This window comes from Campylobacter mucosalis (genome assembly GCF_013372205.1).
In the GTDB taxonomy this organism is placed as follows: domain Bacteria; phylum Campylobacterota; class Campylobacteria; order Campylobacterales; family Campylobacteraceae; genus Campylobacter_A; species Campylobacter_A mucosalis.
On sequence record NZ_CP053831.1, the window covers coordinates 230,685 to 288,355 of the forward strand.

Genomic DNA, 57,671 nt, shown 5'->3' on the forward strand with positions numbered 1-57,671 from the left:
ATGAATTTTTGATAATTTGGTTCTAAAAGTATAGTCAGGTTTGTTCTTATTAAAATTTCGTCTGCAAAGGCTCTAAAAGAGCTAAAGATATACTCTAAATTTTCATTAAGCTCAGGTGCGCCACCAGTTACATCAAGCGTCTTAAAGCCAAATTTTTTAAACACCGCCAAAGCCGTATCTATAGTATCCCTACTCATCATCTCATCACGTTTTGGGTTCGCGCCAACGTGACAGTGATAGCAGGACATATTGCACCTTTTTGTGATGTTTAGTTGCATTGTTTTTGCTAGGTCAAACTCTATATCCACTATCTTTGCCTTTTATAAAATTTCATCTTTAAGACGTTGGTTAGAAAATTTGGGCTGGGACTTTCACAAACGCCTAAAAATTCGCTTGTAAAATGGCGAATATTTTTTATGCCATTTTTGTTAAATGTCCCACCACAAGTAGCACAGTATACGTATAAATTTGGCTTGTTTTTTGCTTTTATTTGTGACGGATACGCTTTTTTCATATCATCATCTCCGCCACTTGCCCCACAACAATTTACATCTAAAAAGCTCTCCTTGTAGTTTGGCACATTATCCTTAAAATCGTTAAAAATTTCTCTTATATTTCGCTCGTTGCAAGGGAAAAAAGTATGTGCTTCATCCTTTATCTTGCCTAGCAAATTTAGCTCTTTTAGTTTTACATAAATGCTTACAACCTCGACATCAAGGCGTGGCTTTAGAAAGTGATAGCAGTTTGGACAGGCTGTTATGAGGCGTTTAACACCTTTGCTTTTTAGCAAATTTTTTGTATGCTCTAGGCTTTTTTCTATGCTAACTCCACTCATAAATAGCGGCTTACCACAACAATCTATGCTAAAATCGGTCGTTTTATCGCATAGATTTTCACAAATATGCTTTGTCGTTTTTGGATAAAAACCAGGAAAATTGCAACCAAAATATATAAGATCGTCGCATTTTTTATCCGAGTTGTTTGCAAAAATGTAGTTTTGTTTTTGAAATTTCACAAGATAGCCATTTGGATTTTGCTTGTATCTGTGATCATATACTATATCAGCACCGCTGATATCTTTTGGGCATACGTTGTAGCACTGCTCACAGGCATTGCAACCATCTGCTAGTTTTGGTGTAGTGGCAAAGTCTTTTAGGTTAATTTGATGTTTTGTTAAAAAATCGCAGTGTTTTGTGCAAGAAGCACACTCTATGCACGTATCAGGCGAGTTTTTGGCTATTTTAAGTTTAAATTTTTTGATACTCATCTTCTATCTTTTTAATGTCATAATTTTTACGAAACTTAAATTGTAAAATTTGCATTTTAAGTAGCGTTTTTAGCGGATTTTTAAATTTTCTTGCACTTGTTGTTATGGTTTTATCTAGTAGATGAAATTTCACGCCCTGCTTTTTTATCCTCATGCTAAACTCATAGTCCTCCATTATCGCTATTTGTTTAAAACCACCAAGTTTGTTAAAAAGCTCTTTTGTGATAAAAATTCCTTGATCGCCAAAGGCAATATTACGCCATTTTACTCTTAAATTTGAGCCAAGTGCTATGAGTTTTAGGATAAAATTTTGGCTATCAAATTTAAGTCTAAAACAGCCAATTTTTGCCGTTTTAATCGCATTTTGTATATCATAAACAAAATTGGGCGAAATTTTACTATCAGCGTGTAAAAACCATAAAATTTCAAACTTAGCCTTACTAGCACCTAAATTTAACTGTGCACCACGCCCTTTTGCTGAGCGTATGACTTTGAAATTTGTATCTAGCGTGGGTGTATCGCTAGAGTCTATAAATATCACTTCAAACTCGCCTTTTAAGTCGTTTAACTGGCTGTTTAGAGCCTTAAGCAGCTCGTAGCTTTCATTATATATCGGAACTATTATCGATACTGCCATTTTTTACTCTTTTTATGCGTTTAGCACCAAAGCTAGAAAGCAAAATAAGTAGGATAGTTAAAATACAAGCTAGAACAAACTCAGATGATTTTATATCTAAAATTTTATCGCCTAAATTTACCATTACGAAGGTTGCAGGGATAATGCCAAGTAGTGTTGCCAGGCTATACTCTTTTATGCTAACCTGCATAAATCCACAAGCGTAGTTTAGGGCATTATAAGGCACAAGTGGCATAAGTCTTAGGATTAAAATAAGGCTAAGGCTATCTATTTGGTCGTTTGAAATTTTATATTTTTTTACAAAATTTCTAATAGCCTTAAAATTAAAAAATCTAGCTATATAAAACATCAAAACCGAGTTTATCATAGCACCGATTATGGTATAAATACTGCCTTCTAAAAGCCCAAACATCGCGCCCGCAACGACTGCTAAAATAGGAACCGGAAAGAAAAATATAGGCATAAGCGAAAAACAAATTATATAAACAATAGGCGAAAACGTGTCATAGTGGTTAATAAACGCCTTTAACTCATCTACGCCTACATATTTTACTAGCAAGAACGCAATAACGCAAAATGCGAATGCGGCGGCTATCTTAAGCAGGTTGATTAGCTTGTTTTGCTCTTTTTTCACTCATTATCTTTTTAGCTACATATATGACTATCGATAGTGCAAACATCATTGTTAAGCCAATAAATAAAACCTTACCGCCACCCATTAAACTAGCACCAAAATACGAATATACAATGGTTGCTGGGAGTTGACCAATGCCAGTTGCCCAAAAAAAGCTCCAAAAGCCCATAGAGGTAAGTCCGGCTGCGTAGCTTACAAGGTCAAAGCTTACAAACGGCAGTAGCCTACATACGATGATAGTGTGTTTGCCGTATTTTGTAAAAAACTCATCAGTTGCTTCAAGTGCCTTTTTCCCAGTTAGCTTCTCAGCCACATCGCGACCCAAAATTCTAGCAATGTAAAAACAAAGAGCCGCCCCAACCATAGCCGAACTCCACGAAAGTATCGCACCTAAAACCCAGCCAAAAATCATCGCATTTGATAGGGTTATTAAAAACGCTGGAACTGGTGCCATAATACTTTGAAGTACCATTAAAAAGAAGCTAACACAAGCCGCTGTTGTTTTATCAAAGCTTTGAAGATAGTGAAATACCTCGTTTAGATCAAATTTGCTAAGCATTACGACAGAATCGGTAATTTGTCTATTAACAGATGGGATAAAAAAATAGCATAAAGCCACAACTAAAACAGCTATCAAAAGTAGTATTTGAGACCTTTTCACTTAAACTCCTTAAAAAATTCATCAAGTTTTGATAAGAACTTATCACTAAGATATTTGTTGATTTTTTTGTATGTATATTGATTTTTTATCGCTCTTTTGCCTTGATACTCGACATACGCCATAGTACACCAGCTAACTCCCCTAAGGCAAGTCATAGCAAGGTAGGTTTGAAATTTAGCCATATCTACTTTGGTTTTAAAATGGCTCTCATAAAGCCCTATAAACTCTCTCATATCGCTATCGTTTAAGATTGTATTAGTCTTCCAAAATGTCGTAGTTGGTGCTAAAAAATGGGCTATATCCTGCTCTTTTTCGCCAATTATAGGCTTTTCCCAGTCTATGATAAATGAGCTTTTGCTTGATATGATAAAATTACCAGAGTTTAGCTCTGTGTTTATAATACAAGGCTCGTTTATATCGCGGTTTAGATTAAATTTGCTTACTGCGTTTAAAAACCCTTTTATATGTTTGCTCATGTTTTTATTTGCAAATTTTGATTCTAGGTAGACATTTGCCATTTTAAGGCACTCTTTATACATTTCTAATAGCGGTTTTTTAGCTATAAAAAGCGTGTGCTTGGCTGGAATTTTAGTTGTATGAATCTTTGCTAAAAGATAACTAGCTATCTTAAAATCGCTTTGATAACGCAAAGGTCTGCCGTCTAAAAATTCCATACTCATCGCGCCTTTTGGTAAAAATATGCTAGGCATAAAGTACTTAATAGGTTTTGGTGTAACGCCTGAGGTGGATAAAATTTTAAGTGCGTCAAATTCGTATTTAATTTGATTTTTAAAGCCCATTTGCGATTTTGTGTTTATACGAAAAACTTGCGTTTTGTCATCTTTTTTAAATTTATAGTTTATGTTGTATTCGCCGTTTGCTAGAGGCGTTAGCTTTTTTACGTCTAAAATTTGGGCAAAAATATCCTCTTTTGTATCAATGTCACGAAGTTTTGGCATCTTTTTATAGCTTAGTTTTAGCTCATCAAATTTATCACACATAGCCTTAAATACGTTCTTTCTAATGCTATAATCAACGCTAAAAATTTCATCTTTTATCTGTTTTAACCCCAAAGCACAATATCCGCCGTCAATGGTTGGAGTGATTGAGATATCGTGTGTATCAAGACTTTTAAAGCTTTTTTCTATGTGACTTGAGCTTAAATCTATGATGTCGCTTCCAATTAGTAAAATTTTGTCATACCCATAGGTTTTTACCTGCTTAAATGCGTTTAACATACGCTCATTTAAGCCATTTCCGTTTTGTGGATAAAATTTATAATCACCAAGTAGCTCTTTTAAAATTTGTGCATTAGGTGTATAAAATACGAAAATATCGGCGTTTGAAAGTTTTTTAAGCTCATTGTTTATTAGTTTTATTATCTGTTTATGAAGCTTTACTGCTTGTAGTGGGGATAGAAAATCAAGCAGTCTTGTCTTTGTAAAATTTGGCAGTGGCTCTTTTGTAAAAAATATCAGTGCGTTTTTCATATAAATAAAATCAAGATGTTTATTGACGTTAGAAGCGTTAAAAATATAACTTTTATCTGCTCTAGTGTTAAAATCTCTAAATAGCTCTCTTTTAGTAGATAGTAGATTAAATCCTGTTTGCCAAGCCACGAGATGATTAAAAAGAGTAAAATTTCACCAAATATAAATGGCAAAATTTTAATACGTGTTTGAAAAAATGAGTATAGTAGGCCAAAAATGACAAAGCCTACTATGATATACCTGGTGTGAACTCTCATCTCAAGCCACACCCACAGCGATACTAAAAGCGTCGCACAAAGCCCAAAAAGCAAAGCACAAAACGCGTAATATCCTGCTTTTAAAGCGATTTTCAATTTGCAACCTTAAATGTGATACGAACAAGCGTCCCATCAGGTGGCAATATCTCTTTTACGCCGTTAAATACGACTTCGCCACGCTTTTCAACGGCTCCATTTGTGTATGTGTGGTTTGAGATAAGACCGACTGGGCAGCTATCAAGACAAGCAATACAACCTGTATTAAAGCTCTTTGCAGTTGCTTCGTTTCCGCCAAATCTCATATCGATTGGTTTGCCGTTGCTATCTTTTATGACCTCATTTATGTCGTATGATTTTGTCGCACCATCCCAAGTTACGCTGATGTTTATTTTATCGCCTTCTACTTGCGTCTGCGCACCATTTTTTAGTGTCATATTATTGCCTGGTTTTGCGCCAATTTTTATCATCGCTGCATAAAAGTCGTTTTGGTTAGCAAGTGCGATAAATACTGGCTTATCTCCAAAATTTCCACCTTTAAATACAATCGCGTGGCGTGTATTTTCACTAAAATACTTGCCATTTACCTTAGCTAGTATCGTGATGGTTTTTGAGTTTTCATCTACTACCATAGGATTTTGCTCACTTAGTTTGCCAGATAGATCGGCCTTTTGTGCTTGATCGTCTGAGCAACCAGTTGCTAATAGCCCAAGTGTGGCTACTAAAAGAAGTATTTTTTTAAGCATAATTTTTCCTTATTTTACCAACTCGTAGTTGTGCTCTTTTGTGCCATCAAGCAGGTTGTATGCCTTAAAGCCCTCTTTTTGTAAAATTTCAGATAGCTTAGCACTTCTGTTTCCACTATAGCAGTGAGATATCAAAATTTTATCTTTGTTTGCGTTTAAAATTTCTTTGTAGTTTTCTATCGGTTCGCCGTCAGGTATGTTTATAGCGCCTTTCATATGAGCATTTTCATAGTCCTCTTTTTTTCTAACGTCGATGATTAAGACATCTGGATTTGATGAAATTTTATTAAACTGAGCAGCATTTATACTAGCAAATTTGTATAGGTCGTAGTTATACTCTTTTACGCCTTGAGCTAGATTAACCTTTTTAAAACCTTTGCTATCAAGTATCTTTTTTGCTTTTGCGCTGTTGCTATTTTCGCCACTTTGGTTGCAATAGACTATGATATCTTTATCTTGATAGCCATTTAACTCATCAAGCCTACTCTCAAGCTCGCCAACAGGGATGTTAATAGCGTGTTTTAGGTGTCCCTCGCTATACTCATTTTGGCTTCTTACGTCAATGACTAGGTAGTTTTCCTTTGCTTTATTATCAGCCTCTATCTTTGCTAGATCTGCTCCGCTTATCTTTTCTTGGCTAACAGCCTGGCTTTGGCTACAACCAGCAAATAAAGCTAGTAATGCAAAAGGCACAACTATGCTCTTAAAGAATTTCATCTTTGCTCCTTAATTTAAAGTATTTTGACATTAATAGAATTTGTGTTTTGACATAAAATTTGTCTAGTATTTAGCACCTGCTAACTAAGAGCGTGATTTTATATTATTTATGTTTAAAGAATATTTAAATATAATCGCACCTTTGGTTTCAGGTTGAAACATTAATTTTCAAGGCATTTTATGACACTTTTTAGTTTGGCATTTTGGGGTTTTTTGGTTGTTTATGGGGTTGTTTTGTGGCTTATGAGTCCTAAAACTCACGACGAAGGCAGTTTTTTTAGGGGCAGTGACGCAAGTGGCAAAAGCGTAAATGTTTGGCTTTTAACGACTAGTATTTTTATTAGCTGGATATTTGCAAAATCCATAACAAATGCCGCAAATTTAGGTGCAAAGTATGGCATAGTTGGTGGTATAGCTTATGCGAGTTACTGGCTTTGCATACCTGTTGCTGGGCTTGTTCTTTATAGACTAAGGACTAAATTTAACGCAACTAGCTTGGTTGGATTTTTAAACTCAAACTACGGCAAAATGGCGTCTTTGTGTTTTAGTATAGCCATTTTAATCCGCCTTTTTAATGAGGTTTGGTCAAATACCTCTGTTGTTGGAGGATATTACGGCGAGAGCGGAAGCGCAAATTTCATAACCGCAGCACTACTTTTTACATTTGCAACACTGCTTTATTCGCTAAAAGGCGGACTTAGGGGCAGTATCATAACTGACGTTATTCAGGCGTTTATATTTGTTATTGGTGTTGGTTTTGTGCTTATGATTGTTTTGCCAAAATATGAGTTTGCTAAGATAGTTGGTAGTGGCAACTGGAGCTTTGCTGGTGGAGTAGATCTGCTTTTGGTTGCACTTTTACAAATTTTAAGCTATCCATTTCATGATCCAGTGCTTACAGATAGGGGATTTTTGTGTTCACCAAAAAGAATGCTAGTGAGCTTTGTTATAGCTGGTGTTACTGGATTTTTGGCTATTGTGATTTTTAGTTTTATCGGGGTTTATGCAAATTTAGAGGGCATTAGTAGCTCAAATATCCCAGCTAGTGTCGCGACAACTTTTGGTTTTACGGCGCTGTTTTTGATGAATATAGTTATGATCTGTGCTGCTGGTTCTACGCTAGATAGTGCGTTTGCTAGTCTTGCAAAGCTTGTAGCCTATGACTGGCTTAGAATTTTTACGCCACAAGCTATATCAAAAGCAGTTACAATCGGTATGATCTCAATGGTTGTAATGGCTGTTGTGGGTAACTTTCCTATGTTTGCAGGGACTGATATTTTAAAGGCAACGACGATAAGTGGAACAATGGTTATCGGACTTGCACCGATTTTTTTGCTTCACGGAGTTGTGAAGGTAAATAAAATTAGCTTTTATTTAAGCTTCTTTTTTGGATTATTTTGTGGATTTATAGAGGCATTTAAGGTGCTTCCTAAATTTTTATATATCGGCGATGGTGCGTATGCTGGGCTGCTTGGAGTGAATGTTTATGGGCTTATTGGGTGCTTTGTGCTTTACATTTTAGGGGCAAAACTTGCTAACTTGCATAAGTGACTATGGTGTGAAATTTAGCCACTTTGCTGAGCTTGAGTGTGATGAGCTTTGGATAGCTGGTGGTGCTTATGGCAATATTTTTGCGATAAAAAAACTAAATGAGATGGCTAATGAAGCAAAGGTCGTTTATAACGGAGATCTGCACTGGTTTGACGCGAATTTAAACGCTTTTAATGAGGTCGAAGCTCTTGCAAACTCAGCCATAAAACTAAATGGCAATGTCGAAATGGAGCTAAAAAGAGCAGAAAATTTTGGCTGTGGTTGTAATTACCCTGAGTATGAAGATGAGATTGTAGCTAAAAATGCTGAGCTTATACACGCTAGGCTTAAGGGCATAGAGGCTGATTTTTGCGTGTTTGATGATAGGGCTACGACGCTTTTTGCTAGTGTTGGTGGTTTAAGGGTTGCCATAACGCACGGCGATGAGAGAAGCCTAAATGGCTGGGGTTTTGATCATCAAATTTTTAAAAATATATCAAGGCAAGATGAGATAAAAAGGTGGTTTGAGGTGTCAAAATTTGACATTTTAGCAACGAGCCATACTTGCAAGGCGTTGGTTTTTGGCTTTGGTGATAAGGCGTTGTTAAATAACGGCTCACTTGGTATGCCAAATTTTAGTGAGTTTATCGCTGGACTTGCTACTAGAATTTCAACAAAACCGCACGAGAAGGCACTTTACCGCAAGAGAGTGAAAGGTATGTTTGTTGAGCTTGTTATGATTAGATATGATAGATCTGGATTTTTAAAATATTTTGAGAATATTTGGAGTGATGAATCCCCAGCTAGTATAAGCTACAAAGCTAGAATTTTAGGATATGGCTGTCCGCTTAGCTACAAGGATATAAATTTTGGCGGATTTGATGAGGTTTAGGGTTTCATATCTTATTATCATAAAGATAACAAGATATGAAATGAAAGGCTACTTAATAACCATAGCACCGCCAACTGGTGGCGTGAGTGTAAAAAGTCTAGCTGGCTCTATTGTAAAGTCATGATCTAGTAGGCATTCAACCAGTCCAACTCTATCTAGCACAAATACCTGCGGATTTGTAAAGATGCCAAGGCATTCATTTGTACCCAGCAAGAGTGATCGTATTTGAACGGCTGACGTGGTTGTGGGGATTATCTGAAATATTGTTTCAAACTCACTAGAATCATAATCTTTCTTACAATCTTTTAATACTAAAAAACCACTAGGGGCTACTGAAAGACACATTTGCGGATTTATCACGACCTTAAACTGAACGTATCCAAATGGAAAGGCGTCGGCAAATTTATCGATTTTTTTGATTTTTTCATCTATACCCAAATCATTTAAATACCAATTTTGGTAGTTAAAAATTTTACTCTCTCTTTTTGTATTGATTGGAAAACCGGTTTTGGCATTTCTTATTTGAAATGTATCGGTTATATTTTCAGCGGCATTTATAAATGTTATAAAAAATGCAAGTATAAAGACTAATATTTTCACTAATTACCTCCAAGTTTTCTAAAATTTACTGGAAAGTGGTCCGAAACCAAATGTGTTCTTAAATTTGCAAGCATTAGCACAGCAGTTAGTGCTGTTGTGATGATTCTGCCGCTTGAATTGCCAACAATAGCGTAATCAAGTGTCCCACCACTTCTTTGAGTTGGTGCATTTGGGTTTAAAATCCAAGTTCTTGTCCTAACTTCAAGCCCTAAACTAGCCAATAAGCTATCAGGCGATCTATTAAAATCCCCCAAGATCGTCCAAGTAATCTCAGGGCGATTTCTAAAATGATCAAACACAGAGTTTACGATGGCTGGCACATCAGTTCCTCCATTTGCTAATGCGTGAATATTAAAAAAGACATCATTATCAATCCTAATGCCAATAATGGGTCTTGAGGCAACCGATGGCGGTGGTAAAATGATAATCTCATCAGCTATCATACGCGAAACGATAGCCAAATTTACCCTATTTGCACCGGTATCTATGTTTGCATAGTAAATATTTACCTCATCCGGTCTTGAAAAGCTACCAAGTTGCCATAGATATTCACTTACAACTACATTGCCTTGACTTTGGCTTCTGCCAGTAGCTCTTGCTGTATGAGGCAAAACACCGGCTTCTTGCACGGCTAAAATATCAGCTGGATTATCTCCACTAACAATTTGGCGAACGCTTACGTTCCATTTGTTCTCAGTTGTAGCCGAACTGCCTTGTAAATTCCACGTAGCTAGCTTATAATCATCTGGTTTTGCAAAGCATATAGCAGTTAAAAGAGATATTGTAAATATAATCTTACTCATAAATCCTCCTAATAAAGCAATCTTGAATCAATCGGTGGAGCGACTAAATACCACTGCTCATCAATGGTATCGGTGCATTTACCAAAATTGATAGGTCCAAATAGATCAAATCCGCTAAAATCATCAATTGGTGTTTGCACGCACATATTTGCCTTTGGATTGTAAATCTGCACTGCTCCATTTGTCATCGGTCTTAGTTTAAACCTTTGTGCTGGATTTGTTACATCACAAGTTGCATCGATTAAGCCGTTGTTGTAAGTATTTATACAAGTTGTGCGAGTTCTGCCATTTATTATCATAACTTCGTTGTTTGGCAAAATTATAAGTCTCCAAACTCTATATCCACCCAAATCATCGCTATTATAGAGTGCATAACCCCAAAGCCAGTTGCCAGGAGTTGATGACCAAACTGAGATTGTAATGCCATTTGGTGCCATAATCGTTAAATAGTCGCTTACGTTATCTAGGTTTGGAAAATTTGCGTTTGCTGCATCACTATTGCTGGCCGATAAAAGCGGTCTATCTTTTGTGAGTGAATTTTGGATGGGTTTTTCAAACTCAGGCAATTTTCTAGGTAGTTTTAGCGGTTGCGGGTTATCAAATGAATCTGATAGTGGAGTCGGAGTTTTGCCTAGTTTTAGCGGATCTGGATCATTTGGATCACCAAATGCCGTACCTAGTGGATTTGTTGGCATTATTTGCTCTGTTGTCTGTATATTTTTTGAGCTACAACCATAAAAAAGCATAATGCCAATGAATATGGTTGATTTAAAGATGTTCTTTATCATAATCTTTCCTTTACTGTTTGGTTTTTGCCTAAAGCAAAGCATATTTTTAATTCTATGATTTTTGATACGATATTAACAATATTGTATTTATAAAAATATCAATTTTGTAAATTTAAAAATATTTTTTAGAATTTTTTTAAAAATAAATTCTGAAATGACAAAATCATTTTATATATTAGAAAAACTAGGCATGTTGGCAATCAAATTAAGCTTCTAGAGGCGATAATGTTGATTTGGCGTGGGGTGCTTAAATGCAAAACTCCACCCAAAATTCACTGCCAGCACTAGGCTTGCTTTTTACGCCGATTTTTGCGTTGTGAAGATTAGCGATATTTTTAGCAATAGCAAGTCCAAGACCGCTACCTGCGTTTAAATTTTTATTTCTTGAACTCTCGGCTTGGTAAAATTTGTGCCAAATTAGCTCGGTATCTTTTTGTAAAATTCCAGCCCCGTCATCTTTGACACTTAGCAAAGCCCGTGTTTTAGAAGCGCTTAGATTTAGCTCAATCTTGTTCGTACTAAATTTTAGCCCATTACTTAAAAAGTTATCAACCAGCCTAATTATCATCAGCTCATCGCCTAAAATTTCTACATTATCAGCGATATTGTGGCTAAATTTTATCCCTTTAATACCAGCTAGTTTTTCATAATCCGTGGCAATGTTTTTTAAAACTAAGCTAAGATTTATGCGTTTTAGGGGCAAATTTCTGCCTGATTCTAGCCGTGAAATCTCTAAAATTTGATCTATTAATGAGGCTATTTTTTTAGATTGCCTTATGATGATGTCTAGCGACTCCTTTGCTTCATCTAAATTTTGTGAATATTTTTTTGCGTAGTCGCTCTCGGCGATGATAACAGATAGCGGTGTTCGTAGCTCGTGGGAGATGTTAGATGTGAGCTGTTTTTCGCTTTTGTAGGCACTTTCAAGAGAGTCTAACATTAGGTTAAAAACACTTGCTAGTGTGTGTAGCTCATCTTTACCCTCTGGCAGTTTTATACGCTTTGAAAAGTCCTTGTTATGTCCGATATCAAGGGCGGTTTTTGACATTATAGATACTGGCTTCATTGCATTTTTTATGGTTTTATAGCCACCATAAAGCACAAATATAAACAAAACTGGCACAAAAATGCCAAGTGCTAGTAAAAACAGCCCGTCTTTTTTAAAAAAATTATCTATATTTATAACGCCTCTAATCCAAATACCGCTATCATTCGTAGCGATATCATAGTAGTAAAAGCGGTTTTTATCGTTCTCATAAAGTCTAATTTCTGCGCTATCTTTTTTAAGTGAGGCATCAAAATTTTTAGGCACCAAACCACCAACCACACTACCATTTGCGCCGTATTTTATAAAAAATATCCCGTCATCATAAGGCTTGAATTCTCTCATATCATTAGCGATTTTTGTGACTGATTTTGCTAGTTTTTTCTGACCGGTGCTTTTAAAAATTTCATCTGCTATGAGTGCTGAGATGATGATAAGTGCCGTTACTAAAACGATAATGAAAAATGAATACCAAAGCGTTACACGTGCAGTAATTGGGATATTTTTAACCGCTTGTTTAATCCTTAATAACATAGCCAAGTCCTCTTTTGGTTTGGATTATTTCGTTTTTGCCAAGCTTTTTTCTTATGTTTTTTACAAGCACGTCAATGATATTTGAACTACCCGTGTAGTCAAAATCCCAAACGTGCTCTTTAATCTTCTCTCTACTTAAAATTCTGCCCTTATTTAGCGTCAAAAACTCTAAAATTTCATACTCTTTGGCGGTTAGTTCTATCTCTTGCTCATCTAGCTTTACGGATTTTTTTAAAAGGTTGATTTTTAGCCTATCTACTGAAATTTCATTATCGGCGTTGCCACTATTTCGCCTTATTAACACTCTTATTCTTGCTAAAAGCTCTTTAAAATCAAATGGCTTTACTAAATAATCATCAGCCCCAGCGTCAAGTCCGCCCACAATATCGTCTATCTCATCCTTTGCTGTTAGTATTAGCACGGCAGTATCAAGCTTTTTAGTTCGTATTTTTTTTAAAAATGTAAGCCCGTCCATTACTGGCATCATAACATCAAGCACGATAAGGTCGTAGCGTGCTACGGCGATAAAGCCCATAGCCTCATCGCCGTTAAATGCACTATCTACGCTATATCCGCTCTTTTTAAGGTGTTTTACGATGACGTTATTTAGGTCTATCTCGTCTTCTACGACTAAAATTTTCATCTTTGCCTTTCTAAAATTTGCGTGTTATTTTATCAAATTTTAGCTTTTTACCTTAATGTTTAAAATTTCTGCGTCAATGGCTTTGATTTTAAAATGGTATAAAAAGTTATTAAATCTAGCCTCTACCTCATAAAAATACGCATCATCTGTCAAATCATCTTTTTTTGCTAGATAAATTTGAGCAAAGTAAATGTTGATAACTTCGGTTTTTAGGCGTTTTGCAATGACGTCTTTAACCAAGTCATGCGAGATTATCTCTATGCCATTAATCTTAACTTGCTCCTCGTTTATCTTCGAGAGCCTTGCTTTTTGCGTATCATCTTTTAGCTCGTTTGCTAAATTTGATAGCCAAACTCCGGTTTTGCCGGTGTAAATTAGCAACTCAGCCACGCCGTTTAGTGAAATTTCAAGTACCTTTTTGTGTAAATTTTGCATTTTTGGGTATTTTTTGCATAAATTTTCACAATTTTGCTCTGTTTTATTTTGTGTTTGATTTGTATCTAAAATTTCGCTCATCTTTTATCCTTTATTATCTCGCCTGTTTGTGCGTTTATAATCACCTTTCTTTCGTTTTTATCACGTTTTAACTCTATTTTGTAAATCCAAGTGCCGTTTTTATTATCAAGATCTGCCTCATCAAGACTCCAGCCAGCTTCAAGCGCTAGTGCTTTGCTAACCGCCTCATCAATGCTAAGTGAGAATTTTGAAAAATCTATCGCCTCGCTTGGCAGGAGCTTTTTATTTTTGCTCTTTTGCTCTACGATTTGAGAATTTGTCGCATCAATTTTTATCTGTTGCTTTATGTCATCTTTAAAAGACTCAACCTTATAAAATGTCGTGCCGTTTTTTACATCTATTGAGATGTCTTTGACGTTTGAACCAGGTAGGTTTTTCTGCGCTATTTTTAAGGCTTCATCGTATGTGATAGCCGCCTGTAAGCCTGTCGTGCCTAAAACTGCTGCTAAAACAGCAAAACTTAGTAGTTTGTTCATTTTTAATCCTTTGTTTTAAGTTAGATGAGCGAATTATAAAACCACAAAATGAAGCTAGAATGAATAAATTTGGATTTATTTTATTTTTCTGTAATTTTGGCTAAAATTGCCCCTAAAAATAGGTCTTTAACAATAAAAATATGAAAAAAATCACCTTTTTGCGTGCTAATCCAAAAGCCCTTGGTGGGGCTGAAATTTATCTATCAAGGCTAGTTAATGCACTTAAAAACGATGGTATTGAGTGTGAGATAAAAAGCCTAAAAATGCCAAAATTTCTAAGCTCTTGGATAAAAGCACTCATCTTTAATGCCTACGCAAAAATCACTAAAAAAGATAGCTTTTACTTCTCGCTTGAACGTATAAGTAGTGCTGATATTTATAGAGCCGGAGATGGGGTGCATAGGGTTTATATGAGCGAGAAAAAGAGCCGTCTAAACCCGCTAAATACGGTCTATTGCTACCTTGAAAAGCGATGCTTTAAAAACGCAAAAATGATAATTGCAAACTCAAATTTCGTAAAAAATCAAATCATAAACACATATGGAATTCCAGAGCAAAAAATAAAAGTCATCTATAACGGCGTAAAAATCCCAGATAATTTTGATAAAAATGAGAGCAAAAAGGCGGTTTGTGATGAAAATTTACCGCTTATTTTGTTTGTTGGTAGCGGGTTTGAGCGAAAGGGTGTGAGTGAGTTTTTAGAGCTAATTTCACTTATTAAAGCCCCATTTAACGCCATAATAATCGGCAAAGACAAAAATGCAAAAAGCTACGAAGCAAAGGCAAACAATCTTGGCATAAACACCAAAGTGCAGTTTTTGGGTGCAAAAAACAACGTTAGTGATTATTACAAGGCGGCTGATATTTTTATCCTGCCAACTCGCTACGAGCCGTTTTCAAATGTCGTTTTAGAGGCACTTAGTTTTAAAAACGTGGTATTTACGACCGCACAAAATGGTGCAAGTGAAATTCTAGATAGCGAGTTTGTGATGAAAAATCCAAGTGATAAAAGCATTTTAAACACGCTTGAAATTTTACTTACAAACCCTGAAATTTTAAGAGCTAAGCAAGAAAAATCCTATCAAATCGCAACTAATTTTAGCATAGAAAAAAATGCAAAAGAGAGCTTAGAGCTTATTAAAAGCGTGTTAAGATGAGAATTTTTATAGAGCTGCCCACTTGGCTTGGAGATTGCGTTATGGCGACCCCAGCGATTGAGAGTATTACAAAAAAACATAAAAACGCTAAGTTTGTTTTTTTTGGCTCGTTTGTAAGCACACAGCTTCTTAAAACGCATAAAAACTGCGAATTTGTTGTCGTTGATGAGAGTAAAAAGGCAAAAAATCGCTTGTTTTATCTATATAAAATGGTAAAAAATTTAGGAAAGTTTGACCTTGCCATTAGCTTTCGTAGCTCGCTAATAAGCTCGTTTTTACTAAAAATGCTAAGCAAAAATAGCTTTAAATTTAAAAAGATGCAAGAGCAAAAACATCAGGTGTTAAAATATCTTGATTTTATAAAATCGGCTTTAAAAATTGATGAGACGTGTGATAATTTAAAGCTAAATTTCACACCAAAACCGCTAAAAAACGCTATCGGGTTAAATCCTGGTGCAACTTACGGGTCTGCAAAAAGGTGGTATCCAGAGTATTTTGCTAATGTTGCAATGTCGCTTGGTGAGCGTGAAATTTTCATCTTTGGCGGTCAAAATGAGAGTGAAATTTGTGCTAAAATCGCAGAAATTTTAAGCCAAAATGGGGTTAAATTTACAAATCTTTGCGGACAAACCGGCATTAAAGAGCTTTGTGAATATATCGGCGGTCTTGGACTTTTTATCACAAATGATAGCGGTCCTATGCACATAGCAGCCGCCTTTAAAGTGCCTACAATCGCACTTTTTGGCCCGACAAAATGGGCTGAAACCAGCCCTTGGGGCAACCCAAACGCTAGGATTTTACGCCTAAATTTAGCCTGTATGCCCTGTATGAAGCGTGTTTGCCCCCTAAAAACGCACGAGTGTATGAAAAATCTAACGCCAAAAATGGTGCTTGATGAGATAAAAAAGTGCGGATTTTAAAACTTTTTATTATTAAACAAATATAGTAAAAACAACACGCTAAAGCTAAAAAGTAGCATAATTCCTGCATAAATTTGAGCTTTTTCATAATCAAGCATCTCAACTGCTTCAAAAATGGCAATACTGGCCACTCTCGTTTCATCGCCAACGCTTCCGCCAATCATCAAAACAACACCAAACTCGCCCATGGTGTGAGCAAAACTAACAACAATGGCGGTTAATAAACTTGGCTTTATATTTGGCAGGGCTACAAAAAATAGCGTTGAAATTTTACTTTTTCCTAGCGAGTAGCTAGCCTCAAAAAGGCTAGGACGAAGGCTTTCAAAACCGGATTTTAACGGAGCAAACATAAATGGCAATGAATAAATGCAACTTGCAATGACAAGTCCAGTGAAGTTAAAAACCAAACGAATATCAAAGGTATTTTCTATAAATTTGCCAAGTGCTGAATATGGCGATAAAAACAGTAACAAGTAAAAGCCCAAAACGCTTGGTGGCAACACAAGTGGTAGCGAGATGAGTGCCTCAAAAATCGGCTTTAAACGAAAATTTGTCCTAGCCATAAAATAAGCAAGTGGAAGGGTGAGAAAAAACAGCACAATTGTTGTAATCAGCGACAGTTTTAGCGATAGATAAAATGGAGTAAAATCTATCATATCTCTTGCCCTATTTTTGCTAAAGATACGCCAAATGCTTTAACGCTAAGTACTACCTCATCGCCATTTTTTAAAGCACCAGCCTCGGCGTTGCTAAGTACGACCTTGCAAAGCTGATTTTGCACAAGCACCAAAGCAACAAACGCGACATCGCTTTTGTAAATCTCTAAAATTTTGGCATTAAATGCGAGTTTTTTTGAACCAGAAGTTTTTAAAAATAGTTCCCTTGGAGTGCAAGTTTTGCAAATTTTGCCATCTTCAAGCACAAAAACTTTCGAGCAAAGTCTGTAAATTTCACTCACGTCGTGGCTTATTAAAATAATAGTAATACCAAAAATTTTGTGTATGGTTTGCAAATACTCTTGCAATTTTTCACGCATAACACTATCAAGTGCGGACAAAGGCTCATCAAGCAGTAAAATTTCGGGCGAACGCATAAGTGCACGAGCTAGTGTAAGGCGTTGCTTTTGTCCGCCTGAAAGTGTGGCGATGTTGGCATTTTTTAATGAGACTAAATCCATAAGCTCTAAAAGCTCATCAGCCTTTAGTTTATCGCGTTTGGCAAACATCAAATTTTGCATTACACTCATATTTTCAAAGAGTGCATAATCTTGAAACAAAAAGCCTATATTTCGCTTTTGTGGGGCTAAATTTGTATCGTTGTCAAAAAACGTTTTGCCAAAAACGCTTATGCTTCCACTTTGTGGTTGCTCAAAACCAGCAAGTAGTCTTAAAAGCGTAGTTTTGCCACTCCCGCTACTGCCATAAATGCAAACAAACTCGCCCCTTTGTATCTGCATATTAGCTTCAAGTAAAAACTCGCCATTACCGCCATTTAAGGGCTTTTTTACATCAATGCTTATCATCAAAACTACTTATGAAAATAGACGTTGATTTGATGTAGGCAAAAATTTCCTCGCCCTCTTTAAGCAAAAGCGTGGCACAAGAATCAGATGATATAATGCTCTCAAACTCATAACCAAACGAGCCAAGATGGATACAAGCGATTATCTCTCCACGCTCTATGCGTTTTATGGTGCATAAAATTTCATTTTTTACCGAGCATTCCTTAAGCCTAGAGCGTGATAAAAACACATCAGAGCTTTTAAACCCAAGTTTTACACTACTTAAAGGTTTAAGCTCTAAATTTTCAAGACTTAGCATACTAAATTTGCCAATATCTGAGCTAAAAATGACATAGCTCATCTCATCTTTGCTAACGATACGCTCGACTTTTGCTTCTATCATTATTTAACGTTGTAGCCGTATTTTTTAAAGATCGTTTTTGCGTCATTAGATAGGATAAACTTATAAAATTCCACCGCTTCTTTGTTATCTCTTGAGCGAGCTAAAAGCACTATGCCTTGATCTATTGGCGAGTAGAGTTTTGTGTCGACAAATGCGTAATTCACACCCTCTTTATACTTTGACATCTTCTCATCATAAAGCGAACTAGCCGCGATAAATCCGACATCTGAAGCGCTTAAAGCCTGTGAGAGAGTTTCTGAAATTTTTTGAGCATAAACGATATTTTTTTCAACTTTATCAAAAATTTTAGCATTTTTTAGCGCCTGGATACTAGCTTTGCCGTATGGGGCGGTATTTGGATTTGCAATGCTTATGGCCTTTAAGCCCTCTACCACGTTTATGCCTTTGCTAAAATCGACATTGCGTATGCTAAACATCGCAAGCATACCCTGAGCATAAACTATCGGTTTATCTACGGCTAAATTTGCGTCATAAAGTTTTTGTGCAAAATCCATATCAGCAGACATAAAAATATCAGCAGGTGCCCCATTTTGTATCTGTGTGACAAGTCCGCCACTAGCACCAAGCGATAGCGAAACCTTGGTGTCAGGATTTTTTGCATTAAATGCTTTTATAAGTTCAGGAAAAGCGTAGGTTGTATTTGCAGCCGCAAAAACCTTTATCTCTCCGCCAAAAACACCAATCACACTCACACAAAGTGCTAATAAAATTTTTTTCATCTCATACTCCTATTATGATATTATTTGGTTCTACAATCGCTTTTAATCTATCGCCCACGCCAATTTTCAGGCTCATAACACTCTCTTTGCTTATAACAGAACTTATAGTCTGTCCAGCACCAAGCGACAGCACTACTTCAGCACTAACGGCTCCGATTTTTACAGATATCGCTTCGCCTATGAGTTGATTTTGTGTGCTAAGAGTAAATTTGTCATCATTAGACGCTAACATAACAGCAGGTGCTTTAAATATAAATACAGCCCTCATTCCCTCTTTTAAATCAAGCTCTTTTTGGCTATGTAGTGTAATGGTGGCGTTTAGTAGCTCTCCACTTTGCAGTTTGCCAGTAATTTGGGAATTTACAGCACCCTCTTTTATCTTTACTATCTCGCAATTTAGCTGATTTCTAGCGCTAAGGCTTGGTTTTAGGCGACTTAAATTTATGACGTCCGCTTCAACCAAATCAACTTCTTTGCAAATTTTTGCCAAGAAATCCCTTTGTGCACCAAGCAAAGTGTCATAAATTTGCACCATTTTTTTGCCATATTCGCTTAGCCCAGATCCGCTATTTTTCTTATTTCCGTCCGTTCTTATGATGAGCGGTTTATCGCTTTTGTTGTTTATAATATCTAGGCTATCCCAAGCGTTTTTATAAGATATGCCAAGCATTTGAGCTGCTTTTGTTATCGACTTTGTTTCATCTACTGCCTTTAGTAAGCTTATGTGTTTGCTAAGTATCTCAAGCCCACTTGGAAAAAGTAGCTCCAAATTTACATCTGCTTTCAACAATGCCCCTTTTTATTGATATTATATAAATAAATAATTTTGTAAGTATAAATAAAAATATATATAATTTAGCTTAAAATTTTAATCGAATTAAAAGTTTTTTATCTGTAAAATCAACGACTAAATTTATAAATTTAAGGCATTTATGAGATATTTTTTAGCGATTATTTTTAGTCTAACTATCGTATTTGCACAAACAGATGAGTTTGAAGATGAGTTTGATAAGAAGGAAATTTTTGACCCACTAAGTGGTTACAACCGCGTAATGACAAGTATAAATGACACGATCTACACATACATTTTTGACCCTGTTTTAGATGGATATAGGTGGCTTGTGCCACAAGAGGGCAGGGAGGCGATAGCAAATATATTTGATAATGCCCTTTATCCATTAAGGCTTATAAATAATCTTTTGCAGTTTAAATTTCAAAACGCGGGTGAAGAGACGCTAAGGTTTGTGGCAAATACTATAGTTGGGTTTGCTGGTGTTAGTGATGTTGCTACAAAATACTATAAAATTCCACGCCACGATGAGGATTTTGGTCAAACGCTTGGATATTGGGGCGTGGGCAGCGGATTTCACATAGTTTGGCCTATATTTGGCCCGTCAAATTTAAGGGATACTTTTGGTATGGTTGGTGACTATTTTAGCAAACCTACAAGCTACATAGAGCCAGAAACGCTAGAACTTGCCGTAAAAACATTTGATGAAACAAACTCAAAGTCCCTAAGCTCAATGTCATACAAGCAACTAAAAAAGGACGCTATCGACTTATATCCGTTTTTACGCGACACGTACGAGCAAAGACGAAACCACCTAATAAAGGAATAAAATGAAAATTTTAAAGATTTTACTCTCATTTTGCCTTTTTGCAAATATGCTTTTTGCCCTATCAAAAGATGAGATAAAAAGTGTCGTTGAAGCAAAAACAGATGAGGCGATAAAAATTTTAACAACCAAAGAGCTAAGTAGTGAGCAAAAAACAACTCAGCTTTTTGCCATATTTGACCCACTTTTTGACTACAAGCAGATGGCAAAAATTAGCCTTGGTAAAAAATTTAACGCCCTTACGCCAGGCGAACAAGATGAGTTTAGCAAGGCATTTGAGCAAAAGTTAAAAGCCTCATATATCGACAAACTACTAAGCTATACCGATCAAAAAATCATCATAAAAGAACAGACCCAACCACAGTCAAATCGCGTCTTTTTAAACTCAGAACTAATTAGTAACGCAAACAAATATGAGTTTGTGTATAAATTTTATAATTCAAATGATAACTGGCTGATTTATGACATAGAGATGATCGGCGTTAGCTTGATACAGACGTATAGAAGTCAGTTTGCTGATATGCTTGAGAGTGCTGATTTTGCAACGCTTATGAAAAAACTAAACGAAACAGCACCTCTAAAAGTTGATAATTGAAACGAGCTTTTAAAATTTTACTAGGCTTTAGTAGGTCTATTTTAGCGGTTGTTTTTACGCTCACAATTGCGCTTGGCTACTTTAGCACGAAGCTAGAGGTTGATGCCTCTTCAGAAACTTTGCTGTTAGAAAATGACAAAGATTTAGCGATTTGGCGAGATGTTATAGATAGATACGCCTCGTCAAATTTTTTAGTTGTTACATACACTCCAAAAGATGATCTGTTTTCAAAAAATAGCCTTGAGCTAATTGAAAATTTAAGCAACGAACTAGCCAAAAATGAACTTGTACAAAACGTCATAAACATCACAAATGTTCCGCTTTTAAAAAGCGTAAAGGGCGGACTAACTGGCATACTAGATCACACGCCAACACTTAAAGATGCCGACATAAACGTTAGTTTAGCAAAGTTAGAGTTTGCCACAAGTCCGATTTATAGCTCAAATTTAATAAGTAAAGATTTAAAAACAACAGCAATAGTTTTAAATTTAAAAGAGGATAAAAAATATATCGAGCTTTTAAACCACAGAAATAGTTTGCTAAAACAAAACAGCGATCAAAAACAGCTAGAAAAGGTCAAAGATGAGTTAAAGGCTTATAGGGACGAGCTACGCATTAAAGAGCATAACGGGCTTGAAAATATAAAGCAAACCATACAAAAATTTAAAAATGAGCAAAATGAGCTATTTTTAGGTGGCGCACAAATGATCGCTGATGATATGATAAGCTTTGTAAAAAGTGATCTTTACACGTATGGCGTTAGTGTTGCTCTGCTACTTGCATTTAGTCTTTGGCTCTTTTTTAGGCAGATCATTTGGATTGTTTTGCCTATTTTTATATGCGTTGTAAGCGTGATTTTTTCAAGCGGACTTTTTGGACTTTTTGGCTGGGAGATTACGGTTATTAGCTCAAACTACATAGCTTTAGTGCTAATTATAACCATATCAGTAGTAATCCACCTAACCGTCACATATAGAGAAATTTACACAAAACACCCCAAATTTAGCCAAAAAGCACTAGTTTATCTAACCCTAAGAGATAAGGCAAGTCCTAGTTTTTGGGCGATTTTTACTACGATTGTGGGCTTTGCTTCACTTGCTAGTGCTGATATTAAGCCTGTTATTATGCTTGGCGTGATGATGAGTGCTGGAATTTTTATATCGCTTATTTTGGCATTTGTTTTATTTGGAGCGATACTTGTAAGTTTTAACAAAATAGCGCCCGTTAGGACATTTGAAAGTAGCTTTAGCTTTACTAAAAAATGTGCAGATTTTGCGATTTTAAAGCCAAAATTTGTCTATGTTGCGTGTGTTGTGTGCGTTGTGTTTGGGGCTTATGGCATTAGTCAGCTTAAGGTTGAAAATAGCTTTATTGGCTACTTTAAGAAAAATACTCAAATCAGACAAGGTATGCAAGTTATCGATGAAAATTTGGGCGGAACTGTGCCTGTTGATGTCATCATAAAATTTAAAGATAACAAAGAGCAACCACAAAAAAGCACAGATGAGTTTGAAAATGAATTTGAGCAAATTTCAAACGATGAAAAATACTGGTTTAATAGCTATCGCACAAGGGTTGCAGAAAAAACCCACGAATATCTAAAAAATAAAAATTTCGTAGGCTCTGTTGGCTCACTAGCTACTCTAACAGCCATTATAAGGGAGCTAAACGATGGCAAAGTCGATGACTTTTTGCTATCTGCGATGTATGAAAAACTCCCAAAACAATACAAAGACATACTTCTAAGCCCCTATGTAAATATTAAGGCAGATGAGCTTAGATTTGCTTTGCGTATTAAAGATAGCGATGAAAATTTACGCCGAGATAGATTTTTAAAAGAGATAAAATCTGAGCTAAATGAAATTTTAAAAGATGATAACGTAGAAGTTAGCGTTGTTGGTATGATGGTGCTTTATAATAATATGCTTTTAAATTTAGTAAGCTCTCAATTTGATAGTTTTGGCATCAGTGTTGCGATACTCTTTGTGCTGTTTTGTTTGATTTTTAAAAGCATCAAATTAGCTTTGATAGCTATTATTACGAATTTAATCCCGCTTTGCGTTTTATTTGGCACAATGGGAATTTTTGGCATACCGCTTGATGTGATGAGTATTACGATAGCCGCGATAAGCATAGGTATCGGTGTTGATGATATTATACACTACCTTCATCGCTTTAGACACGAGCTATCGTCAAAAAGCATTAAAGAGGCTATTAAAGCAAGTCACGCAAGTATTGGATACGCGATGTATTATACTTCGTTTGCGATATTTTTGGGCTTTAGTGTGATGATGAGTAGCAACTTTATACCAACGATATATTTTGGACTTTTAACTGATATGGTAATGGCTTTAATGCTACTTTCAGCACTTGTGATACTACCTAGACTTTTAATAGGATTTTATAAAAAATGAACGAAATAGAGCTAAAAAAACAAGGCAAGATAAAACGCCTAACAAATGCCACGTTTAAATTTGATGAGCGGATAAGAGAGGGTTTTTTTACGGCTGAGTATTTTTTAAAGGTGCAAAAAATAGTAACCCAAAATAACCTAGCAAGTGACGTTACTATGCAGTGGTTTACTCGTGTTGAGGGTGCTATGTTGTGTGGTATAGATGAGGCGATAGCACTCATTTATACATTTGCAAAAGAGCCAGAAAGCCTTGAAATTTACGCTTTAAATGACGGCGATATCATTAGCTCTTGTGAGCCAGTACTAAAAGTAAGAGGCAAATATGAAAATTTTGGCTTTTTAGAAAACGCCATAGACGCTGTTTTGGCACGTAGAAGCTCGGTTGCTACAAACGCTATGCGGGTATTAAAAGCAGCAAATGGCAAATGTGTATTCTCTATGGCTGACAGGCAAGATGACATTGCTACGCAAATTGGCGATGGATACGCAAGTTTTATAGCGGGTATTACCAAAGTAGCTACCGACGCACAGGGGCTTTGGTGGGGAGGCAAAGGCTCTGGGACTATGCCACACGCACTCATACAAATTTGCGGTGGCGATATAGTTAAGGCTTGTGAGCTTTATTTACAAACCTTTAAAGACGAGCCTATAACGGCACTTGTTGATTATAACAACGACGTTATCACAGATGCTTTAAGGGTTGCACGTGCGTTTGATAAAAAGCTTAATGCTGTAAGAGTAGATACATCTAAAAATTTAATAGATAGGTATTTTTTAGATAAAGACACTAGCGGTTTTGATCCGCACGGAGTATGCAAGGAGCTTATTTTTGCACTTAGAAATGCACTGGATGAAAATGGTTTTAAGCATGTTAAAATCGTTGTTAGCTCAGGATTTGAACCTCAAAAAATAGCAGAGTTTGAGACGCACAAAACGCCAGTTGATGTTTATGGCGTGGGTAGCTATCTAACGCAAAATACAACCTGCGGTTTTACAGGCGATTTAGTAGAGTTAAACGGCAAAGATGAAGCGAAATTTGGACGCAAAAATATAATATCTAAACGACTAGAAAAAGTAACCTTTTAACTTTAGTAATTTTTAGCTAAAATACGCCAAAAGGATAAATTTTGAAGCATTTTAAACAAATTGATGTCGCACACTCACCAGACGCTGACGATATTTTTATGTATATGGCTATAAAATTTGGCTGGGTTAGCTCAGAGTGGCTTAGATTTTTTAACACCGCACTTGATATACAGACCTTAAACGATGAAGCATTAAAAGGCACATACACTGCCACAGCGATTAGTTTTGCACTCTATCCGCTCATAAAAGACGACTACGCACTTTTACGCACGGCGGTTAGCTTTGGTAATGGCTATGGGCCAAAACTTATAAAGAAAAAAGGCAAAGTTTTAAAGCGAAATTTCAAAGTCGCCCTTTCAGGAAAACACACTACAAACGCACTTCTTTTTCGTATCGCATACCCTGATGCTCGCATAGTTTATAAGAATTTTTTAGAGATTGAAAACGCTGTTTTAAGTGATGAGGTTGATGCTGGTGTGCTTATACACGAGAGTATTTTAGAGTTTTCAGACCAGCTTTGCGTCGAGCGTGAAATTTGGGATATTTGGTGTGATTTGGCTGGAGAGATACCTTTGCCACTTGGCGGTATGGCGTTACGTAGAAGTTTGCCATTAACTGACGCCATTGAAACTGAGCGAGTTTTGACCGAGGCTGTTAGGATCGCGACCGCACACAAGCCATTTTTATCGCATATGCTAATGGAGCGAAATTTAATCAGAGTCGATAAGCAAAAACTAAAAACCTATCTAAATATGTATGCAAACGAAAGCTCAATCACAATGGACGAAACGGCGATAAAGTCTCTAAACGCTCTATTTGAGCTAGGCTATAAGCATAAATTTTACCCTGAGCTTTTAGACGCAAATGACTTTTTTATACCCACAGAGTATAACAAAGTAAGGTTTAGCTAATGCAAAGCACACTCGTTTCGCTTGGTGTTGAAACATTTAAGGTAGCCCTTTATTTAAGCCTACCAATGTTGCTAAGTGGGCTAATTGCTGGTCTTTTAATCTCTATCTTTCAAGCCACGACACAGATAAACGAAACCACGCTAAGCTTCGTGCCAAAAATCATCTTAGTTGTCGTAGTCATCATCTTTTTAATGCCTTGGATGGTTACGATGATGAGCGAATTTACCATAAAAATGATAGAGATGATACCTGAGTTTATAAAATGAAAAAATTGGTTGATTTTTCAAAATTTAGCTCAGTTAAAATCGGCGGAGTTTGTGAAGTTTTTGTGATAGAAAATGAAAATGAAATCCCACAAGATCACGTAATCATCGGCGGTGCAAACAATATTTTACTCTCATCAAATCCACCAAAATTAGCAATGCTTAGCCAAAATTTTGACTATATAAAATTAAACGGCGAAATTTTAGAGGTTGGAGCAAGAACAAAGAGTGCCAAAATTTACAATTTTGCAAAATCAAATGACATTGCAAACTACGAATTTTTAAAAAATATCCCTGGTACTCTTGGCGGATTAATCAAGATGAATGCCGGACTTTTAGGGTTTAGTATAAGCGATAATTTGCTTGAAATTTTAACTCCAAATGGCTGGATAGGGCGTGAAAATTTTGCATTTAGCTATAGGCATAGCGGGATAGAGTGTGCGATTTTAGCCGCTAGGTTTAAAATCTCAAATGGATTTAGCCTTAGTGCTTCAAATGAGTTTGAAAATAAGCGAAAAAATCAGCCAAATGGGGCTAGTTTTGGTAGCTGTTTTACAAACCCAAAAGGCGATTTTGCAGGGCGTTTAATAGAGGCTGTGGGACTTAAAGGGCATATCATTGGTGGTGCAAAATTTAGCGAAAAACACGCAAATTTTTTAATAAATTTTAACAACGCAACATTTGATGACGCAATTAGCCTTATAAATCTAGCAAAACTGCGAGTATATGAAAATTTTGGCATAAATTTACAAACTGAAGTCGTGATACTCTAAGATAAAATGCAACAACTTTTAACAGAACTTTTTACAACTTTTATAGTTTTTATGTCCATTGTCATCTTTGCCGTGTATAAATCAAAAAAAGAAAAAAGCCAAAATTTAAAGGAATTTAGTGATTTTTTTGGCGTATCTGGAGATAGTTTTATTGAAATTTGTAACAATCTAGCCAAAGATAAAAAGATAAAAATCATAAATAAAAATATGAGTGTTAGCGAGTTTGTGAGCGTTTTGGGCGTAGAGAATTTTAAAACCCAAATAAAAAGCGATGAAATTTTAGATCAAAAATCAATAAGCGAGTGTGTAAAAGCTCTAAAAGAGCCACTGACACTTGGAATTTACGCGTTAAAGGATGGCGATTATTACGCATTTTTGCTTAATAAAACCGAGCTTTTTGTGGCAATTAACCTAGCTAATAACCTAGGCGAAAGTATTATCTTTTGCGATTAAAGTCTGATTATAAGAGATAAAATTTTACCCAAAAACAGCATTTATTAAATTTTTTTTAGATAAAATCAAAAGAAATTTCTAACAAGGTAAAATATGGACGCAGAAAAACAAAAAGCCCTTGATTTGGCTTTAAAACAGATCACAAAGGACTTTGGCAAAGGTGCGATGATAAAGCTTGGTGATAAGCAAGTTGAGCCTATCGATAGCATACCTACAGGCTCGATAGGGCTTGATTTAGCACTTGGGATAGGCGGTGTGCCAAAAGGTCGTATCATTGAAATTTATGGACCAGAAAGCTCTGGTAAAACAACTTTGACACTTCACATAATCGCAGAAGCCCAAAAAGCTGGTGGAACGTGTGCTTTTATAGACGCAGAACACGCTTTGGATGTTAAGTATGCTAAGAATTTAGGTGTTGATACGGATAACCTTTATGTTGCGCAACCAGACTTTGGCGAACAAGCACTTGATATGGTTGAAACTATCGCTAGAAGTGGAGCTATCGATGTTATCGTTATAGATAGCGTCGCAGCCCTTACTCCAAAGAGCGAGATAGAAGGCGATATGGGCGATCAGCACGTTGGACTTCAGGCAAGACTTATGAGCCAGGCGCTTAGAAAGCTAACTGGCATCGTGCATAAAATGGGCACAATGGTTATTTTCATAAACCAAATTCGTATGAAAATAGGACAAACAGGATATGGCACACCAGAAACTACTACTGGCGGAAATGCACTTAAATTTTACTCATCTGTTCGTATAGATGTTCGCCGCGTGGCAACGCTTAAGCAAAATGAAGAGAGCATAGGAAACCGCGTAAAAGTCAAGGTTGTAAAAAACAAGGTTGCACCACCATTTAGAGTTGCTGAGTTTGATGTAATGTTTGGCGAGGGGATTAGTAAAGAAGGTGAGATTATCGATTATGGCGTGAAACTCGATATAGTTGATAAAAGCGGTGCTTGGTTTAGTTATAAGGCAAATAAACTCGGACAAGGTCGTGAAAATGCAAAAGCCTACTTAAAAGAGCATAAAGACGTGGCTGACGAGGTAATCTCTGCAATACAAAATTCAATAGGCTCAAGCAATCTTTTAAGCGGTGGCAAAGATGATGAGGATGATGAGGACAAAAGCAAAAAAGGAGATGACGAATGATCTATATCGAGGACGTAAGAGCAGTAGAAGTGCTTGATAGCAGGGGCAATCCAACAATAAAGGCATACGTAACGCTAAGTGACGGCACAAACGCAGAAGCTATCGTGCCAAGTGGGGCAAGCACTGGTAAACGCGAGGCCTTAGAGCTAAGGGACGGCGGTGCTAGATACGGTGGCAAGGGCGTTTTAAACGCGGTTAGTAATGTAAATGAAAAGATTGCTGAAGCTATAATCGGACTTGACGCATTTAATCAAAAGGCTGTTGATGATGAGATGTTAGCACTTGATGGCACGGATAACTACTCAAATTTAGGTGCAAATGCAGTCCTAGGCGTATCTATGGCAGTTGCCAGAGCAGCTGCAAAAAGCCTAAATATCCCGCTATATCGCTATCTTGGCGGTGCAAACGCAAGTGTATTGCCAGTGCCTATGTTTAATATCATAAACGGCGGTGCTCACGCAAATAACAGCGTGGATTTTCAGGAATTTATGATAATGCCATTTGGATTTGAGAGTTTTAGCGACGCTTTACGTGCGGCAACTGAAATTTATCACAAGCTAAAAGCCATTTTAAATAAACTTGGACACAGCACAGCGGTTGGCGACGAGGGTGGATTTGCTCCAAATTTAAAGGACAACGAAGAGCCAATTGTCTTAATAATGCAAGCAATCAAAGAGGCTGGATATGAGGCTTCAAAGCAGATAAAACTAGCCCTAGATGTGGCTTCAAGTGAGCTTTATAAAGACGGCAAATACGTAGTTCAGGGCAAATCGCTAAGTAGTGATGAGCTAATTGAATACTATGCTATGCTTTGTGAAAAATATCCGATTTTTTCAATCGAAGATGGTTTAAGCGAAGATGACTGGGATGGTTGGGAGAAACTAACACAAAGGCTTGGCGGTAAAATTCAGCTTGTTGGCGATGATTTGTTTGTGACAAATGAGAAAATTTTACGTGAGGGCATACAAAATGGCGTTGCAAACGCTATTTTAATCAAGCCAAATCAAATCGGCTCAGTAAGCCAAACAATGCAAACCGTTCGCCTAGCCCAAAGAAACGGCTATCGTTGCGTGATGAGCCATAGAAGTGGCGAGAGCGAGGATAGCTTTATAGCGGACTTTGCGGTAGCACTAAACACTGGCGAGATAAAAACCGGCGCAACTAGCAGAAGTGAGCGAAACGCAAAATACAACCGCCTTTTAGAGATTGAGTTAGAGAGCGATGAGTTTTTAGGAAGCAACATTTGAGCGAAATTTTAAAGGAGTATGATGAGCATAAAAATGCAAAATTTTCATACTCCATTAAGAAATTTACTCGCTATACGGTCGTCGTAGCCGTAGTTATAATGCTTGGTGTGTATTTTGGTAATATGATGTTTGGTAAACGCTCTTTGGATGTTATGCTAGGACTTGCTAACAAAAAAGAGCGGCTAGCCGAAGACGTAGAAAAGTTAAAACGTTACAACGCTCAATTGCAAAAAGAGTATTTTGAGCTAAAAGAATTAGAACCCCAGAGTGATAAAAGATGAGAATATTTTATTTATTATTTATATTTTTTGGACTGCTTTTTGGTAGAGAAAACCCGTTTTTACCGACATCTGAGCTAAATACTAGTGTTATGAGCACGAATTTAAAAGATAGCTTTGAAGAATTTCATAAACAAGAGATAAATTTTCCAACTAACGCAAATTTGCTACTAGATGTATCGTTTAGTTACAGGGTTGATGACGGAAGCATAAAGCATAAACGCATTGATATAAATAAAACCATCGATAAAAACGCCAAATACATTCTAATAAAAGAGCAAGCACCACAAGAGATGGCTAAAAATTTAGACGTGTCAGTTACGATACCAAAGCCAGTAGCACAGGATATAAACATCACAAAAGATACGATAAAACGAGATACAATAGCTCAAATAGCCGTCCCAAGTGTGACGCACATAGATTTAGGGGTAAATGCTAAGAAACAAGATGTAAATATCTCTAAAAAGAGCAAAAAAACGGAGCTTGATGTAAAATTTAAGAGCAAAAATGAGATAAAAAATGACGTTAAATTTTTAAATTTTATAGACTTTAAAATAGATGATTTACTGATGAAAATCAACACAAAAGATAAGGTCATAAAACACTTTGCGTATGATAAACATAAGATTGTTATTGACTTTAAGCAACCCCATACAGCCTTTAAAACAAAAACGATAAAGCTGGAAAATAAGGCGTTTAAAAATGTAACTATCGGATGGCATAAAAATAGCTACCGAGTAGTAATAGAGCTTAACGATAGATACAAATATACCCTAAAAAATAGTGATAATGGGTATGAAGTGGAGCTTAAAAAGTAGTTTTAAGCAATAAATTAGCTTTTTTTGATATAATGCCACTTTTATTTTCTTGGACAGATGGGTGAGCGGCTGAAACCACACCCCTGCTAAGGGTGCAGCTCTTAATCGGGGCTCGAGGGTTCAAATCCCTCTCTGTCCGCCACTGCTTAAAGAATTACAGAGAAACTACCAGTAAGTTATAGCAAACAACTCCCGATTTTAACGATATTTTAAAAGATTTTTCTATAAAATTACAGCAATAAAAAGAAAGATAAAGAAAGGTCTAGCAAGTATTTTTATGCTGACTTTTTAGCTGACTAATCCATAAAAACAGCAAAAATTCAAAAAATAGTCAGCAAAAACCAAAAAATTAAAAGGGTGGAAATGCCTAAACTATCAGCTCAACTAACAAAAATTTAAAGCCAAAAGTCAGGGTGTATTTTGTAAGTGATAGCGATACCTTGCTTATAAAATAATGCCAAATGGTTCAAAAATTTTCATCTATAAATTTAAAGACCCATAATAAATGAAAGCTATAGGGAAGCGAAATGAGCTTAAAAAACGATAGTAAGCGGAGAATATATAAAAGAGAGTGGAGCGGATACATTTAAGGCTGTATTTGAAAATTTGTTAAAATTTCATCTAGGACATATCTTTGATATTTGTTTTTTAGATTTAAATTTAAAAACTCTCTAAAAGACATGGTGTTTAGATGATATTTTACTACCCTTCTACTTAGATCGGCTCCATTTATATCAAGTTCCAAGTTTGATCTATTATGGTTTTATATGAGATGAGCACTTTTTATTTTATGTATCTCATCTATTAAATGCTCAAAGTCTAGCGCAAACTCATAAAGAGATGTGGCCGTAAAGACGGGACTTTTTACCTACACCACGTTGCTCTAATATTTTTCTTAGATAGTTTTATTATTCGTTGAAAAATATTGTCAAATTTATCTATTCTTTTATTTAGATTGATATATGCATTTTGCAATTTTAGATTTTATTTGTTGAATTTAATATATAAATTAAACTTTTTATAGTAATAAAATTGCATTAATTAATAAACCCTTTGTTGCGCCATCTTCTGCCATTAACCAAATCTTCAAAATTTGCATTACTAAGTATTAATTTGTCTGCATGTTCCATTATGATAATTTGTGGATTTATGCCGGTTTGCTCGTATGTATTTTTACAAAAATCAACAAGTTGATCAAATAAATTAGTCACGGCTCTTAAGTCCTCATCCACACTATCTTTCTTTTCTCCGTTGCCAACCTTTTTGGCATCAAAGTCGGTGTCAATATCTTTTGCGGGAAAATAAACTTGGCTTGGCTGATCTAAAAATAAAATGGGAGGAACTATTGATTTATCCCCTAGGCTACAAAAATACTTATGCATAGATAAAAATAATGTAATATGACTATATAGCCAATTTGCACCACTTCCCATAGAACGTAAATAAACCTTGTTATGATTTCGTTCGTGCCAAAGCTCAAAATTTTCTAGAGAAAATTTTAGGTTTATGGGTTTATAAGATTCTTCAAAATCGAATTTAGAGCCAATTTCATTCATTGTTTTTTCTATAAATTGCGTAGCTTCTCTCATATTTTTTTCTACATTAAAGTTTGTTAGTAATATTTTTTCAAGTTCGCTAATTCTATTTTTGATATCTTGTATCTGCTTATCTATATCAAAAGTGATTTGGTTTAATATGTTCTCTAGCGTGGCTTCTAGTTTTAGTTTTATTTTAAGCGCTTGTTCTTGCAGGCTTCTATTTCTAGCCAAATTTAAAGATATGTCTTTAATGCTTTTAACTCTTGATTTTCTGCTTTTTATTTCAATATCTATTTTATTTATACTATCTTCAATGTCTTTCTTGTCTGATATAAATGAGCTTATTAAGTATGTAGATTTTGCAAGCTCCGTATTTAACCACTCTATTGCATCAATTAGCTCGTTTGATTCTTTATAAATATTATCGTTATATGTATGACAAAATGGGCATTTAGATATTTTTATAGACACAGCATTGTAGTTTGATAACTCCTGTATAGTATTAAAATATTCTTTCGTGTTAGTAGTAGAAGAATTTATATCCTTTAGCCTAGATTGCAACAATCTTTTATCTGCATACAGTTTATTGATTTCGCTTTCAAGTCCATTCAACTCTTCTATGCTAGTGTTCGACTCATAGTCAACAATTATACTTACGTTGTTTAGTCTATCTAATGTGTTTGCCGGATCTTTTAATATATCAACAGCACTATCTTGTAATAAATGGTGATTTGTTAATATAAAATACTCTTTTAATAGTCTTTCTATAGCATCTGTGTTTTTACTATTTTGCTCCGCTATCTGAGGTTGTTTGCCTTGTAACACTTTGAGTTCTCTTTGTGCTTCTGATAGTTTTTGTTTTATTATAAAGTAATCTTGATTGACAAAACCTGCAAATATTTTAAACTGCTCTATAGTCTGTTCTCTTTTTTCTTTTTCGTCAAATCTATAAAACAATGAATGATTATTGGCTATTAAATTTTGTTGTTGTAATAGGAAAGAAACAATATTTCTAATGGAAGGTTTTTCTTTTTTTCTTCCACGGATATCCTTTGACATTAAGCCTTCGTCTGTATCATCTATATTAAGTCCAAAATATTTTCCGAGATTGTCCTTAAAATCGTTTAAAGACATAAAATATTTATTATCAAAAAATTTAGCATTAATAGATTTTATATCTATGGATTCGGATGTATTTTTTAAAAACGCCCTGTTGTCTGCCGGTTTTCTAGCGGTTATTAAGTAATTATCTTTTATTTTTAAAACTAAAAAATAAATATCTGCTCTTTCAGTTATAACTCCATAAGGTATTGCAGACTCACTACCTCCAAAACAGTAGTCAAATATAGAGATAATCGCACTTTTGCCAGAAGATGATTTGCCTGTTATGATATTTACTCCTTCAGCAAATTCAAGATAGTGCAAGCTTTCATCTTTATCTACAATCCCTATATATTTTACATATCCTCTCATAGTTCATTAACTCCTAGCATTTTATATATGGTAACAATGTCTAAATCTTTAAAAATATTATGCAGTTTGCAGCAAGCATTATGTGCATCCTTTAAATTATTATGTATGCTTTTGCTTGGTTTTATAAATTTGACAGACAAATCACTTTCTATAAGTAGCATTCCGTTATCTATAGCATACTGTATGCAAGAATTGGTTAAATCCTTGTACCTTTTAACTCGTATGGTAAGTCCAAATAGATTTTTTCTCTTGTCCTTATCTCTTGTATTTGCAAAAGTATATATAGTACTGCTTTTTTTGGAATTTTTTATATTTTTTCTACTAATATCATTTAGAACAAGTGGTAGGACAAGATATGCTAAAAGTATATTTTTAGGAGTTTGCGGTAATTTTTCATAAAAAGATACAATAAGCGGTGTAAATATAAAAGAGTTATTATTTAGTCTATAAATACTATCTATAAAAGTGCTCATTTTAGCTTCCAAACAATCTTTTTATCATTTTTGTTACTATCATCATCTGCCATTTGATGAACCATTCCGTTTTTAAAGCTAATTGTCGTATCTCTAAAATTTAAAAAATTTGGAGAATTCATAGCCATTATATCATCATAAAAATCCTGAGAATCTTTAGTTATACGCAACTGATCGCAATTTCTACTAGCCTTTCTATGTTGTGCCTTGTATACTTCATATATATCGCTTTGATATTTTTCATAATCCGAAGGCTCAAATGCATATTTAGCAAGTTCATCGCTAATTAATTTTGTTGAATATAAAAAATCGTGTATAGCATCAATTTTTACATCATAGTATTCTATGTCTTCAATTTTTTTAATAAAAGTATGACTATCATACTCTAAATTGTCTATTTTTTGCCTATCTATTTTTATGTTTGGAAAAGTAATATCTTTAGCCATCATATTATTTGCTATATTTTTTGCTCTTTTTTGAAAATCATCATATTTTATAACCCATTGATTTAATACTTTTGATGGTTCTAATATATATCCAAGCAAGGCATTTATAAAGTCCTCTTTTTCAGAATGTGCTATTGGATACGCCGCCGTATCCAATAGTTTTTTATATATCTTATCAGACTTTTCATATGAATTAATTATCACAAATTTTGATAGTAAATCCAGCAGTAGCTCTTTTCTTGACTCATCCATTACGTAGTTTAAAAGTTCTTTTGTGGTACTAGATTGGTTTTGCTTTGATATAAAATTATCATAGATTAGTTGAAGTATATTATACTTTTCATTATTGCTCTTATCGTTCCATCCATTTAGGTATGTATTACTTGACATATCTTGCGTAGTTAGCAAAATAAGATTTTTATAGCTTGTAATTTCTCTATTTTTCATCCAATTTTGTAGCGTTTTCCAAAAATTATGATCAAGGTCTGTTAGACTACTACTATAGTCTTTAATCTCTATTTGTGTTATATTTTCATCACTAAAAATAGTAACATCGCCATATTTTTCTATATATACACTTTCCCCATCAGTCATCTCAAAGCATTTTTGAAGTGCTACACAAAATTGGAATAAAAATCCGCCAACTTGCTTTGTTGCATCATTTGCCATTTTGTTCATTTGTTGCTTCCTTACTTTTTTCATTAAGCAATTTCTCTATATCTTCGGCTGCGCTTATTAAAGCAATATATTGATTATCTCTTTTTATTGTCTCTATGTCATTTATTAGCTCTTTTTTTAATTCCGGCATAATACTATTTGCAAATAAAATAAATTTCAGCTCTAACGTATATTTGCTTATTTTTGTATTTGCATCAAGAAGTTCTTTTGAATATTCTATTATTAGTTTTTGTATATCTTCCGTTGATATTGGATAAAATCTTATTAAAAACGAAGATGTAATTAAAATTTGTTCTTCTATGTGATATTGTTTTAGACTACTTATAAAATTTTTTATTTTATGTATATTATCAAATTTTTTATCTTGATTTATTAGTATACTAAACATCTTAGTAAACAATTGAGAATTATCTGGTGCTGAAAAATTGTGATAGTTGAGTTTGCCGAACATAAATAACTCTATCCATGAATATATAGTATCTTGTAAATTTTCTACATCAATATTTTCTTTATTTAAATAATATTGATTGACAACAAACATATTCATAGACTCATATTCATTTAGTGTTAAGATGCCACTCCTTAACATATCATTAAATCTATCAATAATTCCTTTAAACGTATCTTTGCAAACTTTAATTTTTGAAGACATAATCAGAAAGTTATTTAAAAACTCAGTATCGTTATTGAATGCTATTTTGCCATCCAATCTATCTATAATATTATCAAATATTTGCAAGATAATATTTTTGTTATTATTATCTAGATTATCGATTAAAAACATATTATTGCCAAAATATCTATTTAAAATATTTTTTAATTCATTACTTTTGAAATATCTAATAGCTCTAAGATATATTAAATTCCCTAAAAAATTATTGTTTACTAAATCTATATTGTCATCTTTAATAAAATTTATTGAAGGGTGCATAAGATACAAATTATTTTGATATTTTTCTTTATTCTTAAGATATATTAATCCTATTCCAAAATATACAAGAAGTGTGTTTACTGCACTTTTATATACTTCCTTGACAGTATTAGAAAATTCAATTGTTAAGCTATAGCTATTTATAAGTGTATCTATTTGATACAATAATGTTGGCGTTATTTCTATTTCATTGTTCAAGGATGAGCCGCCTTTTTCATATAAAAAATAATCATTTAAAATTTTCATTTCCACATTTTTAATATCTATTAGCATCTTATTCAAAGTTGCATCCAAATTTACTAGAGGACTTAAAACTATCCTATGGCTTTTTGGTATTTTTAATATGGACTCTTGTAGATCTATTTTCCTTGCTTCCTCAAGATAACTTTCTATAAGTTGGTCTCTTTCCTTAGAATCCGTATAATTAAATACACATTTTGTTTTATTAAATTCACTAATAAACCAAACTTTATAGTTTTTATTTTTAAATGCATTTTTTGATACTTTCTTTAAAGTACTATAGTACTCCTCAAATTGACCATTTTGATAAAGCAAAAAAGCTTTTCTAAGCTCTTTTTCATCACTCATATTATCATCAAATGAAATTTTAGTGATTTCATTTTCTAAGGCTTTATAGTCAAATGCGAATAGGTGATTGTGGATTGCTTTATATTCTCCTTTCGACTCTGACGTTTTACATATTTTTAGTCTCGTTCCATTCAATACTTTTATTGCTTCTTTAGTAAATTCTTTGAAGTTATTGATATCTATTTTGTCGCTATTTATAACTATTTCATTGTTTTGTTGATCATAGCAAATTTCTTTACTCTTATATAATCCAAAAGCATTACGCATTATATTAACAAATTCATTAGGCAATATATACTTATAGTCATCAAAAATGCCAATCAACTCTTTAATAGTCTCTGCGAAGTTATTTTCTTTATTTTTAATAAGCTCTAAAAATGAGTATAGTTGCTTACTTTTTTCTTCATTAAATAAAGTATTGGCACTGGATGAAATATCCGTATAATATAAAATAAATATATTTTTATTTTTATAATATTCAAATTCTTGATAATCAAATTTGCAGCCTGTTTTTATAAAATATATAGGTTTAATATTTGCGGCTTTGGAATTTACCCAAGATATGATTTGGCGTACATTGTAATCACTCAATGAATACCCCAACATTACAACTACATTTGTTGAAAATATACTTTTTATATAGTTGTAAATCAGTGGAAATTTTTCATCATATAACAAATAATCACTTTCCTTTAAAACTATATTTTTATTATTAAAATCTCCATGCATTTTTATAAATTTGGCAAAGCCACTACCACATCCCATGTCTTTATCACACGCAATAGTATCAAAAAATACACCTTCATCAGCAATGCTCTCTTCAAACATGCTATCCCAATTTGTAGTGATTAAATTACGTAAATTTAGATTAACAATCTTTCTATGAATTTCATTTGCTTTTAGTTTGACCGGTATTAATTCCATCAATGCTTCATAGTATATATTTTCACCGTATTGGTTATAAAATATTTCGGCCAATTTTAAAAGGTCTGTTTCTTTTGTTTTATTGAATTTTTTTAATTTTTCCCTGATATTATCAAATATTGAGATATTAGTTGGGTTTTCTGTAGTAGATTTTATATACTGATTAAAAGAATTTTCAATTAATTTCAACAAATCTTCTTCATTAACCTCTTCTAATTTATTCAATCTTTTCCTTATATTTTTTTCCAATCCATCAGCCGTAGGCGCACCAGATGCCACACTTACACCAGCGCCAGCAAAAATTGTTAAAAAATTTTCATTTTCTGCTTTTCTGATATTTTGGAGAGATTCTTGTAAAAAAATATTATATTGCTCATTGTTCATATTGGTTCCTTTATTAAGAATTATATCGAAACATAGAGTATTTTTCACATACATGGCTTCAACAACATCAACAATTTATAATATGGACATAATATGTCTTAATGCTACATATTTGTATTTAATCCTGTTTTTAGCTATAAAAGCTATCTTTTTTGTTAGCCAGCTGAGCCAATGTGATGTCTTGCTTACGCTTTTAGGTTGTTTTGCAAGCTCATTTTTGGCGGACTGTTTATGCTCTTGTTTACTCCATCCATCCAAACGGCAGAGCAAACATATCATTATCTATTTTTAGCACACTATCTCCAGTGTAAAATACGACACCTTTGTCAAATTTGCCTTGCAAATTTTGCTTTAGATGATAGATGTGTTTAAAGCTATCCTTGCTTATTGTTTTTGATGATTTTACTTCAATAGCAATGACTTTGCCTGAAATTTCAAGGATAAAATCAATCTCCTTTTGATCGCTCGTGCGGTAGTAATAAATCCCAGCTGGTTTCTCGCAGCTTGCATTTGCTCTTAACAGCTCATCAAATACAAATGTCTCATAAATCGCACCTTTAAAACTTGAAGCATTAAGCTCATCTGGTGATGTTATCTGCAGCAGATGAGTCAGTATGCCAGTGTCTGTAGCAAAAATTTTAGGAGTTTTTACGAGCCTTTTTAGAGAGTTGTTAAAATATGGCGCAAGCTTACAAAGTTGATATGTGTGCTCTAGGACGCTAAAATAGCTATCAAAGGTTTTATTATCAAGCCCAGCCTCCGTGCAAAGCTCATTTTTGTTAAAGATATTCGCACTTCGCAACATACAAAGGCGGTACATTGTGATAAATTTATCCATATTTCTGATGTTGCCAAGCTCCTTGGCATCTGACTCGATATAGGTTCTAATATATGAGCTAAACCACAGATATTTCGCCTTTTGCGAAGTGATTTTAGCAATCTCTGGATAGCCGCCATCTATGATCTTTTGTGCCAAATTTTTATCCTCATAAGTTTGCATAACAAATTTGTTTAAATCGCTATTTAGCAAAGCGATCAAATTTTCATCTTTACCGCTCAATTCCTTTTGCGAAAAGCCGTAAAGCTCGACTATACCGATCCTACCAGCAAGAGAGTCAGAGATTTCTTTAAAGCCTTTTAAATTTGCTGAGCCAGTAAGGATAAACTGCCCATTAATTCTGTTTTTATCCACAAACTCCTTGATTGCCACAAGCAGCATCGGCACCCTTTGGATTTCGTCAATTATGATTGGCTTTTTGGCGTATTTAATGAAACTTTTTGAATCGTTTTTTGCTGCTTCGTAAATGCTTATATCATCGAGAGTTATGTAATTTGGTATGTCTAAATTTAATGCCAAAGTTGATTTACCAACTTGCCTTGCACCGCTTATTAACAGCACAGGAAAATTTTGCATATACTCTTTTATATCATTTGCTATAGCTCGTTTGATATACATCTTTAATCCTTTAATATTTAGGAGTATGATACTATAATTTATATAAATCAGATATAAAATAAGCATTGAAATCAAAAGCTTAATTATTCATTTTGTAGCTGACTTCAACCCCTCTATGTTTGCCATTGAATATGATAAAGTATGGTAAAAATTTACAATTCAAACTAGAAAATTCAGACGTAGAGAAATTGGTGCATAGAACTTGAGCAATGCACTACTTGGGCTTATAAAAGAGCAGATCAAGTTAAAAAAGAAACTAGATTTTAACAAATTCAATTATATTTGCGCCATTTATATATGTTTTATAGCCCATAATTTTGTAAAAACATCATCAAATTTCACTTTTCAAGTTGCTTTAAGTGGGGGGGGGTAAAATATCATTGTGATTTCTATAATAATTTAAGGAGTTAAAGATGAAATTTTCAAAGATTGCGTGTGTTGCACTTTTAAGTGCTAGTATATCTACGGTTGCGTTGGCTCAACAGCAGCAACCAAGACAAACAAAACTAGAGCTTTTAGAAGAATATAAAAAAGATGAAGCAACTAGAACGGCTGCTTATGATACAATTATCAAAGCTATAAGCGAGCTAAAAAGTATAGGTTACAATAATCTAAAGGATTGGAGCGGAGAAAAGGGCACTAATGCCGATATAAATGCAAAAATTTATGGTGAATTAGAAAAAATACAAACAGCAACAAAAAGTATCAAAAATACTCAAAAGGAACTTAAAGTAACAAGTGACACTTCAACACTTATAATCTCTCAAAATGGAGATATAAAAGTATTTATAAATGGTAATGAAAACACACAGGTTAAAGGTAGTGGTGGCGACAATGACCCATTAGTTATTAGTCTTGAAACTTTTGCAAACACCAATAAAGACAACATACAAAAGATGTTTGCAGAAAACAACGAAGATGTTTGGAAGGCATTTTTAAAAGAATTTAAAACACAACATCAAAAAGAGCAAGAGCTTAGACTTAAAGCTATAGATCAAGCAGCATTAAGAGTTGTGCGAGATAGTTCTGCTGATCAAGTAACCAAGCCTGATGATAGATATTCACTATTTATTGCAAACAGAAGTCTTGTAGAAAATGCTGCTAATAAAAATTTACAAGATAGTCAAGAGACACTTGAAAAAGCTATGAAGGCAGTTAATCAAACCATAAAAAATGTGGATACCAAAGTAGTAACTCTGCTAAGTAAAGACATTAAAAAGATAGGAGAGCAAGAAAAGCGTGTATCAGATATACTTAATCAGATAAACACGGCAAAACAAAAACCTAAAAACCAAGAAGGCAACATAGAAAAAGCAACCGCACTAAAAGCAGCTATAAAGGAAGGTGTAAAACTACAAACTAAAACTGTAGATGGTAGAGATCTAACAATAGCAGACATTGACGCAATTTATAATGGTAATAGTCATTTAAAATTAAACGAATTTGATAACGGCAATGTAAAAGATTTAACAGGAGATGAAAATAAAGGAAAAGTTCTAGATGCACTTTTAGGCGATATTGCACAAAAAACGGGTGCTGCTCATATAACAAATGAAGCAAAAAAAGAATTAGAAAAAATCTCAGATAAAATAGAAGCAGAAAAAGTAGAAGAAGCAGAAATTGCAATTCAAGAGGCAAAAGGAGTTATAGCTAAGTATGCAAGCGAATCCGCAAAAGCAACCAGCGACGAAGGCATCGCAAATGCTAAGTCAAAGGCTCTAAATACAGCTATAAAAGATAAAAAACCTAGTGATGAAATCGCAAAAGCCCAACAAGAACTAAAAAACGCAGCTAATGCTCGTGCAACAGGTGTAACAAAGGTTGCAAACCTAGAAGAGAAACAAGGTGAAGTATTAGGATCATTTACTGATACTGTCTTAGCAAATGATACTGTAAAATCTATAGTAACCTCATATAATGCAAAAGAACTTGCTGATACTGCAAAAGCACTAAACACATCAATAGAGCAAAGCCAACGATCACAGAACAAAGGTACATCTACTGATATCATAATGTTTAATACAGGACTTGCTACAAACACTCGCTTAGCAAAACTATCAAACCCATTTAATGCAGACCTAGCACTAGCACAAGCTATTAATGAGCTAGAAGGAGAAACATTTGCTGATGCTGGTGATAGTCTATCAAGTGTAATAAAAGAGTATACAAATAGATTTAACCATGATAATAACCTATGGGGTAATATCTTTGGTGGTAAAGGTAAAATAAAAGACTCTGCTAATCCAAGCATTTGGGGTGTAACACTAGGTTATGATAAAGCATTTGATAACACTATAGTTGGTGGATTTATCAACTATGCAAAAGTACAATCAAAAGATTCACAAGTAAGAAGTGAATCTGATAACTATAGCTTTGGTGTATATTCAAGAAGCTACTTTGATCAAAGCGAGATAGATGCTAAGATTGGATATGGCTTTGGAAGAAATGAACTAAGCAGACATGCAATGGATTCTAAGATAGGTACTTCAACAGGAAAGTATGATAGTAAATTCTTTGATGTAGATGTTGAGTATGGTTATGTATTTGGTTTAGGTAATGCTATGTTTATTAAACCTATAGCAGGTCTATCATATACTCATATTAAACATGATGGCTTTACAGAAGATGGTAATGTTCCTGCTATATTTGGTAATACAACTCTAAAGACACTAAAAGCAAAACTTGGTAGTGAGTTTAGAGTATATACTGATAATGCAGGCTACTTTTATATAACTCCTGGTGTAGAAAGAGAACTTAGTAAGAGTGCAAATGACCTTAGTGTAAAATTTGTAGGTTCTAGTAAAGATGTAGTGTTTGATGCTGATAAGAAAAAGAATACATACATTACTCTTAAGACTGGTGCTGAGTTTAAGATTACAAACAATCTAAGCACAAACATTAACTTTGGTGCAAAAGCTAAAGCAAAAGAGCAATACTATAATGGAACACTTGGAGTTTCTTATAAATTCTAAGATACATACAATAAGTATGCATACAAACATACAATAAACATACATACATACTAAACAGCTAAGACTTAGGTCTTGGCTGTTTGGTTATGGAACTTCGCCTATTTTATATCCTACACTAGAGATATTCTCAATAATATTTTGATCAGTTTTTAGTCGTATCTTTTTGATTGCCATTCTTAAAGCCTCATTGCTCATGCTCTTTTCGCCCCAAACGAAATTTTCAATCACTTCATAACTTACGACTTTGTCAAGATTGCTAACAAGTAGAAAAAATAGCTTTGCTTCAATCTTTGTTAGGACTATAGCTTTTCCGTCTTTATATAACATCCTCTCCCCTAAATCATATTCATAAATATTCCTAAATTTTATTCGGTTTTCATACAAATTTTTAGTTGCCATTATGATCGTAGTTTGCAACTCTTCAATCTTAAAAGGCTTTCGTAAATAATTATATGCCCCAAGTTCAATACTAGCAAGTATATTTTCACTGGTATCATAAGAAGTAATTATTATTGATCTAACATGAGGAGCACGTTTTTTAATCTCATCAAGCATTTCAAGTCCGTTTAAATTTGGCAAATTTATATCAGTTATTACAATATCAAACTCATCTTTAAAATAACACTCAAAGCCCTCTAAGCCATCCTTTGCACTCACTAGCTTTTTGCAGTAAAACTCAAGCGATTGAGTGATAGCAAGGCGTGTATTTTCATCATCTTCAACAAGAAGTACGCTAACGTTTGCAAGCTTTGAGAGAACATTAACATCAAGCATTTATATCCTTTAAGATAGTAAGTGAAAATATCGTAGGTTTTGCGCTTTTTACAAGCTCTAAATCACCACCACATTTTTTCTGTGCGATGAGCTTTGAAACATATAGTCCAAGCCCACTACTATTTTTAGTGCTTAAAAATGGTTTAAAAATTTTATCTTCAAAACCACTTTTTATGCCATCAGCATTGTCTATGATACGTATTTGAAAATATTGTTTACACTCTTTTATAGATACAATAATCTTTGGATTACTTACGTCACTATATTCGATTAATGCCTGTTTTGAGTTTTGTATTAGGCAAGCAATGATTTGTTTAAACTCATTGATATAATTGTTGCAATTAAAATTTGTATCTTTTTTAGCAAGCACTTTTATGTTTATTCTTGAATGCTGCGAAAAAAGTATAAATATTGTCTCATCAATCGCGGTTTTGATGCTAAATTTTTGTGGCTTCTCCTCAAATTTATAAAAATTTTTAAACATATTCATCGTATTTGTCATATAGTCTATATTTTTAAGCGATCGATCTATATTATCGTAAAAAACATCATCGCTAAGTCGTCCTAACTTTTTAAACTGAACTAAATTCCCAAGGAATATTCCAAGCGAATTTAGCGGTTGTATCCACTGATGTGAAATTGCGGCTATCATTTGTCCAAGTTCTGCCATTTTTGTTTGCGAAAAAAGCAAAATTTCATACTCTTGTTTTGTCTTTTTTAAAAGTTGGTTTTGTGACTGGATATTTTTATTGTAAAAGTATCCAAGAAAAATGAATAAACAAGCACTAATTGCATAAATAGCAAAATTTCGTAAAAACTGCTCATTTATCTTATTATAGATATCTTTTTTAAGTGTTGTTGCAACTAGGATTAACTTAGAATTTGAAAGCGGTATTGTGGTAGTTATATGCCATGCAGTATCATAGTGTAGTGCTTTTTGCGTGCTTAGGTTGGCAATTTTTGGCTCCAGGACATTACCTTCAAAGCCCTCGTTTGGATGTAATAGTATGTTTTGTGACTCATCTATTAAAAATATATATCCACCATTTTCTAGTTGCAGATTTAAAATTTCATTTTTAACATCACTAAATGAAAGTATCCCGCATATTACACCGCGTGTTTTATTATCATGTTTTATTTGTTCACAGATAGAAATTACTGGTACCTTTAACCCTACGTCCATATATGGCTTAGTTACATAGATGTCTTTGTTCTTTAGCGTATTAATATACCATGGGCGAAGTCTTGGATCGTAGTTGATAGGACGATTAAATTCCCTACTAGATATAGTTTCCCCGTTTTCGTATCCCGCATAAACGCTTGAGAAATTTGCTATAGCTAGACTTTGTGTTAAAATATTTTTTATAGTTACTGCGTCTATTTGAGGGTTAAATTTGGCAGCCAAAACATTTATGGCCTGTAAGCTACGTTTTTTGTTTTCAATCCAGCGTTCCACTCGCTCAGACGAATTTTTTAAAATACTTAGTTGCTCGTTTATCAAAATTTCTTTAACAAACGAGCGATTTAAGGCGTAATTACTCGCCATAAGCGATAGAAAAATGATAGAAAATATTACAAAAAGTTTGTTGTTGTGTAAATTTTCTACCATTAATCTCCTTTACCACTTGCCAACTGGTGGATGTTTTATCTCATAAAGTGTTTTACCAAGGTTTTTGTGTCCGACATTTTTATGACAACTTACACAACTTAGCTTATTCGCACTCGCATCTTTAAATTTAACATAGAGTGCGTGCATATCATCTATGTTTTTATTACTTGAATTTATATCTAAAATTCTTTCATGACAGCTTAAACAACCACTATCATATACAAATTTCTCACGATTTTTACGGTTATTTAGCCAGTCATAGTCTTTAGCATCGTTTGTGAGCATGTATGCCACTTCACTAACTCCGTTGGCTGCTTTTTTAAAGACATATCCTATATAACTATCGTGTGGCAAGTGACAATCAACACATTTTGCCTTAAAGCCATTTTTATTAGCTCCGCCATGGACACTGCCATGATACGTTGTTACCATAGGATCCATCCACTCGTGACAAATCGTGCAAAATTTATCATCACTAGTCGAATGAACCAGTGCATTTCCACCAAAAAACACAACAAATGCAAATGCCAAAAGAAGGCAAATTTTAACTAAATTTTTCATCTTATCCTCCTTTTTATGGCACCAAAAGTTTTTTCATACTATCTTGTGAATGACACATAACACAGTAATTCTTAGATTGCTTGTGAGTGCTGTGGCAAAGATTGCAGTCCATGTTTGGATAGTGCGGACTTGCATGAACATTATCATCATAACCCAAATGACCGCTCTGCTCTGCTAGTTTTTCATAGCTTTTATGACAACTTAAACATTCACTTGTGCTTAACTTTTTGTACTCGTTTGGATTTTGTTCTTTATGGCAATTTTTACAATCAAAGTGAAGCTTATCATGAGCCACAAACGGATAATTTTGCTTATTGTATTTAGCATCATCTGCAACCAAGTTTATACTAAAAGCAAGTAATAAAATAGCAAAAATTTTTGAAATTTTTAGCATTTTTTCTCCTTTCTAGCCAACATTGCTGCGTTTTTGCCTGCAATTCGACCAAATACAATACAATCAGGTATCGCACAGCTTCCAAGACGACTAGCCCCGTGTGGTCCTCCAACAGCCTCGCCAGCAGCAAATAGTCCCTCAATCGGCTTATCGTTTATGTCAAATACGCGAGCTTGTGTATCGATTTTTACACCACCCATCGTGTGATGTACTTTTGGTATGGCTCGCCACGCATAAAATGGTGGCTTAGTAAGATCTGGCACAATGTCTTTAAATTTAAAAAATGGCTTATTAAATTCTTCATCTTTACCAGCACGTGCGTATTTAGTATAGTCATCGATAGTCTTTCTTAGACCATCATAAGGTATGTTATAAAATTTTGCCAACTCTTCTATATTGTCAAAAACTTTAATAACACCTTTATGAATTCCACGCTCGACATTTGCTTTTGTGGTACCTTGTGCACCAATACTATCACAAATCACAACTGGATGCGTTAAAGAACCATCAGGATTTTTATGTATCGCAAAGATTGCATCTGAGCGGATACGGCGGTCTGCTAATTCATTTACAAAGCGTTTTCCAGTTCTAGCATCAACCATAACGCCATAACTAAACGCAGGTATAGCAAACACAGGTGCGATACCAAAGCCTAGCTCATCAGGGCTACCCCAAGGTCCAAGCTGAATCCAGTTTAAATCAACAGTTTGAGCACCATTTTTCATCATAACTTTAAGTGCTTGTGCAGTTGCTCCGTAGTGATTTGTACAGTCAAGATCAGGAGTTAGAGCCTTGTCAATCTCTTGACGAAATTTTATATCGTATGCAAAACCACCGGTCGCCATGACTATGCCACCATTGATCTTGTAAAATTTAACATCACCACTTTTATTTTCGCTCTCATCTTTGCTTTTATCAAAATCAAAGTCATAGTTCTCTCTGACTTTTGCACCTATTATTTTACCGCTCTCATCACGAATAAAATCATCTAGTATAACCCTTGTGCGGATAGTCGCACCATGTTTTAAGGCATATTCTTGAAGTGGTATAGTGATCTTGCCACCTGAGTTAATCTCTGGCCAGATTGTTCTAGGTACGCTATGACCGCCAAATTGACCTAAAGCATCACGGTAATAAACGCCCTTTTTAAGTGTCCATTCATACGCTTCATTACCGCCTTTAGCAATAACCTCCACCAAGTCCATACGATTTAAGCCCATACCAGCTTTTAAAATGTCTTTAACGTAGAGCTCGTAAGAGTCCTCAACACCACGAGCTTTTTGAAAGCTAGAATTTACTACCGCAAATGCACCGCCATTTATAGCTGAGTTGCCACCAAGCACTGGCATTTTATCTATCATAAGTGTTTTAGCACCGTCCTCTAGTGCCTGACAGGTAGCAGCCGATCCTGCAAAGCCAGAACCCACAACCAACACATCCCACTCTTCATCCCATTTTACTCCACCATCAGCAAAGACGCTTGTAGGCGTTAGTGCTGCAGCTTGGGTAAGTAGAGCAAGAGTGCTTAAAAATTCCCTTCTACTCTTCATAAAATCTCCTTAAAAACTATAAGTTAGTCCAGCACTTACTTGAACTAAGCTTGGATAACCCGGCTGTGGCTTAAAGACTTGATCATATGCAAACAATGCCTTTAGATTGTTTGTTATAGGATAGCCAAGCCATGCACTGACTTCGTTTTGGCGATATTTTGTTTCATCTTTCATTGTTCTATACTGCGTTGTTCCGTAAATAAAGGTTGCCGAGAGCTTTTGTATCATGGTCGAGAGCATACCATAATAAGTATGTACATCACGCTCATACATTACATCACCCTCTTCAAACATTACAATCTGATCGCCATCAAGATTCATACTACCCCAACCAGCCTTTTTGCCAGTTTGTACATAACCAAGCGTAAAAGTTGTATCATTGTGAGTTACATAAGCTAATGCTTCAAACAACTTACCATCATCTACATTGCGAAATTTGCTTTTTTCTTTTTCATTACTTTGTGCGTAGTGAAGTGTTGTGCCAACTGATAAGCTGTCGCTAACCTTTCCATCATACATAAATTTGCCACCAACTGCCGAAAAAATGTCATTTGAGTACAAACCATAAAGCTTTGTGCTAATTCCATTTTCAAATTTATACTTCCCACCAAGGCTAAACAAACCATCATTGTCGTTTAACTTTCTAAAACCCCACATCTCTTTTGCGTAGGCTCTACCCTTTGCACGTGTCCAAAGTGCATCGATCTCTAAATTTTTAATAGAATTATTTGTTATTCTAACACCATCGTTAATCTTTCCAATCCAATCAGTTACCATTTGTTGGCGACCAAGTTTTACAACCGTATCATAGGCGTTGTATTCAAGATAGAGCTGTGAGATAAGGTATCTATCATCTTCATAAATTCTCTCTGTTGAATCACCCGTTCCATTGTATGTTTTAAAATTCCTATCGCCTTCATAAAATGGTGCTGTTGCCCTAAAACCAACTACTGCTTTAAAATTTTTATAAAAATCCGTTTCATAATTTAACCCAATCGAACCAACTGCCCAAGATGTGTTATTGTAATACGTATTTTTTTGACCTTTATTTATATGGCGACTTTCAAAATACGCAGACACATCTCCACTAGCTTTGCCATTTTTAAAAGCTTCTTCAAGACTTTGGCTGTCTGCAAATAAACAGCCAGTAAGAAGCCCCATTAAAACTAAACTCTTTTTCATTTTTCTTCCTTATTTATAAGCTTTTAAGAATTTTGCCGAGTTTCTAAAATCATCAGTATAAGGTCTATCAACTTCCACAAATTTGACTATTTTACGATATTCATCATATAGTTTTTTCGTTTTTGCTGATAGTTTTAATTCTGGATTTTTTTGCATTCTTAGATCGATAGCTTGAGCTGCGTGCATAAGCTCCATACCCAAAATGTGATAGTAGTTATCAAGCTGTTTTTGAAGCTTTTGCATAACATAAGGTGCATTTGTAGCTACATCTTCAATCTCTCCAGCAACTGGTGTGTAGTTTAGTGATGCTGGATTTGCAAGATGTTCATTTTCACCAGCTAGTGCAACAAAAGGCTTTTGCATAGCACCAAAAGCATGAACTGTTTTATCAGTGCCTAAAAATCTTGTTAGATGTGTAAAGTTATCATTTGAAAGCTTAATCGTGCGAAGTGAGCTGGCTTTTGAGTTATGAGCTATCGTCAGTGAAGCCTTTTCAAACTCAAGTACCCATAAAAGTGGTTCAAAATTTGATGTAGGTACGACCGCTCCATCTTTTGTAAATAGCTTTTTCTCTTGAAATTTATCAGTTTCACTCTTGTTTGCCAATGAAATTCCTGGATTATCATCAGATGAGTTTAACTGTATTTTCATTAAATTTTCAAGTTCATCAATGTTACCTTGCATAGCTGCAAAAAAGTATGATGCATCGCGGTAACTTAATGGATCTTGAAGTGCTCGTTCATCGTTTTGATCCCACAAGTAACTATCTTTTAGAATTTCTCTTAACTCTTTTGTTGTCTGAACAAACGTTGGAAATGGACGTAAATCACTAGCTTCTTTTAAAAATGGAGCGACATTGCCATTAAATGCTTCGATGCTTAACGCAAAGACTAGCTTTGATATTTCAAGCGAGTGCTTCATATCTTCAAGCACAAGACTAGCAAGTGCAGCCGAGTAAGCGTTTGAACTAAGAATACTTAGGCTATCTTTGCCAAATGGAGAGAGTTTTTTAAGTCCAGCACGTTTTAATGCCTCGTGGGCATTCATTTTTTCGCCCTTAAAATAGACATAACCTTCGCCCATCATGGCAAGACCCACATGACCAAGTATTGTAATATCAGCCTCGCCCATAGAGCCAGTGCTTGGCATAGCTGGGATAATGTCATGATTTAAGAATTCTTTATATAAATTTATAACATCAGTTTGCACACCAGCTCCTGCAAAAAGCATATTATTTAGCCTTGTAGCAAGCACGGCACGAGCTGTTTTAAGTGGCATATCTTCGCCAACACCACCGCAGTGAGCATGAATAAGCCCAATGTTAAAATCAGTTGAAGCTTTTATGACTTCGGCATCAAGATTGCCCTTTGCATCAACAAATTTCTTATCTTTATTTAAGCCAACACCAACAGTTAAACCATAAATTTTCTGTCCATCTTTTGCTGCATTTAACAAAACATTATGAGCTTTTTGGGCTTTTTTAATGGCTTTCTCGCTAAGCTCAACTTTTGCTCCATCTGAAATTTTTACAATGTCTGCCGGAGTTATATTTTCTCCATTTAAAACAATGCTACTAGCATTTAGACTAAGAGCCATTGCAGCCGCAAGCGATAATAATCTAAAACTTTTCATCTGTTCCTCCTAAATAAAATGTTAATGTAATTTTAAATAAAAATAATTTCCAAAAAGTAATTTTTTATTTAATATTACATCAAACTCTTTTACTTAAGCTGTTCTATATGTAGAATCGTCAAAAACTTCTTATTATGTAAAGATCAAAATAGTATATTTAGGCGAAGTTCCATAATCAAACAGCCAAGACCTAAGTCTTAGCTGTTTAGTATGTATGTATGTTTATTGTATGTTTGTATGCATACTTATTGTATGTATCTTAGAATTTATAAGAAACTCCAAGTGTTCCATTATAGTATTGCTCTTTTGCTTTAGCTTTTGCACCAAAGTTAATGTTTGTGCTTAGATTGTTTGTAATCTTAAACTCAGCACCAGTCTTAAGAGTAATGTATGTATTCTTTTTCTTATCAGCATCAAACACTACATCTTTACTAGAACCTACAAATTTTACACTAAGGTCATTTGCACTCTTACTAAGTTCTCTTTCTACACCAGGAGTTATATAAAAGTAGCCTGCATTATCAGTATATACTCTAAACTCACTACCAAGTTTTGCTTTTAGTGTCTTTAGAGTTGTATTACCAAATATAGCAGGAACATTACCATCTTCTGTAAAGCCATCATGTTTAATATGAGTATATGATAGACCTGCTATAGGTTTAATAAACATAGCATTACCTAAACCAAATACATAACCATACTCAACATCTACATCAAAGAATTTACTATCATACTTTCCTGTTGAAGTACCTATCTTAGAATCCATTGCATGTCTGCTTAGTTCATTTCTTCCAAATCCATATCCAATCTTAGCATCTATCTCGCTTTGATCAAAGTAGCTTCTTGAATATACACCAAAGCTATAGTTATCAGATTCACTTCTTACTTGTGAATCTTTTGATTGTACTTTTGCATAGTTGATAAATCCACCAACTATAGTGTTATCAAATGCTTTATCATAACCTAGTGTTACACCCCAAATGCTTGGATTAGCAGAGTCTTTTATTTTACCTTTACCACCAAAGATATTACCCCATAGGTTATTATCATGGTTAAATCTATTTGTATACTCTTTTATTACACTTGATAGACTATCACCAGCATCAGCAAATGTTTCTCCTTCTAGCTCATTAATAGCTTGTGCTAGTGCTAGGTCTGCATTAAATGGGTTTGATAGTTTTGCTAAGCGAGTGTTTGTAGCAAGTCCTGTATTAAACATTATGATATCAGTAGATGTACCTTTGTTCTGTGATCGTTGGCTTTGCTCTATTGATGTGTTTAGTGCTTTTGCAGTATCAGCAAGTTCTTTTGCATTATATGAGGTTACTATAGATTTTACAGTATCATTTGCTAAGACAGTATCAGTAAATGATCCTAATACTTCACCTTGTTTCTCTTCTAGGTTTGCAACCTTTGTTACACCTGTTGCACGAGCATTAGCTGCGTTTTTTAGTTCTTGTTGGGCTTTTGCGATTTGGTCAGGTTTCTTCTCTGTTATGGCTTTATTGAGAGCTCCTAGTTTATCTCCTGCAATATCTGAACTGCTAGTGACTTCTGCAATAACTTTGTTTGCGCTAGCCATAAGTTTATTTACTGAGGCAAGATCAGCCTCTGCCGTTGTTACGCCTATTACTGCTCTTGTCACTTTTTCTATTTCTATTTTTGCAGCTTCTACTGCCTTTTGGGCGCCGTTATTATTATCATTGCCTATAAGGGCATCTAGGACTTTAGCTTTTTCCGTATTATCTGATAAATTCTGTGCACCACCATTGTCAAAATCATCTTTCTTTGCAGTGCCATTCTTTATTCCATTAATGTCCTCTTTGGTTAGTGCTCTACCATTGTTTGCTTTAGTTTGTAGCTTTACACCTGCATCTATGGCAGCTATTAATGCGTCGGCTTTTGCTTTAATATCACCATCACTATTAGTGTTTTTACCTTTTGCTGTGGTTAATTTATTTGCAAGTGCTTTTATATCAGTTTCTTGTTTTTTAATTGCCCCCTTGTCTGTGCCATTAAGTGTTAATTTGTCTTTTGGCGCATCTGCTATTGCTTTATTTAGCTCTTTTTGTTTTTCTGTGACATTAGCTTGTTCTTTTTTTATGTTATTTTGGATGTTGTTTAGTATGAAATCTTTATTTTCGACAAATGCTGTGTATTTTTCATCTTTTTCGTCTATTTTCTTATAGTCTTTTATAATGTTTTCTACACTAGCATCTATTGCACCCTCTCTTTCCTCTTTTTTTTCATTGTGCTTTTCTTTAAATTGTTCTACAAACGATTCCCAAACATCTTTGTTATTTTCTGCAAACATAGCATTTATCTTATCATGAATGTTGCCGCTATTTTTAAACTCATCAAGAGCTATAGTTATTTCTGCACCACCGCCATTGTTAACTGCTGTGTTATCAGCACCTTGTTGTATTTGTAATTTTATATTTCCTGTTGAAGTTATTTTTAATGTTGAAGCATCTTTACCTGTTAGTGTAATATCGCCATTTTCTGTAATTTTGCTTTTTTCATCTTTTATCACTTTAAGGGCATTATAAATTTTTGTATTTATATCAGTGTCAGTCTTACCCTTCTCTCCAGTCCAAGTTTTTAAATCACTATAAATGCCACCTAACTCATTTACGGCTTTAAGAATTTTATTATAAGCAGCTGTTCTAACTAATTCACTCTCTTTGTTCTTAATTAGATTTGCCACATTTTGATTTGGTTGAGCCAACGCAACCGTAGATATACTAGCACTTAAAAGTGCAACACATGCAATCTTTGAAAATTTCATTTTAACTCCTTAAATTATTGTAGAAATCACAATGGTATTTTACCCCCCCCCACTTAAAGTAATGTTAAAATTTATAATGCTTTTTAAATAAAGTTTTACTTTTTGATGTTTTTAGGTGTAAATTAGATTAATGAGTTAGGATTATAAAGTCATACTTCCAAACAGCCAAGACCTAAGTCTTAGCTGTTTAGTATGTATGTATGTTTATTGTATGTTTGTATGCATACTTATTGTATGTATCTTAGAATTTATAAGAAACTCCAAGTGTTCCATTATAGTATTGCTCTTTTGCTTTAGCTTTTGCACCAAAGTTAATGTTTGTGCTTAGATTGTTTGTAATCTTAAACTCAGCACCAGTCTTAAGAGTAATGTATGTATTCTTTTTCTTATCAGCATCAAACACTACATCTTTACTAGAACCTACAAATTTTACACTAAGGTCATTTGCACTCTTACTAAGTTCTCTTTCTACACCAGGAGTTATATAAAAGTAGCCTGCATTATCAGTATATACTCTAAACTCACTACCAAGTTTTGCTTTTAGTGTCTTTAGAGTTGTATTACCAAATATAGCAGGAACATTACCATCTTCTGTAAAGCCATCATGTTTAATATGAGTATATGATAGACCTGCTATAGGTTTAATAAACATAGCATTACCTAAACCAAATACATAACCATACTCAACATCTACATCAAAGAATTTACTATCATACTTTCCTGTTGAAGTACCTATCTTAGAATCCATTGCATGTCTGCTTAGTTCATTTCTTCCAAATCCATATCCAATCTTAGCATCTATCTCGCTTTGATCAAAGTAGCTTCTTGAATATACACCAAAGCTATAGTTATCAGATTCACTTCTTACTTGTGAATCTTTTGATTGTACTTTTGCATAGTTGATAAATCCACCAACTATAGTGTTATCAAATGCTTTATCATAACCTAGTGTTACACCCCAAATGCTTGGATTAGCAGAGTCTTTTATTTTACCTTTACCACCAAAGATATTACCCCATAGGTTATTATCATGGTTAAATCTATTTGTATACTCTTTTATTACACTTGATAGACTATCACCAGCATCAGCAAATGTTTCTCCTTCTAGCTCATTAATAGCTTGTGCTAGTGCTAGGTCTGCATTAAATGGGTTTGATAGTTTTGCTAAGCGAGTGTTTGTAGCAAGTCCTGTATTAAACATTATGATATCAGTAGATGTACCTTTGTTCTGTGATCGTTGGCTTTGCTCTATTGATGTGTTTAGTGCTTTTGCAGTATCAGCAAGTTCTTTTGCATTATATGAGGTTACTATAGATTTTACAGTATCATTTGCTAAGACAGTATCAGTAAATGATCCTAATACTTCACCTTGTTTCTCTTCTAGGTTTGCAACCTTTGTTACACCTGTTGCACGAGCATTAGCTGCGTTTTTTAGTTCTTGTTGGGCTTTTGCGATTTGGTCAGGTTTCTTCTGCTTTATTGCTTCATTTAGAGCCTTTGACTTAGCATTTGCGATACCTACGTCGCTGGTTGTTTCTGCAATGACTTTGCCTATTTTAGTCATAAGTTTGTTAGATTTTTCAAGTTCGCCATTTGCTGTGTTTACGTCGTTGATTTTATTTGTTACTTTAGTTATCTCTGCTTGTGCTTCCTTTGTCGCTTTAAATGCGCCAGTTTCAGCATTATTGGCAGCATCTCCTATAAGTGCATCTAGGACTTTTTTGATATTATCACCTCCTGTGAAATCTTGCGCACCTCCATTATCAAAATCATTTATACTTAAATTTGCACCCCCAGCAGCAATAGTGTCAATGTCTTTTTCTGTTAACTCTCTGCCACCTACGGTTTTAGTTTGTAGCTTTACACCCGTTCTTATAGCTACTTTTAGTGCGGTTACTTTTTCTGCAATATCGTCTAGTGTAGCACCTTTATTTTTTGCTGCGGTTAGCTGTTTTGTAAGTTCTTCATTAATAATCTTTGATTGTTTAGTTATTCCAGCATTATCTTTGCTTAATAGAGTTAATTTTTTATTATCTACTTTTTTTATTTCTTCATTTACTTTGCCTTGAGCATCTATAACAGCTTTTTCTCTCGTGGCTATATCTGCTCGGACACCATTTAGCATAACATCTCTGTTTTCAATGTATGCTGTATATTCATTTTCAACACTAGGTACTGATTCTGGTCGATCACTGATAAGATCCTTGGCAAGTTCTAGTGCTGCTATATTTATATTTCCTTTTCTTTTTTCTTGTTCAATGTTGTGCTGTTTTGTAAAATCTTCTATAAATGCTTTCCAAACATCTCTGTTATTTTCGGCAAATATCTGTTTTATTTTTTCTTTATTAATACCTTCAAAGTCCGTAAGCGTCAGAGTTGTTTCTTGAACTGCCGTATTGCCATCATCAGCTATGGTTATTTTTATGGATTTATCGCTTCCTATTACTAATTTTGAGCCTGTACTACCCTTTATTTCCAACTTGTCAGATCCTGGTGCTATTTTATCTTTTAATGTTTCTATTCTTCCAAAAGCTGCATAAATTTTACTATTCACTTCTGCTTTTAATTGATCTCCACCATTGACTGCTTGAGCTCCATTCCATTTAGCTAAGTTTTCATAACCTATAGTTTTTAGCTCATTTATAACTTTCATGATCTCTTTGTAACCAGCTGTTCTAGTTGCTTCATCTGCTTTGGCGTTTTGCACATCGTCTAACTTGGTAGCCAACGCAACCGTAGATATACTAGCACTTAAAAGTGCAACACACGCAATCTTTGAAAATTTCATCTTTAACTCCTTAAATTATTGTAGAAACTACGGTAATATTTTACCCCCCCCACTTAAAGTAATGTTAAAATTTATAATGCTTTTTAAATAAAGTTTTACTTTTTGATGTTTTTGGGTGTAAAAACAATAGAGATAATTTATCATTGCAAGATAAAAATGGCAGTGATAAGAATATTACTTTGGGTCGGTGCGTAATTTTATGATCGCTAATGCCGCTGCCCAAATAAATAGCATAAGTAATGCATTTTCGTGATGAAAGGTGGTGTTTGCCAAAGAGATGACATTTTGATAACCAAGAACTAAAAAAGCTAAAAACACAAATACGCTAGACTTTATATTTTTTACAAATTTTAAAAAAAGACCAATCTGAAAAGCTAAATATCCAAGCAGGGCAACTATACCTTTTTCTGTAAGAAAGGTTAAAAATGTATTGTGAGAGTGTGAAACCCTAACTTCTAAATTTCCCGGAAAATAGTGCGTTATATCAATGCTTTTAAACATGCCTGAGCCTATGCCAAATATGGGATTGTCCTGCCATGTGTAAAACGCAGACCAAAAAATCGGATATCTCGTTTCATTTGCCGTAACGCCTTGCGCTACTTTAGAGATTATCCTTGTGTCTGGAGTTATTAATACGCTTGTTGCTGCAATGGCTACTAATGCAATAAATATTAAAGAAATTTTGCCAAGCTCCATTTGTTTTGTAAAGCCAAAATAGCCAAGTGTAAAAATAAGCACAAAAGGGCTAATATACATGGTAGCACGAGAGCCAGTAATAAAAATACCAACAAGGCTAACAACTGCAACAAATATGCTAAAATTCCTTAAAAATCTATCCTTTTGTGTGATAAATGCCAATGATACACTAAAAACTAAAAGCATAAAAATAGAGCTGTGGTTTACGTGTCCTATAGATTTTAGCTTAAATAAGGTCGTTGGATTGTCTGAACCAAATTTGACAATACAACCCATAACAAAAGCGACTAAAAAACCAACAAAAAGCGATAAGACAGCGAATTTTAGATTGATTTTGCCAATGCCTGTCGCTCTTAAAACAAAAAAGAAAATCACACATCTTGTAACATCAAGGACGTTTTTAAAAGGTGATGAATTAACCAATGCGCTCAAAATAGTAAAAGCCATAAATACTAAAAGCCCGATATTTATGATATCAAACTCAAATTTTCTACGCTCATTTATGGCAATATATGTGCCTGTGATTATAAAAATTGCCAATGATATCTGTTTTATACCTTCGGTGACTGGTAGTGAAAATAGAAATAAATAGAGTGAAAAATTATAGATTTGATAGATGTTTTTTTGTAAATTCATTATTTTGCCTTTAATAAATTTGTGTAAATTTGATAAATTTTCTTAGCCATTATATCCTTTGTAAAGTTATTTTTTACAAATTCTCTTGCGTTTTGCTCTAAAATTTCACGCTCGTTGCTGTTTTGCAGTAAATTTTCAAGCTCATTTTGGATTTTTATCTCATCAAAATCAACAAGTTTAAAATTCTTGCCATCATAAAGGTTGCTCACGCTACCTACGTTAGTAGCGATACTTGCTTTTTGCATTAGTAGTGCTTGCATTAGGGATTGTGGGACACCCTCGTTTTCTGATATCATCATATAAATATCAATCGCTTTTAAAAACATAGCTGTATTTTCTTGATGTCCTAGCATTTTTACATACTCTTGCATATTGTTATTTTTTATAAAATCACGTATATTTTGCTCTTGTGGTCCGCTGCCTACTATTACAAACAGGGCATTTGGGTATTTTTCGTGTAAGTTTAGAGCTATTTTTAAAAATATATCGTGGCGTTTTATAGCTCTTAAAACAGAGAGCATACCTATGTAAATTTTGCCATTTTCTAGCCCAAATTTTTTAAGACTTTCGTTTTTATCGTAAAGCTCGGATCTAAATTTTGTATCATCAACGCCAGTTGGGATTGATAGGATTTTTTGC

The 57,671-nt window shown here is 34.5% G+C and carries 54 protein-coding genes and 1 tRNA gene (2 of these 55 cut by a window edge); 18 read left to right on the forward strand and 37 right to left on the reverse strand.

Going from position 1 to position 57,671, the window contains the following annotated elements; translation table 11 throughout:
* The 9 genes in view from arsS to CMCT_RS01235 are tightly spaced (at most 9 nt apart) and all read right to left on the reverse strand, a layout consistent with a single transcriptional unit that may run on beyond the window.
* On the reverse strand, positions 1 to 308 hold the beginning of the coding sequence (arsS, locus tag CMCT_RS01195; protein ID WP_176324975.1) for an arsenosugar biosynthesis radical SAM (seleno)protein ArsS. Its footprint begins 580 nt before the window's first position; the window shows 308 of its 888 coding nt (coding positions 1-308); its start codon is at positions 306 to 308; its stop codon lies off the left edge, out of view.
* Positions 308 to 1,267, reverse strand: a complete 960-nt coding sequence (locus CMCT_RS01200; RefSeq protein WP_051654889.1) for a heterodisulfide reductase-related iron-sulfur binding cluster — start codon at positions 1,265 to 1,267, stop codon at positions 308 to 310. The genes arsS and CMCT_RS01200 overlap by 1 nt, the downstream gene beginning before the upstream one ends.
* Positions 1,248 to 1,904 carry a TIGR04283 family arsenosugar biosynthesis glycosyltransferase gene (locus CMCT_RS01205; protein ID WP_034969049.1) on the reverse strand — a complete coding sequence of 219 codons (657 nt, stop codon included), beginning with the start codon at positions 1,902 to 1,904 and terminating at the stop codon, positions 1,248 to 1,250. The genes CMCT_RS01200 and CMCT_RS01205 overlap by 20 nt, the downstream gene beginning before the upstream one ends.
* A complete protein-coding gene (locus tag CMCT_RS01210; protein WP_051654890.1) occupies positions 1,873 to 2,538 on the reverse strand; it encodes a TVP38/TMEM64 family protein in 666 nt (221 codons plus the stop codon). Before CMCT_RS01210 ends, CMCT_RS01205 begins: the two co-directional genes overlap by 32 nt.
* A complete protein-coding gene (locus CMCT_RS01215) occupies positions 2,501 to 3,199 on the reverse strand; it encodes a TVP38/TMEM64 family protein (protein WP_034969051.1) in 699 nt (232 codons plus the stop codon). Before CMCT_RS01215 ends, CMCT_RS01210 begins: the two co-directional genes overlap by 38 nt.
* Positions 3,196 to 4,689, reverse strand: coding sequence for a TIGR04282 family arsenosugar biosynthesis glycosyltransferase (locus CMCT_RS01220; RefSeq protein WP_034969053.1), 1,494 nt, complete (start codon positions 4,687 to 4,689; stop codon positions 3,196 to 3,198). Before CMCT_RS01220 ends, CMCT_RS01215 begins: the two co-directional genes overlap by 4 nt.
* Positions 4,686 to 5,042 carry a hypothetical protein gene (locus tag CMCT_RS01225; RefSeq protein ID WP_034969056.1) on the reverse strand — a complete coding sequence of 119 codons (357 nt, stop codon included), beginning with the start codon at positions 5,040 to 5,042 and terminating at the stop codon, positions 4,686 to 4,688. The genes CMCT_RS01220 and CMCT_RS01225 overlap by 4 nt, the downstream gene beginning before the upstream one ends.
* Positions 5,039 to 5,689 (reverse strand): YdjY domain-containing protein, encoded by a 651-nt coding sequence (locus tag CMCT_RS01230; protein ID WP_034969057.1) that lies wholly within the window; start codon positions 5,687 to 5,689, stop codon positions 5,039 to 5,041. Before CMCT_RS01230 ends, CMCT_RS01225 begins: the two co-directional genes overlap by 4 nt.
* 9 nt (positions 5,690 to 5,698) lie before the next feature.
* A complete protein-coding gene (locus CMCT_RS01235) occupies positions 5,699 to 6,406 on the reverse strand; it encodes a rhodanese-like domain-containing protein (RefSeq protein ID WP_034969060.1) in 708 nt (235 codons plus the stop codon).
* 180 nt (positions 6,407 to 6,586) lie between these two features.
* Here CMCT_RS01235 and CMCT_RS01240 point away from each other — a divergent pair, with 180 nt between their 5' ends.
* Positions 6,587 to 7,957: a sodium:solute symporter family transporter gene (locus CMCT_RS01240; RefSeq protein ID WP_034969062.1), complete on the forward strand. Its 1,371-nt coding sequence runs from the start codon at positions 6,587 to 6,589 to the stop codon at positions 7,955 to 7,957.
* On the forward strand, positions 7,938 to 8,828 hold the full coding sequence (locus tag CMCT_RS01245) for a hypothetical protein (RefSeq protein ID WP_051654891.1): 891 nt from the start codon (positions 7,938 to 7,940) through the stop codon (positions 8,826 to 8,828). Before CMCT_RS01240 ends, CMCT_RS01245 begins: the two co-directional genes overlap by 20 nt.
* Positions 8,829 to 8,876: 48 nt before the next feature.
* On the opposite strand, the gene CMCT_RS01250 is transcribed toward CMCT_RS01245, so the two are convergent.
* The 7 genes from CMCT_RS01250 to CMCT_RS01280 form a co-directional block, all read right to left on the reverse strand.
* Positions 8,877 to 9,428 (reverse strand): RICIN domain-containing protein, encoded by a 552-nt coding sequence (locus tag CMCT_RS01250; protein ID WP_034969064.1) that lies wholly within the window; start codon positions 9,426 to 9,428, stop codon positions 8,877 to 8,879.
* Positions 9,428 to 10,231: a cytolethal distending toxin subunit B family protein gene (locus CMCT_RS01255; RefSeq protein WP_034969066.1), complete on the reverse strand. Its 804-nt coding sequence runs from the start codon at positions 10,229 to 10,231 to the stop codon at positions 9,428 to 9,430. Before CMCT_RS01255 ends, CMCT_RS01250 begins: the two co-directional genes overlap by 1 nt.
* Positions 10,232 to 10,239: 8 nt before the next feature.
* Positions 10,240 to 11,019, reverse strand: a complete 780-nt coding sequence (locus CMCT_RS01260) for an RICIN domain-containing protein (protein WP_244948655.1) — start codon at positions 11,017 to 11,019, stop codon at positions 10,240 to 10,242.
* Positions 11,020 to 11,266: 247 nt separating this feature from the next.
* Complete coding sequence (locus CMCT_RS01265) at positions 11,267 to 12,598, reverse strand: sensor histidine kinase (protein ID WP_034969068.1); 1,332 nt, start codon at positions 12,596 to 12,598, stop codon at positions 11,267 to 11,269.
* Complete coding sequence (locus CMCT_RS01270) at positions 12,582 to 13,241, reverse strand: response regulator transcription factor (protein WP_034969070.1); 660 nt, start codon at positions 13,239 to 13,241, stop codon at positions 12,582 to 12,584. The genes CMCT_RS01265 and CMCT_RS01270 overlap by 17 nt, the downstream gene beginning before the upstream one ends.
* Before the next feature lie 39 nt (positions 13,242 to 13,280).
* Positions 13,281 to 13,757, reverse strand: coding sequence for a hypothetical protein (locus CMCT_RS01275; RefSeq protein WP_051654892.1), 477 nt, complete (start codon positions 13,755 to 13,757; stop codon positions 13,281 to 13,283).
* Positions 13,754 to 14,233 carry a PepSY domain-containing protein gene (locus tag CMCT_RS01280; RefSeq protein WP_034969072.1) on the reverse strand — a complete coding sequence of 160 codons (480 nt, stop codon included), beginning with the start codon at positions 14,231 to 14,233 and terminating at the stop codon, positions 13,754 to 13,756. The genes CMCT_RS01275 and CMCT_RS01280 overlap by 4 nt, the downstream gene beginning before the upstream one ends.
* A gap of 140 nt (positions 14,234 to 14,373) precedes the next feature.
* Here CMCT_RS01280 and CMCT_RS01285 point away from each other — a divergent pair, with 140 nt between their 5' ends.
* Together CMCT_RS01285 and waaF are read left to right on the forward strand one after the other, a co-directional pair.
* Positions 14,374 to 15,390, forward strand: coding sequence for a glycosyltransferase family 4 protein (locus CMCT_RS01285; RefSeq protein ID WP_176324977.1), 1,017 nt, complete (start codon positions 14,374 to 14,376; stop codon positions 15,388 to 15,390).
* A complete protein-coding gene (gene waaF, locus CMCT_RS01290; RefSeq protein ID WP_034969074.1) occupies positions 15,387 to 16,310 on the forward strand; it encodes a lipopolysaccharide heptosyltransferase II in 924 nt (307 codons plus the stop codon). The genes CMCT_RS01285 and waaF overlap by 4 nt, the downstream gene beginning before the upstream one ends.
* On the opposite strand, the gene modB is transcribed toward waaF, so the two are convergent.
* Genes modB through CMCT_RS01315 form a run of 5 tightly spaced genes read right to left on the reverse strand, consistent with a single transcriptional unit; the run spans position 16,307 to position 19,741 of the window.
* Positions 16,307 to 16,966 carry a molybdate ABC transporter permease subunit gene (modB, locus tag CMCT_RS01295; protein WP_034969077.1) on the reverse strand — a complete coding sequence of 220 codons (660 nt, stop codon included), beginning with the start codon at positions 16,964 to 16,966 and terminating at the stop codon, positions 16,307 to 16,309. The genes waaF and modB overlap by 4 nt on opposite strands.
* Positions 16,963 to 17,832, reverse strand: coding sequence for an ABC transporter ATP-binding protein (locus CMCT_RS01300; protein WP_034969078.1), 870 nt, complete (start codon positions 17,830 to 17,832; stop codon positions 16,963 to 16,965). Before CMCT_RS01300 ends, modB begins: the two co-directional genes overlap by 4 nt.
* Positions 17,819 to 18,214: a TOBE domain-containing protein gene (locus CMCT_RS01305; RefSeq protein ID WP_034969081.1), complete on the reverse strand. Its 396-nt coding sequence runs from the start codon at positions 18,212 to 18,214 to the stop codon at positions 17,819 to 17,821. The genes CMCT_RS01300 and CMCT_RS01305 overlap by 14 nt, the downstream gene beginning before the upstream one ends.
* Complete coding sequence (modA, locus tag CMCT_RS01310; RefSeq protein ID WP_034969082.1) at positions 18,214 to 18,954, reverse strand: molybdate ABC transporter substrate-binding protein; 741 nt, start codon at positions 18,952 to 18,954, stop codon at positions 18,214 to 18,216. The genes CMCT_RS01305 and modA overlap by 1 nt, the downstream gene beginning before the upstream one ends.
* Before the next feature lies 1 nt (position 18,955).
* Positions 18,956 to 19,741, reverse strand: coding sequence for a TOBE domain-containing protein (locus CMCT_RS01315; protein WP_034969085.1), 786 nt, complete (start codon positions 19,739 to 19,741; stop codon positions 18,956 to 18,958).
* Positions 19,742 to 19,886: 145 nt separating this feature from the next.
* On the opposite strand from CMCT_RS01315, the gene CMCT_RS01320 reads away from it, so the two are divergent.
* The 13 genes from CMCT_RS01320 to CMCT_RS01380 all read left to right on the forward strand — a co-directional run bounded on the left by CMCT_RS01320 (position 19,887) and on the right by CMCT_RS01380 (position 30,701).
* On the forward strand, positions 19,887 to 20,573 hold the full coding sequence (locus tag CMCT_RS01320) for an MlaA family lipoprotein (RefSeq protein ID WP_034969086.1): 687 nt from the start codon (positions 19,887 to 19,889) through the stop codon (positions 20,571 to 20,573).
* A gap of 1 nt (position 20,574) precedes the next feature.
* Complete coding sequence (locus CMCT_RS01325; RefSeq protein WP_034969088.1) at positions 20,575 to 21,165, forward strand: Tgt2/MlaC family protein; 591 nt, start codon at positions 20,575 to 20,577, stop codon at positions 21,163 to 21,165.
* Positions 21,162 to 23,579 (forward strand): efflux RND transporter permease subunit, encoded by a 2,418-nt coding sequence (locus CMCT_RS01330; RefSeq protein ID WP_034969090.1) that lies wholly within the window; start codon positions 21,162 to 21,164, stop codon positions 23,577 to 23,579. Before CMCT_RS01325 ends, CMCT_RS01330 begins: the two co-directional genes overlap by 4 nt.
* Positions 23,576 to 24,664 (forward strand): nicotinate phosphoribosyltransferase, encoded by a 1,089-nt coding sequence (locus CMCT_RS01335; RefSeq protein ID WP_034969092.1) that lies wholly within the window; start codon positions 23,576 to 23,578, stop codon positions 24,662 to 24,664. The genes CMCT_RS01330 and CMCT_RS01335 overlap by 4 nt, the downstream gene beginning before the upstream one ends.
* A gap of 41 nt (positions 24,665 to 24,705) precedes the next feature.
* A complete protein-coding gene (locus tag CMCT_RS01340) occupies positions 24,706 to 25,575 on the forward strand; it encodes a menaquinone biosynthesis family protein (protein WP_034969094.1) in 870 nt (289 codons plus the stop codon).
* Complete coding sequence (gene fliQ / locus CMCT_RS01345; protein ID WP_034969096.1) at positions 25,575 to 25,841, forward strand: flagellar biosynthesis protein FliQ; 267 nt, start codon at positions 25,575 to 25,577, stop codon at positions 25,839 to 25,841. The genes CMCT_RS01340 and fliQ overlap by 1 nt, the downstream gene beginning before the upstream one ends.
* Entirely contained in the window at positions 25,838 to 26,611 is a 774-nt protein-coding gene (locus CMCT_RS01350; protein WP_034969098.1) for a UDP-N-acetylmuramate dehydrogenase, read from the forward strand. The genes fliQ and CMCT_RS01350 overlap by 4 nt, the downstream gene beginning before the upstream one ends.
* A 6-nt stretch (positions 26,612 to 26,617) precedes the next feature.
* On the forward strand, positions 26,618 to 27,064 hold the full coding sequence (locus CMCT_RS01355; protein WP_034969101.1) for a hypothetical protein: 447 nt from the start codon (positions 26,618 to 26,620) through the stop codon (positions 27,062 to 27,064).
* Between the two features lie 93 nt (positions 27,065 to 27,157).
* Positions 27,158 to 28,216, forward strand: a complete 1,059-nt coding sequence (gene recA, locus CMCT_RS01360; protein ID WP_034969103.1) for a recombinase RecA — start codon at positions 27,158 to 27,160, stop codon at positions 28,214 to 28,216.
* Entirely contained in the window at positions 28,213 to 29,463 is a 1,251-nt protein-coding gene (gene eno / locus CMCT_RS01365) for a phosphopyruvate hydratase (protein ID WP_176324978.1), read from the forward strand. The genes recA and eno overlap by 4 nt, the downstream gene beginning before the upstream one ends.
* Positions 29,460 to 29,744, forward strand: a complete 285-nt coding sequence (locus CMCT_RS01370) for a hypothetical protein (RefSeq protein ID WP_034969106.1) — start codon at positions 29,460 to 29,462, stop codon at positions 29,742 to 29,744. The genes eno and CMCT_RS01370 overlap by 4 nt, the downstream gene beginning before the upstream one ends.
* Positions 29,741 to 30,559 carry an AMIN domain-containing protein gene (locus CMCT_RS01375; RefSeq protein ID WP_034969107.1) on the forward strand — a complete coding sequence of 273 codons (819 nt, stop codon included), beginning with the start codon at positions 29,741 to 29,743 and terminating at the stop codon, positions 30,557 to 30,559. Before CMCT_RS01370 ends, CMCT_RS01375 begins: the two co-directional genes overlap by 4 nt.
* Positions 30,560 to 30,610: 51 nt before the next feature.
* Positions 30,611 to 30,701 (forward strand) — tRNA-Ser (locus CMCT_RS01380).
* 895 nt (positions 30,702 to 31,596) lie between these two features.
* On the opposite strand, the gene CMCT_RS01385 is transcribed toward CMCT_RS01380, so the two are convergent.
* From CMCT_RS01385 to CMCT_RS01405, 5 genes are all read right to left on the reverse strand, one after another.
* Positions 31,597 to 33,570: a DUF3732 domain-containing protein gene (locus CMCT_RS01385; protein ID WP_051654893.1), complete on the reverse strand. Its 1,974-nt coding sequence runs from the start codon at positions 33,568 to 33,570 to the stop codon at positions 31,597 to 31,599.
* Positions 33,567 to 34,043, reverse strand: coding sequence for a three component ABC system middle component (locus CMCT_RS01390; RefSeq protein ID WP_051654894.1), 477 nt, complete (start codon positions 34,041 to 34,043; stop codon positions 33,567 to 33,569). Before CMCT_RS01390 ends, CMCT_RS01385 begins: the two co-directional genes overlap by 4 nt.
* A complete protein-coding gene (locus CMCT_RS01395) occupies positions 34,040 to 35,167 on the reverse strand; it encodes a hypothetical protein (protein WP_034969109.1) in 1,128 nt (375 codons plus the stop codon). The genes CMCT_RS01390 and CMCT_RS01395 overlap by 4 nt, the downstream gene beginning before the upstream one ends.
* A complete protein-coding gene (locus CMCT_RS01400; protein WP_051654895.1) occupies positions 35,148 to 37,994 on the reverse strand; it encodes an SIR2 family protein in 2,847 nt (948 codons plus the stop codon). The genes CMCT_RS01395 and CMCT_RS01400 overlap by 20 nt, the downstream gene beginning before the upstream one ends.
* Positions 37,995 to 38,235: 241 nt before the next feature.
* A complete protein-coding gene (locus CMCT_RS01405; protein WP_034969111.1) occupies positions 38,236 to 39,450 on the reverse strand; it encodes an ATP-binding protein in 1,215 nt (404 codons plus the stop codon).
* Between the two features lie 413 nt (positions 39,451 to 39,863).
* Here CMCT_RS01405 and CMCT_RS01410 point away from each other — a divergent pair, with 413 nt between their 5' ends.
* Positions 39,864 to 42,422, forward strand: coding sequence for an autotransporter domain-containing protein (locus tag CMCT_RS01410; protein ID WP_176324979.1), 2,559 nt, complete (start codon positions 39,864 to 39,866; stop codon positions 42,420 to 42,422).
* A gap of 84 nt (positions 42,423 to 42,506) precedes the next feature.
* Here the strand turns inward: CMCT_RS01410 and CMCT_RS01415 are convergent, their stop codons facing one another.
* The 11 genes from CMCT_RS01415 to CMCT_RS01465 form a co-directional block, all read right to left on the reverse strand.
* Positions 42,507 to 43,196: a response regulator transcription factor gene (locus CMCT_RS01415; RefSeq protein ID WP_176324980.1), complete on the reverse strand. Its 690-nt coding sequence runs from the start codon at positions 43,194 to 43,196 to the stop codon at positions 42,507 to 42,509.
* On the reverse strand, positions 43,189 to 44,805 hold the full coding sequence (locus CMCT_RS01420; protein ID WP_034970573.1) for a sensor histidine kinase: 1,617 nt from the start codon (positions 44,803 to 44,805) through the stop codon (positions 43,189 to 43,191). The genes CMCT_RS01415 and CMCT_RS01420 overlap by 8 nt, the downstream gene beginning before the upstream one ends.
* 9 nt (positions 44,806 to 44,814) lie before the next feature.
* Complete coding sequence (locus CMCT_RS01425) at positions 44,815 to 45,366, reverse strand: cytochrome c3 family protein (protein ID WP_034970570.1); 552 nt, start codon at positions 45,364 to 45,366, stop codon at positions 44,815 to 44,817.
* 13 nt (positions 45,367 to 45,379) lie between these two features.
* Positions 45,380 to 45,760 carry a cytochrome c3 family protein gene (locus CMCT_RS01430; RefSeq protein ID WP_034970567.1) on the reverse strand — a complete coding sequence of 127 codons (381 nt, stop codon included), beginning with the start codon at positions 45,758 to 45,760 and terminating at the stop codon, positions 45,380 to 45,382.
* Positions 45,754 to 47,310 carry a flavocytochrome c gene (locus CMCT_RS01435; protein WP_169753583.1) on the reverse strand — a complete coding sequence of 519 codons (1,557 nt, stop codon included), beginning with the start codon at positions 47,308 to 47,310 and terminating at the stop codon, positions 45,754 to 45,756. Before CMCT_RS01435 ends, CMCT_RS01430 begins: the two co-directional genes overlap by 7 nt.
* Before the next feature lie 9 nt (positions 47,311 to 47,319).
* The gene (locus CMCT_RS01440; RefSeq protein ID WP_034970564.1) at positions 47,320 to 48,492 is read right to left on the reverse strand and encodes an Opr family porin; all 1,173 of its coding nucleotides are present in this window, start codon (positions 48,490 to 48,492) and stop codon (positions 47,320 to 47,322) included.
* 9 nt (positions 48,493 to 48,501) lie between these two features.
* Entirely contained in the window at positions 48,502 to 50,124 is a 1,623-nt protein-coding gene (locus CMCT_RS01445) for an HAL/PAL/TAL family ammonia-lyase (RefSeq protein WP_034970562.1), read from the reverse strand.
* A 259-nt stretch (positions 50,125 to 50,383) separates the two neighbouring features.
* Entirely contained in the window at positions 50,384 to 52,912 is a 2,529-nt protein-coding gene (locus CMCT_RS01450) for an autotransporter outer membrane beta-barrel domain-containing protein (RefSeq protein ID WP_176324981.1), read from the reverse strand.
* A gap of 241 nt (positions 52,913 to 53,153) precedes the next feature.
* The gene (locus tag CMCT_RS01455) at positions 53,154 to 55,700 is read right to left on the reverse strand and encodes an autotransporter family protein (RefSeq protein ID WP_176324982.1); all 2,547 of its coding nucleotides are present in this window, start codon (positions 55,698 to 55,700) and stop codon (positions 53,154 to 53,156) included.
* Between the two features lie 174 nt (positions 55,701 to 55,874).
* Positions 55,875 to 57,032: an O-antigen ligase family protein gene (locus CMCT_RS01460; protein WP_034969399.1), complete on the reverse strand. Its 1,158-nt coding sequence runs from the start codon at positions 57,030 to 57,032 to the stop codon at positions 55,875 to 55,877.
* Positions 57,032 to 57,671: the 3' portion of a glycosyltransferase gene (locus CMCT_RS01465; RefSeq protein WP_217903844.1), read on the reverse strand. It continues 452 nt past the right edge of the window; 640 of the gene's 1,092 nt are visible here — the last part of the coding sequence; the start codon falls outside the window, past its right edge — the gene reads right to left on this strand; its stop codon occupies positions 57,032 to 57,034. The genes CMCT_RS01460 and CMCT_RS01465 overlap by 1 nt, the downstream gene beginning before the upstream one ends.

Coding starts and splice junctions, on each gene's coding strand:
- CMCT_RS01200 (WP_051654889.1), bottom strand. CDS start 1,267: ATGAGTATCAAAAAATTTAAACTTAAAATAGCCAAAAACTCGCCTGAT.
- CMCT_RS01205 (WP_034969049.1), bottom strand. CDS start 1,904: ATGGCAGTATCGATAATAGTTCCGATATATAATGAAAGCTACGAGCTG.
- CMCT_RS01220 (WP_034969053.1), bottom strand. CDS start 4,689: ATGAAAAACGCACTGATATTTTTTACAAAAGAGCCACTGCCAAATTTT.
- CMCT_RS01230 (WP_034969057.1), bottom strand. CDS start 5,689: ATGCTTAAAAAAATACTTCTTTTAGTAGCCACACTTGGGCTATTAGCA.
- CMCT_RS01235 (WP_034969060.1), bottom strand. CDS start 6,406: ATGAAATTCTTTAAGAGCATAGTTGTGCCTTTTGCATTACTAGCTTTA.
- CMCT_RS01240 (WP_034969062.1), top strand. CDS start 6,587: ATGACACTTTTTAGTTTGGCATTTTGGGGTTTTTTGGTTGTTTATGGG.
- CMCT_RS01255 (WP_034969066.1), bottom strand. CDS start 10,231: ATGAGTAAGATTATATTTACAATATCTCTTTTAACTGCTATATGCTTT.
- CMCT_RS01260 (WP_244948655.1), bottom strand. CDS start 11,019: ATGATAAAGAACATCTTTAAATCAACCATATTCATTGGCATTATGCTT.
- CMCT_RS01265 (WP_034969068.1), bottom strand. CDS start 12,598: ATGTTATTAAGGATTAAACAAGCGGTTAAAAATATCCCAATTACTGCA.
- CMCT_RS01270 (WP_034969070.1), bottom strand. CDS start 13,241: ATGAAAATTTTAGTCGTAGAAGACGAGATAGACCTAAATAACGTCATC.
- CMCT_RS01275 (WP_051654892.1), bottom strand. CDS start 13,757: ATGAGCGAAATTTTAGATACAAATCAAACACAAAATAAAACAGAGCAA.
- CMCT_RS01280 (WP_034969072.1), bottom strand. CDS start 14,233: ATGAACAAACTACTAAGTTTTGCTGTTTTAGCAGCAGTTTTAGGCACG.
- CMCT_RS01285 (WP_176324977.1), top strand. CDS start 14,374: ATGAAAAAAATCACCTTTTTGCGTGCTAATCCAAAAGCCCTTGGTGGG.
- waaF (WP_034969074.1), top strand. CDS start 15,387: ATGAGAATTTTTATAGAGCTGCCCACTTGGCTTGGAGATTGCGTTATG.
- modB (WP_034969077.1), bottom strand. CDS start 16,966: ATGATAGATTTTACTCCATTTTATCTATCGCTAAAACTGTCGCTGATT.
- CMCT_RS01300 (WP_034969078.1), bottom strand. CDS start 17,832: ATGATAAGCATTGATGTAAAAAAGCCCTTAAATGGCGGTAATGGCGAG.
- CMCT_RS01305 (WP_034969081.1), bottom strand. CDS start 18,214: ATGATAGAAGCAAAAGTCGAGCGTATCGTTAGCAAAGATGAGATGAGC.
- modA (WP_034969082.1), bottom strand. CDS start 18,954: ATGAAAAAAATTTTATTAGCACTTTGTGTGAGTGTGATTGGTGTTTTT.
- CMCT_RS01320 (WP_034969086.1), top strand. CDS start 19,887: ATGAGATATTTTTTAGCGATTATTTTTAGTCTAACTATCGTATTTGCA.
- CMCT_RS01325 (WP_034969088.1), top strand. CDS start 20,575: ATGAAAATTTTAAAGATTTTACTCTCATTTTGCCTTTTTGCAAATATG.
- CMCT_RS01335 (WP_034969092.1), top strand. CDS start 23,576: ATGAACGAAATAGAGCTAAAAAAACAAGGCAAGATAAAACGCCTAACA.
- fliQ (WP_034969096.1), top strand. CDS start 25,575: ATGCAAAGCACACTCGTTTCGCTTGGTGTTGAAACATTTAAGGTAGCC.
- CMCT_RS01350 (WP_034969098.1), top strand. CDS start 25,838: ATGAAAAAATTGGTTGATTTTTCAAAATTTAGCTCAGTTAAAATCGGC.
- CMCT_RS01355 (WP_034969101.1), top strand. CDS start 26,618: ATGCAACAACTTTTAACAGAACTTTTTACAACTTTTATAGTTTTTATG.
- recA (WP_034969103.1), top strand. CDS start 27,158: ATGGACGCAGAAAAACAAAAAGCCCTTGATTTGGCTTTAAAACAGATC.
- eno (WP_176324978.1), top strand. CDS start 28,213: ATGATCTATATCGAGGACGTAAGAGCAGTAGAAGTGCTTGATAGCAGG.
- CMCT_RS01375 (WP_034969107.1), top strand. CDS start 29,741: ATGAGAATATTTTATTTATTATTTATATTTTTTGGACTGCTTTTTGGT.
- CMCT_RS01385 (WP_051654893.1), bottom strand. CDS start 33,570: ATGAGAGGATATGTAAAATATATAGGGATTGTAGATAAAGATGAAAGC.
- CMCT_RS01390 (WP_051654894.1), bottom strand. CDS start 34,043: ATGAGCACTTTTATAGATAGTATTTATAGACTAAATAATAACTCTTTT.
- CMCT_RS01395 (WP_034969109.1), bottom strand. CDS start 35,167: ATGAACAAAATGGCAAATGATGCAACAAAGCAAGTTGGCGGATTTTTA.
- CMCT_RS01400 (WP_051654895.1), bottom strand. CDS start 37,994: ATGAACAATGAGCAATATAATATTTTTTTACAAGAATCTCTCCAAAAT.
- CMCT_RS01405 (WP_034969111.1), bottom strand. CDS start 39,450: ATGTATATCAAACGAGCTATAGCAAATGATATAAAAGAGTATATGCAA.
- CMCT_RS01410 (WP_176324979.1), top strand. CDS start 39,864: ATGAAATTTTCAAAGATTGCGTGTGTTGCACTTTTAAGTGCTAGTATA.
- CMCT_RS01415 (WP_176324980.1), bottom strand. CDS start 43,196: ATGCTTGATGTTAATGTTCTCTCAAAGCTTGCAAACGTTAGCGTACTT.
- CMCT_RS01420 (WP_034970573.1), bottom strand. CDS start 44,805: ATGGTAGAAAATTTACACAACAACAAACTTTTTGTAATATTTTCTATC.
- CMCT_RS01425 (WP_034970570.1), bottom strand. CDS start 45,366: ATGAAAAATTTAGTTAAAATTTGCCTTCTTTTGGCATTTGCATTTGTT.
- CMCT_RS01430 (WP_034970567.1), bottom strand. CDS start 45,760: ATGCTAAAAATTTCAAAAATTTTTGCTATTTTATTACTTGCTTTTAGT.
- CMCT_RS01435 (WP_169753583.1), bottom strand. CDS start 47,310: ATGAAGAGTAGAAGGGAATTTTTAAGCACTCTTGCTCTACTTACCCAA.
- CMCT_RS01440 (WP_034970564.1), bottom strand. CDS start 48,492: ATGAAAAAGAGTTTAGTTTTAATGGGGCTTCTTACTGGCTGTTTATTT.
- CMCT_RS01445 (WP_034970562.1), bottom strand. CDS start 50,124: ATGAAAAGTTTTAGATTATTATCGCTTGCGGCTGCAATGGCTCTTAGT.
- CMCT_RS01450 (WP_176324981.1), bottom strand. CDS start 52,912: ATGAAATTTTCAAAGATTGCATGTGTTGCACTTTTAAGTGCTAGTATA.
- CMCT_RS01455 (WP_176324982.1), bottom strand. CDS start 55,700: ATGAAATTTTCAAAGATTGCGTGTGTTGCACTTTTAAGTGCTAGTATA.
- CMCT_RS01460 (WP_034969399.1), bottom strand. CDS start 57,032: ATGAATTTACAAAAAAACATCTATCAAATCTATAATTTTTCACTCTAT.